The organism is Vibrio sp. 10N.239.312.D08, assembly GCF_041466145.1.
GTDB classification, from domain to species: domain Bacteria; phylum Pseudomonadota; class Gammaproteobacteria; order Enterobacterales; family Vibrionaceae; genus Vibrio; species Vibrio crassostreae_C.
Window position 1 is genome coordinate 1 of record NZ_JBFSSD010000020.1, and the last position, 57,671, is coordinate 57,671.

50 protein-coding genes, 4 pseudogenes and 1 riboswitch (1 of these 55 running past the window's edge) are annotated in these 57,671 nt (G+C 44.6%); of the genes and pseudogenes, 24 read left to right on the forward strand and 30 right to left on the reverse strand.

Going from position 1 to position 57,671, the window contains the following annotated elements; genetic code table 11:
• From AB6D58_RS12340 to AB6D58_RS12390, 11 genes and pseudogenes are all read right to left on the reverse strand, one after another.
• A pseudogene (locus tag AB6D58_RS12340) lies at positions 1-166 on the reverse strand (transposase); the annotation flags it as partial.
• Positions 166-807, reverse strand: a pseudogene (gene yegS, locus AB6D58_RS12345) (lipid kinase YegS); the annotation flags it as partial. The pseudogenes yegS and AB6D58_RS12340, both read right to left, overlap by 1 nt.
• 19 nt (positions 808-826) lie before the next feature.
• Positions 827-1,732: a LysR family transcriptional regulator gene (locus tag AB6D58_RS12350; RefSeq protein WP_017064697.1), complete on the reverse strand. Its 906-nt coding sequence runs from the start codon at positions 1,730-1,732 to the stop codon at positions 827-829.
• Between the two features lie 78 nt (positions 1,733-1,810).
• Entirely contained in the window at positions 1,811-3,193 is a 1,383-nt protein-coding gene (locus AB6D58_RS12355; RefSeq protein ID WP_372157388.1) for a BatD family protein, read from the reverse strand.
• Positions 3,190-4,896, reverse strand: a complete 1,707-nt coding sequence (locus AB6D58_RS12360) for a VWA domain-containing protein (protein WP_372118153.1) — start codon at positions 4,894-4,896, stop codon at positions 3,190-3,192. The genes AB6D58_RS12355 and AB6D58_RS12360 overlap by 4 nt, the downstream gene beginning before the upstream one ends.
• Entirely contained in the window at positions 4,889-5,968 is a 1,080-nt protein-coding gene (locus AB6D58_RS12365) for a VWA domain-containing protein (protein WP_102332862.1), read from the reverse strand. Before AB6D58_RS12365 ends, AB6D58_RS12360 begins: the two co-directional genes overlap by 8 nt.
• Complete coding sequence (locus AB6D58_RS12370) at positions 5,961-6,503, reverse strand: DUF4381 domain-containing protein (protein WP_017066901.1); 543 nt, start codon at positions 6,501-6,503, stop codon at positions 5,961-5,963. Before AB6D58_RS12370 ends, AB6D58_RS12365 begins: the two co-directional genes overlap by 8 nt.
• Complete coding sequence (locus AB6D58_RS12375) at positions 6,504-7,466, reverse strand: DUF58 domain-containing protein (RefSeq protein WP_372123008.1); 963 nt, start codon at positions 7,464-7,466, stop codon at positions 6,504-6,506. It abuts the gene before it with no gap.
• 12 nt (positions 7,467-7,478) lie between these two features.
• Entirely contained in the window at positions 7,479-8,462 is a 984-nt protein-coding gene (locus AB6D58_RS12380; RefSeq protein ID WP_017094550.1) for a MoxR family ATPase, read from the reverse strand.
• Positions 8,463-8,592: 130 nt separating this feature from the next.
• Positions 8,593-11,001, reverse strand: coding sequence for a tetratricopeptide repeat protein (locus AB6D58_RS12385; protein WP_372157391.1), 2,409 nt, complete (start codon positions 10,999-11,001; stop codon positions 8,593-8,595).
• Positions 11,002-11,193: 192 nt separating this feature from the next.
• Positions 11,194-12,741: an arylsulfatase gene (locus AB6D58_RS12390; protein WP_017060009.1), complete on the reverse strand. Its 1,548-nt coding sequence runs from the start codon at positions 12,739-12,741 to the stop codon at positions 11,194-11,196.
• Positions 12,742-13,087: 346 nt separating this feature from the next.
• Here AB6D58_RS12390 and AB6D58_RS12395 point away from each other — a divergent pair, with 346 nt between their 5' ends.
• The 5 genes and pseudogenes from AB6D58_RS12395 to AB6D58_RS12415 all read left to right on the forward strand — a co-directional run bounded on the left by AB6D58_RS12395 (position 13,088) and on the right by AB6D58_RS12415 (position 19,685).
• A complete protein-coding gene (locus AB6D58_RS12395; RefSeq protein WP_017064704.1) occupies positions 13,088-14,650 on the forward strand; it encodes an arylsulfatase in 1,563 nt (520 codons plus the stop codon).
• 350 nt (positions 14,651-15,000) lie between these two features.
• On the forward strand, positions 15,001-16,095 hold the full coding sequence (locus AB6D58_RS12400) for a cytochrome-c peroxidase (protein WP_372157393.1): 1,095 nt from the start codon (positions 15,001-15,003) through the stop codon (positions 16,093-16,095).
• Positions 16,088-18,475: an ATP-binding protein gene (locus tag AB6D58_RS12405; protein WP_372157395.1), complete on the forward strand. Its 2,388-nt coding sequence runs from the start codon at positions 16,088-16,090 to the stop codon at positions 18,473-18,475. The genes AB6D58_RS12400 and AB6D58_RS12405 overlap by 8 nt, the downstream gene beginning before the upstream one ends.
• Positions 18,476-18,488: 13 nt before the next feature.
• A pseudogene (locus AB6D58_RS12410) lies at positions 18,489-18,913 on the forward strand (hypothetical protein).
• A 106-nt stretch (positions 18,914-19,019) separates the two neighbouring features.
• Positions 19,020-19,685, forward strand: coding sequence for a DUF2057 family protein (locus AB6D58_RS12415; RefSeq protein WP_017060014.1), 666 nt, complete (start codon positions 19,020-19,022; stop codon positions 19,683-19,685).
• 180 nt (positions 19,686-19,865) lie between these two features.
• Here AB6D58_RS12415 and AB6D58_RS12420 read toward each other — a convergent pair whose 3' ends face one another.
• The 3 genes and pseudogenes from AB6D58_RS12420 to AB6D58_RS12430 form a co-directional block, all read right to left on the reverse strand.
• Positions 19,866-20,888 carry an adenosine deaminase gene (locus tag AB6D58_RS12420; RefSeq protein ID WP_102393770.1) on the reverse strand — a complete coding sequence of 341 codons (1,023 nt, stop codon included), beginning with the start codon at positions 20,886-20,888 and terminating at the stop codon, positions 19,866-19,868.
• A 90-nt stretch (positions 20,889-20,978) separates the two neighbouring features.
• Positions 20,979-21,078, reverse strand: a riboswitch (purine riboswitch).
• Between the two features lie 75 nt (positions 21,079-21,153).
• Entirely contained in the window at positions 21,154-21,648 is a 495-nt protein-coding gene (locus tag AB6D58_RS12425; protein WP_017066469.1) for a GNAT family N-acetyltransferase, read from the reverse strand.
• Positions 21,649-21,814: 166 nt separating this feature from the next.
• Positions 21,815-22,798: pseudogene (locus AB6D58_RS12430) on the reverse strand (DUF2860 family protein).
• Positions 22,799-23,002: 204 nt separating this feature from the next.
• Here AB6D58_RS12430 and AB6D58_RS12435 point away from each other — a divergent pair.
• On the forward strand, positions 23,003-23,500 hold the full coding sequence (locus AB6D58_RS12435; RefSeq protein WP_372157397.1) for a fasciclin domain-containing protein: 498 nt from the start codon (positions 23,003-23,005) through the stop codon (positions 23,498-23,500).
• Between the two features lie 127 nt (positions 23,501-23,627).
• Here AB6D58_RS12435 and AB6D58_RS12440 read toward each other — a convergent pair whose 3' ends face one another.
• The 6 genes from AB6D58_RS12440 to AB6D58_RS12465 all read right to left on the reverse strand — a co-directional run bounded on the left by AB6D58_RS12440 (position 23,628) and on the right by AB6D58_RS12465 (position 26,862).
• Entirely contained in the window at positions 23,628-23,924 is a 297-nt protein-coding gene (locus AB6D58_RS12440) for a hypothetical protein (protein WP_372157399.1), read from the reverse strand.
• A gap of 131 nt (positions 23,925-24,055) precedes the next feature.
• The gene (locus AB6D58_RS12445) at positions 24,056-24,313 is read right to left on the reverse strand and encodes a hypothetical protein (RefSeq protein WP_048611086.1); all 258 of its coding nucleotides are present in this window, start codon (positions 24,311-24,313) and stop codon (positions 24,056-24,058) included.
• 165 nt (positions 24,314-24,478) lie between these two features.
• The gene (locus AB6D58_RS12450) at positions 24,479-24,961 is read right to left on the reverse strand and encodes a GNAT family N-acetyltransferase (RefSeq protein WP_372097256.1); all 483 of its coding nucleotides are present in this window, start codon (positions 24,959-24,961) and stop codon (positions 24,479-24,481) included.
• Between the two features lie 98 nt (positions 24,962-25,059).
• Positions 25,060-25,374, reverse strand: coding sequence for a cupin domain-containing protein (locus AB6D58_RS12455; protein ID WP_372157401.1), 315 nt, complete (start codon positions 25,372-25,374; stop codon positions 25,060-25,062).
• 60 nt (positions 25,375-25,434) lie between these two features.
• Positions 25,435-25,938, reverse strand: coding sequence for a YgjV family protein (locus tag AB6D58_RS12460; RefSeq protein ID WP_372157403.1), 504 nt, complete (start codon positions 25,936-25,938; stop codon positions 25,435-25,437).
• A gap of 123 nt (positions 25,939-26,061) precedes the next feature.
• Positions 26,062-26,862: a PhzF family phenazine biosynthesis protein gene (locus tag AB6D58_RS12465; protein ID WP_065584627.1), complete on the reverse strand. Its 801-nt coding sequence runs from the start codon at positions 26,860-26,862 to the stop codon at positions 26,062-26,064.
• 575 nt (positions 26,863-27,437) lie between these two features.
• On the opposite strand from AB6D58_RS12465, the gene AB6D58_RS12470 reads away from it, so the two are divergent.
• Together AB6D58_RS12470 and AB6D58_RS12475 are read left to right on the forward strand one after the other, a co-directional pair.
• A complete protein-coding gene (locus AB6D58_RS12470) occupies positions 27,438-28,469 on the forward strand; it encodes a PotD/PotF family extracellular solute-binding protein (protein ID WP_102393763.1) in 1,032 nt (343 codons plus the stop codon).
• A gap of 3 nt (positions 28,470-28,472) precedes the next feature.
• The gene (locus AB6D58_RS12475) at positions 28,473-30,905 is read left to right on the forward strand and encodes a bifunctional diguanylate cyclase/phosphodiesterase (RefSeq protein ID WP_102393762.1); all 2,433 of its coding nucleotides are present in this window, start codon (positions 28,473-28,475) and stop codon (positions 30,903-30,905) included.
• 230 nt (positions 30,906-31,135) lie between these two features.
• Here the strand turns inward: AB6D58_RS12475 and AB6D58_RS12480 are convergent, their stop codons facing one another.
• Positions 31,136-32,161, reverse strand: coding sequence for a GGDEF domain-containing protein (locus AB6D58_RS12480; protein WP_017069848.1), 1,026 nt, complete (start codon positions 32,159-32,161; stop codon positions 31,136-31,138).
• 9 nt (positions 32,162-32,170) lie between these two features.
• Positions 32,171-32,626: a hypothetical protein gene (locus AB6D58_RS12485; RefSeq protein ID WP_372157405.1), complete on the reverse strand. Its 456-nt coding sequence runs from the start codon at positions 32,624-32,626 to the stop codon at positions 32,171-32,173.
• Between the two features lie 462 nt (positions 32,627-33,088).
• Here AB6D58_RS12485 and AB6D58_RS12490 point away from each other — a divergent pair, with 462 nt between their 5' ends.
• The 6 genes from AB6D58_RS12490 (at position 33,089) to AB6D58_RS12515 (ending at position 38,653) form a co-directional block, all read left to right on the forward strand.
• Entirely contained in the window at positions 33,089-33,463 is a 375-nt protein-coding gene (locus AB6D58_RS12490) for a cytochrome c (protein ID WP_029235248.1), read from the forward strand.
• A 37-nt stretch (positions 33,464-33,500) separates the two neighbouring features.
• Entirely contained in the window at positions 33,501-34,925 is a 1,425-nt protein-coding gene (ccoN, locus tag AB6D58_RS12495) for a cytochrome-c oxidase, cbb3-type subunit I (protein WP_372157407.1), read from the forward strand.
• Entirely contained in the window at positions 34,926-35,540 is a 615-nt protein-coding gene (locus AB6D58_RS12500; RefSeq protein WP_017064719.1) for a cbb3-type cytochrome c oxidase subunit II, read from the forward strand.
• Complete coding sequence (locus AB6D58_RS12505; RefSeq protein ID WP_372157409.1) at positions 35,537-37,693, forward strand: c-type cytochrome; 2,157 nt, start codon at positions 35,537-35,539, stop codon at positions 37,691-37,693. The genes AB6D58_RS12500 and AB6D58_RS12505 overlap by 4 nt, the downstream gene beginning before the upstream one ends.
• Positions 37,694-37,960: 267 nt before the next feature.
• Entirely contained in the window at positions 37,961-38,188 is a 228-nt protein-coding gene (locus AB6D58_RS12510; RefSeq protein ID WP_004730426.1) for a PAS factor family protein, read from the forward strand.
• A gap of 282 nt (positions 38,189-38,470) precedes the next feature.
• On the forward strand, positions 38,471-38,653 hold the full coding sequence (locus AB6D58_RS12515; RefSeq protein ID WP_004730424.1) for a hypothetical protein: 183 nt from the start codon (positions 38,471-38,473) through the stop codon (positions 38,651-38,653).
• A 171-nt stretch (positions 38,654-38,824) separates the two neighbouring features.
• Here the strand turns inward: AB6D58_RS12515 and AB6D58_RS12520 are convergent, their stop codons facing one another.
• From AB6D58_RS12520 to AB6D58_RS12550, 7 genes are all read right to left on the reverse strand, one after another.
• A complete protein-coding gene (locus AB6D58_RS12520) occupies positions 38,825-40,117 on the reverse strand; it encodes an alpha/beta fold hydrolase (RefSeq protein WP_372157411.1) in 1,293 nt (430 codons plus the stop codon).
• Between the two features lie 316 nt (positions 40,118-40,433).
• Positions 40,434-41,171, reverse strand: a complete 738-nt coding sequence (locus tag AB6D58_RS12525; protein ID WP_372157413.1) for a DUF3726 domain-containing protein — start codon at positions 41,169-41,171, stop codon at positions 40,434-40,436.
• On the reverse strand, positions 41,168-42,979 hold the full coding sequence (locus AB6D58_RS12530) for a hypothetical protein (RefSeq protein ID WP_372157415.1): 1,812 nt from the start codon (positions 42,977-42,979) through the stop codon (positions 41,168-41,170). Before AB6D58_RS12530 ends, AB6D58_RS12525 begins: the two co-directional genes overlap by 4 nt.
• A gap of 238 nt (positions 42,980-43,217) precedes the next feature.
• A complete protein-coding gene (locus tag AB6D58_RS12535; protein WP_372157417.1) occupies positions 43,218-44,825 on the reverse strand; it encodes a BCCT family transporter in 1,608 nt (535 codons plus the stop codon).
• Between the two features lie 230 nt (positions 44,826-45,055).
• Entirely contained in the window at positions 45,056-46,051 is a 996-nt protein-coding gene (locus AB6D58_RS12540) for a membrane dipeptidase (RefSeq protein WP_017060833.1), read from the reverse strand.
• Positions 46,052-46,257: 206 nt separating this feature from the next.
• Entirely contained in the window at positions 46,258-47,718 is a 1,461-nt protein-coding gene (locus tag AB6D58_RS12545; RefSeq protein ID WP_372157436.1) for an aldehyde dehydrogenase family protein, read from the reverse strand.
• Positions 47,719-47,905: 187 nt separating this feature from the next.
• Positions 47,906-48,304 carry a RidA family protein gene (locus AB6D58_RS12550; protein WP_017060835.1) on the reverse strand — a complete coding sequence of 133 codons (399 nt, stop codon included), beginning with the start codon at positions 48,302-48,304 and terminating at the stop codon, positions 47,906-47,908.
• Between the two features lie 157 nt (positions 48,305-48,461).
• Here AB6D58_RS12550 and AB6D58_RS12555 point away from each other — a divergent pair, with 157 nt between their 5' ends.
• The 10 genes from AB6D58_RS12555 to AB6D58_RS12600 all read left to right on the forward strand — a co-directional run bounded on the left by AB6D58_RS12555 (position 48,462) and on the right by AB6D58_RS12600 (position 57,004).
• The gene (locus AB6D58_RS12555) at positions 48,462-49,346 is read left to right on the forward strand and encodes a LysR substrate-binding domain-containing protein (protein ID WP_372157419.1); all 885 of its coding nucleotides are present in this window, start codon (positions 48,462-48,464) and stop codon (positions 49,344-49,346) included.
• Between the two features lie 757 nt (positions 49,347-50,103).
• The gene (locus AB6D58_RS12560; protein WP_372073222.1) at positions 50,104-50,505 is read left to right on the forward strand and encodes an ATP synthase subunit I; all 402 of its coding nucleotides are present in this window, start codon (positions 50,104-50,106) and stop codon (positions 50,503-50,505) included.
• A gap of 1 nt (position 50,506) precedes the next feature.
• On the forward strand, positions 50,507-51,277 hold the full coding sequence (gene atpB / locus AB6D58_RS12565) for a F0F1 ATP synthase subunit A (protein WP_017060838.1): 771 nt from the start codon (positions 50,507-50,509) through the stop codon (positions 51,275-51,277).
• A gap of 47 nt (positions 51,278-51,324) precedes the next feature.
• The gene (atpE, locus tag AB6D58_RS12570; protein WP_004730405.1) at positions 51,325-51,561 is read left to right on the forward strand and encodes a F0F1 ATP synthase subunit C; all 237 of its coding nucleotides are present in this window, start codon (positions 51,325-51,327) and stop codon (positions 51,559-51,561) included.
• 54 nt (positions 51,562-51,615) lie between these two features.
• Positions 51,616-52,086: a F0F1 ATP synthase subunit B gene (locus AB6D58_RS12575; RefSeq protein ID WP_017060839.1), complete on the forward strand. Its 471-nt coding sequence runs from the start codon at positions 51,616-51,618 to the stop codon at positions 52,084-52,086.
• A gap of 11 nt (positions 52,087-52,097) precedes the next feature.
• The gene (locus AB6D58_RS12580) at positions 52,098-52,649 is read left to right on the forward strand and encodes a F0F1 ATP synthase subunit delta (protein WP_017060840.1); all 552 of its coding nucleotides are present in this window, start codon (positions 52,098-52,100) and stop codon (positions 52,647-52,649) included.
• Positions 52,650-52,658: 9 nt separating this feature from the next.
• Positions 52,659-54,200: a F0F1 ATP synthase subunit alpha gene (atpA, locus tag AB6D58_RS12585; RefSeq protein ID WP_017060841.1), complete on the forward strand. Its 1,542-nt coding sequence runs from the start codon at positions 52,659-52,661 to the stop codon at positions 54,198-54,200.
• A gap of 46 nt (positions 54,201-54,246) precedes the next feature.
• A complete protein-coding gene (gene atpG / locus AB6D58_RS12590) occupies positions 54,247-55,116 on the forward strand; it encodes a F0F1 ATP synthase subunit gamma (protein WP_017064727.1) in 870 nt (289 codons plus the stop codon).
• A gap of 44 nt (positions 55,117-55,160) precedes the next feature.
• Positions 55,161-56,546: a F0F1 ATP synthase subunit beta gene (atpD, locus tag AB6D58_RS12595; RefSeq protein WP_017060843.1), complete on the forward strand. Its 1,386-nt coding sequence runs from the start codon at positions 55,161-55,163 to the stop codon at positions 56,544-56,546.
• 14 nt (positions 56,547-56,560) lie between these two features.
• Positions 56,561-57,004 (forward strand): F0F1 ATP synthase subunit epsilon, encoded by a 444-nt coding sequence (locus AB6D58_RS12600; RefSeq protein ID WP_017060844.1) that lies wholly within the window; start codon positions 56,561-56,563, stop codon positions 57,002-57,004.
• Between the two features lie 184 nt (positions 57,005-57,188).
• Here AB6D58_RS12600 and AB6D58_RS12605 read toward each other — a convergent pair whose 3' ends face one another.
• On the reverse strand, positions 57,189-57,671 hold the 3' portion of the coding sequence (locus AB6D58_RS12605) for an RNA-binding S4 domain-containing protein (protein WP_017064730.1). The gene runs 54 nt beyond the window's last position; 483 of the gene's 537 nt are visible here — the last part of the coding sequence; the start codon falls outside the window, past its right edge — the gene reads right to left on this strand; it ends in the stop codon at positions 57,189-57,191.

Sequence of the window (57,671 nt, forward strand, 5' to 3'; positions counted from 1 at the left end):
CTTCTTTGAGCACATTGAGCGGCGTTTCATCCGCCTGAACCACCACTTGTTGAAGTAGGTTCTCCTTCAAGGCCACATACAGCGGGGCGAACTTCTCACTGACTTGGATAACCCACCTTGCCATGGTGGCGCGTGATAGCTCGATACCCGACTGGGTAAACAGCGATCATCAATCAATGCATTGGGTGCTAACTCTTGTCCTCCACCCGCTAAGCGACCATTACAAAAAGCACCAACAAGGATCTCGCCGGTAAAGCTGCCTTTGTCTATGGGCAACGTGCCACTGTAGGGCTTAAAGCCAAGTGCTTTCACCACACCTGTTAGTGTATACGCACCGCCACCGAGAAAATCTTTAAGCTCGACTGGCGTTTCAGCTGTGACTTCAGCACCAAAACCCGCCGCAGCGACATTCATAAAATAGCGGTCATTCGCACGCGCGCTATCCACCGCAAACGCCTTGCCTTCCAGCGCTAGTTCAAAAGCACCCGAAATATCGTTAGGTATTCCCGTTGCGGTAGCAAAATCATTCGCAGTGCCCATTGGGATAAGCGCCAGTTGTGGTCTTTCACTGGCACGGAACTGGTTGAGCGCGTTAACGGCTTCATTCACCGTTCCATCGCCACCGACAACAATCAGACGCTTAACACCATCGCATATTGCCTCGCTTACCAAACGAAACATGTCCGACGATTCCCAAGTCACTCTAACTTGCAGGTCAATATCATTGTCCCTCGCCGCAAAGATGGCTTGCCTTAATTCCGGGATATTGGCTTTCTTTCCGTTTAAAATCACGAGAATGCTGTCCATGGCTATGTCCTTGTATAGGCTAACTTGATAACTCTTTTGCTGCCGCTTTGATCTTAGCTCGTAACCACTTATGGCTTGGTTCATTAGTACGGCTTGGATGCCAAATCATACACATATCGAGGTCTTCCAACTCGAAGGGTAATGGTAGTGTTTTTACCGCGTACTTTTCAGCAAAACAACGCACTGATGAAATAGGCATTACTCCGATGTACTCAGAGCCTTCGATAACAGGAAGCATCTCTACAACGCCCGCTGCGCGATACACGATTCTACGTTTCTCAAGGTCACTATAGTGCTCAGAGCTTAATAAGCTTTTGCGCGCATGCCACCTAGAGACCACCACATGCTCGAGTGCTAAGAACTGTTCCATATCGATGGTATCGCCAACCGTAGGATGATCACTACTACACACCACCACCAGCTCTTCTGTAGAAATCACCTCGTGCTTAAGCATGGTTCTTCCTTTAGGCGTCATATCAACAATCACGTCGTGTCTTTGCAGCCTTAAATCAGACTCATAGTCTTCGGTAAACAGAGGATGAACCTCTAACGCGATACCTGGTGCGACTTGGCTGATTAACCGCATGACTTTTGGCATCATTTCGTAGCTCGCCGCCGAGACGCAGGCAATGGAAAACACGCGGCCTGAGGTTTTAGGATCGAAGTCTCTTGATGCGGATAAGGTAGAAGTAAAGTTTTTAAGTGCAGCGGCCATTGCAGGATAGATATCAATAGCGAATGTGGTTGGCTCTACGCCTGATGTGGTGCGATGAAACAGTGGCTCATCATAGATATCTCTCAACCTTGCAAGTGCTTTACTCACTGCTGGTTGGCTTATATCCATGCGATTAGCAGCTCTAGATAAGTTCTGCTCTTCATAGATAGCAACAAATATAGGAATTAGATTTAGTTCGGTACTTTTCATACAGTTCCATATTAAAGAAGCAGGTTCCCCATAGTAGAGAACCTGCCGATTATGTTCGATGCGAATAACTAAAGTTTGCTACTTAGTTCTATCTTTTAAGTTTGGCAAGGCTTTAGGGATTTTCAAGCGAGCAGCAATTGAACGAGAATTGCTTGAGTTTGATGTGTCACTGGGCAAGTTACGTAACCCTTTCCATAAACGAGTGAATACGTTTTTATCTTCACATCCTTGTTGAAAGGCTTCGCTATCTTCTAGCCAACGCTTTTGTCCATTTGATTTACCATGTTGCGCTTTATCCAGTTGCACTTTATTCAGTTCTAACTGAGAGGTTTGGTTTCGCAATTGACGGTAGATAAAGGTTCTTAATGCAGCCCAATTACCTTGCTTAACTAAACGACGTAGTACCAGCCAACTCGGTGTTGGGCGGTTTGCGTAGTAACGCTTAACCGAAACAATCAACGCAATGCAGACTAACAACACCAAACCAACACTAATAAACACCGACATGTAGGCCTTGATGAAAGATTGGACTGTGTGTTTGGCTTCAAACACTTCGCCTTTTATCACCACGTTTTCAAGGCGTTGATTTTTGCTGTCCCACCACTGAAATGAAAACTCTGGCAGCGTAAACTCACCACCCTGCTGAATCACATATACAGTCTGTTCAACTCGGCTTGAGCGATAATCACCACGTTCTTGAGTGTCATCCAAACGGTTGGGCTGTGGGTAAGCTTGGAACTGCTTAGTGGACTTATTGGTTAGCACATCTGGCAGCAACACAGAAAAGCTGTCTTTTGCCTTAATCGTGATAGTTCGAGTAATAGCATCGCCAACTTTTAGCTCTTCACTTGAGCGTTGCCATTGCTGCTCTATATCTACTTCTGTCGCAGAAAACCAAGGCGTTTCATTATCGAGTAAACCTGAAGGCAACGAAGCTTCAAACTTAATCGGCTGCGTGTAAAGCGTACCGCCCACGTTTGAACCATCAGGAGCAGAAACTTGGATACGAACCGGTACGGTTGGAATAACAAACTCACCGGAAGTCATCGGATAAAGCGTCACTTCCCAACGCTGACGTGACCATGTAGTACCACCGACTCTTTCTGTGTAGTTCGTCGCGAGTTGGTTACGCTGCTTAGCGATAACGTTAGGGATTTCGATACTGCCGATTCGAGTGCCGCCCGTTAACCAGCGCGGTGTCGCCACCTCAATGTTCAGAATGACCTGCTCATTTACGCTGACTTTGCCCGGCGTTATTTTGTCGCCTGACTTGGGTTTCTCGCCAATCCAAGCGATAAGCTCAACGTCACCACTTTTTTGCAGATCGAAGATATCGGCAGCAGAAGCAACAGCAGGAAAAAACCAACTCAACATAAGAGTCATCGACAACAACCATGTGCGGGCTGTGAATCGCGCTCGCTTTGATTGAATCGCTTCAAGAGCTAAATCATATCGACTCATTGCGTTTGCTCCTGTTTTGACGCTTGTTCGATGGAAGGCGCAGGATCTCTTAACTGAATTTGGAATTTGGATTTCAAGAAGAACTTAGGATCGGCTTCTACTCGCTTTAACCACTTGTCGGCAAGCTCTTGGCTGCCCAAAATCTCATTCGCGTTAAGTGTTTCCTTAAGCATCAATTCCGCTACCGTTTCTTCTTCAGCGCCATCACCCGTTCGCGGCTGATCGTCTTCGAGTTCTAAAGATTCTTCAGGGCCATCTGTGGTTCCAGACTGGCTTTCACTGGTTCGGTTTACCTCTTCGACAATTCCACTAAGCACAGCAAGATTGTTCTCCACATCCGTTCTTAGTTCTGGTGACAGATCCTCTTTCTCACTTAATGATTTCAAGAGGTCTCGTGCGGCAAGGTATTCACGCTGCCTAGCTAACGCACTCGCTGCATTGTACAAACCAAGGTCAGTTTTGGTTTGCAAAAACGCACTGTGAGCGAGCTTAAAATCACGAGCATAGTAATAAGCCGCGCCCTTTCGCATTGGGTCAGTAAAATGTTTGGCAGCTTGAAGATATTCTTTCTGATTCAACAGGCGTTGACCTTGCTGATCGGGCGTTAACCATAAGTCCCACCACCATTGAGCTGTTTTGTCCCAAGTAGTAACCGACTCCACCACAACTGGTTTCTCAGCGGTTAAGTTGACTGTTTTCGCCAAAGTGTCTGGTGAATACATGCTGCTTGTGATCATCAAACCAACGACACACCACTGCACCAACCACCCTTTTCTGAACCATAGCAACATAATGAAAGCCATTGGAATAAGCAGTCCATAGCCCATGTCTTTCCAAGGCATTGAAGATTCGCCGTTGAGCTGCATGTTTCTTTCAACCGCTCTGTTCAGTTGTTGGATATCCGAATCATCAACGGTCACTTCAATCACTCGTCCACCCGTCTTACTCGCTAAGTTACGCAGTGAATCTAGGTCGACAGGGTTATCGCTCACCACATTACTGTTTCCTGCGGCGAGAATGAGCAACTGATACGGATTGTCGTTAAAGAAACTCTCGTACGCCCTAATGGTGCTTGGGTTTACACCATCTGATACCAACAGTACAGAAGAGCCTAACTCACCAGACAGTTGCTGATTAATCAGTGGCAGTGCTTCCTCTGCTGACTTACCTGAAACAGGCATGATATCGGGTGTGATAGCCGCTAGAAACGGTTCAAACACCTTGCTGTCTTGCGTGACGGGCATCGCCACGTGTGCGCTGCCTGCATAAACCACTAAGCCCGTATTACCGCCTTTGCGAGCTGCCAATAAGTCTCTAATTTTCTGCTTAGATCGTTCCAAGCGACTTGGAGGCAAATCTTTAGCAAGCATAGATTCACTATTATCAAGCACAACCAACATCGACGCTTTGTCTTCACCAAAAGGCGATGCTTCACGTTGCCATGTTGGGCCAGAACAGATAATGATGGCGATAGTCACAATTACCACCAATAGCTTCAACGGCAGTTGCTTGCGCCAGCCTGTTTCGCCAATCGTCAATGCATCACGTAAATGTGCAGGTATAATGTCTTTCCACGTTGGTTTGGTCTCTTCTCTCCAACGAACCCATAACAGGAAAAACATTGGAATAAAGGCCAACAACCACAATGGTCGGATAAAATGAAACTGGGTAAAAAACTGTTGTATCGTGAGAGAATCAGGCATCACTCTCTCCTTTCAAATTCTTAACAGAAGAAGCGAGCAGCGATCTTCGGCGTATCGTTGCTAAGCTGAATGCGGTCAAATACATCACTACAACAATCGCCATCAAATAGTGGTGCAGCCCCTGTTTAGGGCGATAAGTGGTACTTTCATATAACTGAGGTTCAAGCTCACCAATCTGAGCATAGGCTTTGGTCAGTTCGTCGCGGTTAAGTGCTTCAAAGGCTTCGCCACCTGACTCTTGAGCGACACGCTTGATGGTTTCCATATCCAGAGCAACCTCTCCAACGGTTTGCGGATCGCCCATCGCAATAACGTGAATTCGAACGCCTTTAGCCTTGGCGACTTTTGCGGCATCGATAGGCTCAACAAAACTTCCTGTATCATTACCGTCTGTTAATACGATCACGACTTTCTCTTTTTCGTTGGTGTCGACGTTTGAATCTTGAACGGCAGCACTTTGCTTTTCACTTTGTTCAAACACCTTGATCGCCAAGCCAATTGCATCGCCCAAGTGCGTACTTTGCCCTGCCATCGCGACATCGGTTTGATTAAGCAGTTCAAGCCATACATCTTGGTCCGCGGTAAATGGCGTTTGTACAAACGCTGCATCACCAAACAAGATCAAACCGAGTCGGTCTCCTTTTCTGGTTTTCGCAAAATCGGCTAACACCTCTTTGGTCGCATCTAAACGAGAGATTTTATCGCCTTGTTTAGAAGTGAAATCTTGCTCCGCCATTGAGCCAGACAAATCGACCACCACCATCACATCACGACCCAATTGTTCGCGAACCTGTGGCTCACCAAGAATGGTTGGTTTCGCTAACGCACACACGACCAATACCCAAGTAATAATGAGCGTGGTTCGTTGCCACCAGCTTGGAGTTAACTGGCTTGCACCTTCTGACGGTGCTTCCCCAATCGCTTCTACCAATTCTCGAAAAAATGGCACCTTAATCGCCATTTGCTTAGTTCGATAAGCTGGCACCGCAAAGTAGACCAACAACGGTAAAGGCAGCGCAATAAACCACAGCGGATGCGCAAATTCAAAACTGGCAGATAAAACATCAAACATTGTCTTGCCCCTCAACCGTTACCTGTACATTCGGCTTGTGAAGTTTTAGCCACATCATCGCGGTTTGAATTACCTCTAAACGCTGTTCAAAGCTCAAACGCACATTAGGGTCAATTAGGCTTTGCATCCATAATTCCGAAACTTCATCGGCAAAGAACGCATTGCTGTTTTCACTCGTGTTGGCGCTAACAGGCAGATAAGCGTTCAAACGGTTCACATAAGCTTGGCCAAACAACTTGGCATTACTGCTGTCTAGGTAACGAAGCACCACTTTGAGGACTTTAAAGGTTCGTTCGGTTGAGTTCTTGTCTCTTGCATCCAGTACCATGAGTTCTTGAAGCGCTTCTTTGCGATAACGGTTATTCCACCACCTTAACGCCAAGCGATAAGCCAGATAGATAGCGACCAATAACAGAATAACGCCAAGGATCTTCCAGCCGATCGTTTGAGGAGCCCAGCTCACACTGTCAGGAATGGCGACATCATGTAGGTCGCGAAGGATATAAGTACTTGGAGGCGTATGTTCAACAGCCATTTAGCGCCCTCCCACTAGTTTCTGCAGCTGTGATATGTGATTGCCCGACGTGTCTAATTCTATATAAGGGAGGTTTTTCATCGCCATCAATTTAGCAAGGGACAGTTTCTGAAGTGCCGCTTTTTGGGCAAGGCTTTTACTTGCGAGGTTAACCTTAGATTGGCTATCCAGATTAAGTTGAAAGCGACCATCACCCACCACCCAGTTTGCGCTTGCCAGATCTTGAGGCAATGATTGTTCTAATGGATCGGTGACCATAATGGCTAAGATGTCGTTGTGTTGTTGCAGTTGCTTTAGTCGGTCAAGATGTTGCTCTTGGCAATCTCGCCAATCACTAATAAAGATTAAGGTCGATTGCTTTAATCTCATTCGTTTTATCAGTTCAATCCACTGGCTAAATCCAACACCTTCGCTATCGCTCACACTGACACCTAAGCTTTGATTAGCCTTGGTAAGATGTTTTAACTGAGCCAATAAGTCCGATTGAGAACGCTGCGCTTTGGTATGAAAGAGCTTTTGGTGCGACGCCAAAACGAAACCAACTCGATCACCATCTTTCAGCACTCGCCATCCACACAATGCCGCCACTTCGGCAGCCACAACAGATTTCATGGTGTTTTGAGACGCAAAGAACATCGAACTGCGCTGATCGACACAGATCATCACATTACGGTCTTTCTCTTCGGTATAGCTACGAACATGAGGCTTACCCGTTCGCATCGTAACTTTCCAATCGAGATTACGGATATCATCACCCAATTGGTAATGACGTAATTCTTCGAAGTTCAAACCACGACCACGGAACAAAGAGTTATGTCTGCCCGAAAGTACGCTGCCCGCTTTTAAATGAGGTAACAGTGAAAACGACTCAGCTTGAGCCTGAATTCGCACTAACCTTGAATAATCACAATACAGTCGTGGATCAAGGCCTTGCGATTTGGGAGCTTGTGTTGGCTTCGCCATGACGCCCCCTAGTTATCCAATCTCAACATTATCGAGCAGTTCTTCAACCACTCTTTGATGGTCAACACCATCGGCCAATGCGTCGTAAGACAACGAGAATCGGTGACCTAATACGGTTGGTAACATGGCACGCACATCGTCCAACGTGACATGGTCACGCCCTTGCAGCCACGCATAAGCGCGAGCACATTTATCCAATGAAATAGATGCACGCGGACTTGAACCAATCTCAATCCATTTAGACAAGTTTGATTCTGGGTAACGCTCTGGCTTACGAGTTGCCATCACCAAGGCCACAATGTAGTTCTCAACTAAATCAGAAACGGCAATGTCTGGAAGTTGGCGCCGAGCTTCAAGTACCAACTCAGGTTCAATATGTTGTGGCGTGACTAATTCTGAACTGGTCTCGCTACCGAGTTCCTCACTGCGCACAAGTCGAATGATGTCGCGTTCAGCTTCATCTTCTGGATAGTCGACTGTCACTTTCATAATGAAACGGTCCATTTGTGCTTCAGGCAGTGGATACGTACCTTCTTGCTCAACTGGGTTTTGTGTGGCTAGCACCATGAACAAATCTGGCAGGATGTGAGTTTGACCACCCACCGTAATCGTCCCTTCCGCCATCGCTTCAAGCAGAGCAGCCTGTACTTTTGCAGGCGCGCGGTTCACTTCATCGGCTAATACAATGCTGTTGAAAATAGGACCCGGTTGGAAATGCAACTGAGGCTTTCCATCAAGCTCTTGATACACCTCCGTGCCCGTCACATCAGATGGCAGCAGGTCTGGCGTAAATTGAATTCGACCAAAACTGGTGTTCAGTAGATTCGCCAGCGATTTTACTGAGCGAGTTTTCGCTGTACCGGGAAGTCCCTCTAAAAGCACATGGCCATTAGTCAATAACCCTATCACCAGAGCCCGAACGACGTGGCTCTGACCGATAACACTTTTCTCTGTTTGTTCAATCAGTTGGTTTATTGCTTGTTGCGCATGGTTCATAGGTCTTCCCTTAATTCAATCTGGCTGCGTACATCCTACTCACAAGCTCCATAACTATTAGTTATAAACGCGATAATTGGTTACAAGCGGAATAAGCAGCAAGCTCGATAGCCAAGCTCACCTCATCGCTTTATTTAAACCTAGCTTTCAATTGGTTAATGGCTTCCGGCGGTGCCACTTTGCTCAATGATGAAATACATTGCTCAAACGCCTTTGGTACGCCCGGTATATGACTGTTTCGCGCCAACACTTCACACTGGGCATACAGGTGCTGTGGGTTGCGGCTAAATTGGTAAGCCTTATGCAGTGATTGACTTGCCGCAAGCACATCCGATTTTTCCAAAGCCAATCCGTACACATACCAATATTGAGGGTCGGTTTGCGCAGTTTCAGCGGCTTGTTTAAGGTAGTCCGTTGCTTGTTCGTAATCTTTCACACGAAACAGAGACAATCCTGTGCTGTATGGCAAAACACTCGATTTAGGCTGAGCTTCAATACCTTGCTTCAAGGTCGACAACGCTTTTGCCTCGTTACCTTGCGCTCGATACAAATCCGCTAAATTGGCGTAGCTGTTTTCGAAATAAGGCTCAATCTCGATAGCGCCTAGATAAAACTCAATCGCTTTGTCGTACTGGCCTAAATCTCGGTAAACGTTGCCTAGGTTAGTACGTCCAAATCCTCTGTCGGCATTAAATTGCTGTATTTCAATGTACTCTTCTAATGCAGGCTTGATTTGGTCTTTCTGCAGAGGGTTCATTTCTCCCCAATAACGCACTAATGCGCCTGCGGTTTCTGAACGAATCGACAATACAGGGTCTTTCAGTAGCGGCTCTAGAATTTGCCAACGGTCAGTGAATGGGAAACCAGACGAGCCTTGTACCACACCCAAACGGATCATTTCATCATCATGTTTCACCGTTCTTGCCAGCGAAATAAGCGTATTCTTACCCGTATTACCGCCCAAACGTTCTAAGCTCGATGCACGAATGATATTGCTTAAGCTAGAGTCCTGAGCCGAGTATGCCAACGCATCCTCTGCACCTCTGTGCCCTATCGAGTCAGCATAAAAGGCAACGGCAAAGTGCTGCTGATTACGATACTTAGAATCTGGGAACCACTCACCGATTTGCTTATCTGCCCACTGGTCGGTTTGATCTGCATGACAGCTAGTGCACACGTTCGGCGTTTTAATGTGTTGGCTAATATCAGGACGTGGGATATGCCAACTGTGGTCACGCCTTGGGTCGACCTCCATGTAAGTCGTCTCTGGCATGTGACAAGTCGTGCATTGTGAAGCTTCAGTATTCGCTTCGTGGAATGTGTGCTTTTCAGGCGTGTATTCTGATGCAATATGACATTGGCTACACACGGCTTCTTCCGCAATTTTTAGTTCAGCGGTATGAGGATCGTGGCAGTTAGTACATGTGACGCCTTTTTCAGCCATCACGGATTGAAGGAAAGATCCGTAAACGTAATCTTCATCGTAGATTTGACCATCGTTGTGGTAAAGCTCTGGGGTAATCAAGCTCAAGCGATACTTATCAAAGAAAGACCCGTTAACGTGATCACCCGTTTCATTTAACTGAGTACGACGGCTGTGGCATTGAGCACAGGTTTGAACTTGATTGGTATGGATGATGTCTTTTGGTTGCAGGGTTGAATTACCCTCTTGATAGATCCACTCTTTGACCGACTTCGACAAGTCGCGGTCAAAACCATAATGCGCCGAGACTGGAGCATCCTTTCCACCGTTAGCTTTTGCTAGCTGAGCCTTTTCAACGTGCTCACTCGCAGGGCCATGACACGCTTCACAACCGACATTAATCTCAGACCAAGTAGTGTTGTAGGTATTACTCGCGCTGTCGTAGTTTTTCTCTAGGTTCGTTGAATGGCAATCAGCACACATGAAGTTCCAGTTTTGACCGCTATTGGTCCAGTAGAATTCATCGGTGTTGGTGGTATCAGGATAGAGGTGAAACCAGCGTTGACCGCCTTCGCCCTCAGTGCGAGAATCCCAAGCGAAAGGAATCAACTGTACACGGCCGTCTTCAAATTCAACCATGTATTGTTGTAGTGGTTCAAAGGCAAAGGTATAGCTGATTTTGTAATCTTTAAAGTGGCCGTCTTGCCCTTCAATATTGACCCAGAACTCTTCGCCCTTGCGGAAAAATCGGTTGGGTTTACCGTCATGAGTGAATGTTTGATCGTTGAAATCGCCTAATACAGATTCGTCTGTAGCGTGCTTCATCGCCATATCATGATGAGAGCCCTCCCACGCTGCGACTTCTTCACTATGACAATCAACACATGCTTCCGAACCGACATAGCTGGCTTTAGAACCGATAGGTAAAGCGTCAGAGCTAACGGGTGACGCTACAGAGTTGGCCTTTGAAATATCAGAGTTGATATTAGGATCTTGCTCGTTGGCATAGGCGTTCAGACTGAACAGCGACAACATCAGTGAAGACAAGATTGCGGATAATACTGCGACTCGCTGGTGTTTCAATCCGTTTACCAGTGAGCACAACCATGCAGACATAACATTCCTTGTTTTTATACATCCTTATGCTTAATAAGGTAGACGTAAAAACAACGAATTTACAATTATTTAGTGGCAATGAGCTCGATTGTTGTGATTCGTATTCACGACCGGGATTTACTCATCGATATGCGCATAAAAAAAGAGCTCCTAAGAGCTCTTCAATCTGTTCAGTTTCACTCAAACAATCACTTACTTGTTATGAGATTCCTGCAGTTTTTCCATTACCTGATCCAAGCTAAAGCTCGCAGCTTTTTGACGTGGCGGATATTCAGCAAAGGTTTCTAGGAACTTGCCCACATACGCTTGTGCTGGAACGAACATATAAGCATGGTCTAACAACCAGTCGTAATATGTGTTCGATGTAATGTCTGCGTTTTCGTATGGGTCCATACGCAGGTTAAACAGCTTAGGAAGACGTAACGTCACGAACGGTTCAGCCCAAATTTGCATGGTACCCGTTGCACGCTGCTCCATGAACACCGCTTTCCATTGGTTGTAACGAAGCGCCGCTAAATCACCATCATCGGTAAAGTAGAAGATCTCCGAACGACGGCCTTTCTCTTCTTCACCCGTTAGGTAAGGAAGGAAGTTGTAACCATCTAAGTGAACCTTAAACGTTTTATCACCGGCAGTATGACCTTTGAGTAGTTTCTCTTTGATTTGGTCATCACCAGCGGCGGCAACGAAGGTTGGCATCCAGTCCATATGGTGCATGATTTCGTTAGATACGGTTCCTGGTTCAATCTTACCAGGCCAACGAACCATTGCTGGTACACGGTATGCGCCTTCCCAGTTGGTGTTTTTCTCACCACGGAACGGGGTTGTACCCGCATCAGGCCAAGAGTTCATGTGAGGGCCGTTATCCGTTGAGTAGAAAACAATCGTGTTGTCTTTGATACCCAACTCATCCACTTGCTTCAATAGTTGCCCAACGTGTCGATCGTGCTCAACCATACCATCAGCGTAGTTACCGACACCGGTTACGCCTTTACTGTCGGCTTTCACGTGCGTTCTAAAGTGCATACGTGTCGCGTTCCACCACACGAAGAATGGTTTGTCCGCTTTCACTGCGCGATCCATAAAATCAAGTGCCGCGTCTAGTGTTTCTTCATCAACCGTTTCCATACGCTTACGCGTCAGTGGACCGGTATCTTCAATCTTGCCATCAGCGAATGACTTAATGACACCACGAGGGCCAAATTTCTTACGAAACTCAGGATCGGTTGGGTAATCTTCATTCTCTGGTTCTTCTTCAGCATTTAGGTGGTAAAGGTTGCCAAAAAATTCGTCAAACCCGTGTGCTGTTGGAAGGAATTCATCTTTATCGCCAAGGTGGTTTTTACCAAATTGACCTGTCATGTAACCCATAGGTTTCAGCATTTCTGCGATTGTCGCGTCTTCTGCTTGTAAGCCAATGTCTGCGCCCGGCAAACCTACTTTACTCAAACCCGTTCGTAATACACTTTGTCCCGTGATAAAGGTAGAGCGACCCGCAGTACAAGATTGCTCTGCGTAATAGTCCGTAAACATCATCCCTTCTTTCGCGATGCTATCAATATTCGGGGTCTTGTAACCCATGAGACCGAAGGTGTATGCACTCACATTGGATTGACCAATATCGTCCCCCCAAATAACCAATATATTTGGCTTTTCAGCCGCAAAAGTGGCGCTGGACGCGGCCATCATCGCTGTACCCAAAATCGCTAATCGACGTTTAGCGCCATATTTCGCTGTCATAGAAACCTCTTCGTAAGTTATTTGCATCCTGCCCTACAACGTATAGTCCATTTTTTACACATGCGCGAGATTCCCTAAGCTATTAATCTTTTTGTCATTTTTATTGAAATACGGATACAGAAATCATCGATAAGGTTTACGCCAACAAACATGATAAGGATCACACATACAAACTAAGGCTTTATTCTACGTACCCACTGGAGCTGATATTAATCAATAGGTTACCTAAGCATCATAACGATTGGTTATAAGCACTATAAAAGGACGTAACGGAATTTTGAGAATAACATTTGCTCATCGATGCGTTGTTCTAACGCATTAATCTTAAAAGTGAATCGGAGTCCTTATGGGTACTAAAATTAATAAACTAGCATTAGGTGTTGGCTTATTAGCAGCTTCTTCAGCGGCAACAGCAGCAGAAAAACCAAACATTCTTGCTATCTGGGGTGATGACATTGGTGTATTCAACATCAGTGCATACAACAACGGTATGATGGGTTACGAAACACCTAACATCGACCGTATTGCTAACGAAGGCGCACTATTTACTGACCACTACGGTCAACAATCGTGTACTGCTGGTCGTGCTGCATTCCTAACAGGTCAAGAACCTTTCCGTACTGGTCTATTGACTATCGGCATGCCAGGTTCGGACCACGGTATCCCTGATTGGGCTCCAACGATCGCAGACCTTCTTAAAGAACAAGGCTACATGACAGCTCAGTTCGGTAAGAACCACATGGGTGACCAAGACAAACACCTTCCAACGAACCACGGTTTTGACCAGTTCTTCGGTAACCTGTACCACCTAAACGCCGAAGAAGAGCCAGAAACATATTACTACCCTAAAGACCCAGAGTTCCGTAAGAACTACGGCCCTCGTGGTGTAATCAAGTCTACTGCTGACGGTAAGATTGAAGATACTGGCCCAATGACGCGTAAGCGTATGGAGCATGCGGATGAAGAGTTCCTAGAAGAATCTCTAGCATTCATGGAAAAAGCGGTAAAAGCTGACAAACCATTCTTCATCTGGCACAACACCACTCGTATGCACGTGTGGACTCGCCTACAAGAGAAATACCAAGGTAAGTCAGGTATCAGTATTTATGCTGATGGTATGTTAGAGCATGATGACCATGTTGGTGTGCTTCTAGACAAGCTGGATGAACTAAAAATCGCTGACAACACTATCGTAATTTACTCTACCGATAACGGTGCTGAAACGGTTTCTTGGCCTGATGGCGGCGCAACTTACTTCCACGGTGAGAAAGGTACAACTTACGAAGGTGGTATGCGTGTGCCTCAGCTAGTTCGCTGGCCTGGGACTATCAAACCTGGAACTAAAATCAACGATATCATGGGCCACCAAGACTGGATTCCTACTCTACTAGCAGCCGCTGGTGATGATAAAGTGGTTGAGAAGCTAGCATCTGACAAAGGTGCAACTTACAACGGTAAAAACTGGCGCGTACACCTAGATGGTTACAACTTCCTGCCTTACTTCCAAGGTAAAGAAGAGAAAGGCCCTCGTGACAGCATGCTTTACTTCTCTGCTAACGCTGAGCTAAACGCAGTACGTTGGAATGACTTCAAGATTTCGTTTGCTGTGATGGATGGTAACATTGTGGATGCAGTTCGTTTCCAACCAAACTGGCCTCAAGTTGTTCACCTACGTGCTGACCCATTCGAGAAAGCACCGCACGAGTCTGGTATGTACCTACGCTGGATGGCAGACAACATGTGGTTATTCGTTCCAGTAGGAAATCAGGTTCAAGAGTTTATGACGACGCTACCAGATTACCCTATGCAGAATAGCCAAGTACTGAACCCAGGTAACTTCAACCAGAATGCATACATGCTTCAAGGTAAACTTAAGCAACTAGAAGCGGCAGCAGCGCAAGCTAAATAAGCCTATCTAGGCGATGCAAACTGTATAGATGTGTATTTAACTAAGATTTATAGTAAGTACATAATCGAGTACGAAAGCCGTGATAACTCACTTGAGTTACCACGGCTTTCTTCGTTTAACGCCATTCGGCTTGATTTCATTTGAAAGAGCTTCATTCAATTCTGACTAGACCTCCCTATCAATCCCCGCTAGATAACCGCCTAAGCGATTTAATTTCCTACCACTTGTCTTGCAACATCACATATGCGCAACTAGCTTTATAAATAACACCTATCATTGGAAAGTAAAATGAAGGTGATATCAGAAGGATTCTGAGTTGCCATAATTGTCAAACTAGATGGACTAATGTTATGAAAACGCCATATTTTGCAGGAATAAGCATCATTGTCATTGTCGTTTCAGTCGCTTTGCTAGTTTATGACGCGGCCTCTTCAAAAATGCACACCTCGTTCGAACACAAAAAAAATCACGCCCATGAAAGCAATCATGATGACTATCACTCTTCAGGGCACTCCGCCCATTCCGAAGAAAAGCACGCACATAAAACCGTCGCTTCAAGCCAACCCATATCTCCGATTCCAAACTCTCCCGAGATAAATCATGAGCTGGCCAAAATTGGTTGGGTGCTATTTAAAGACCCGAACCTTTCTTCTAACCGCAGTGTGAGCTGTGAAAGTTGTCATAGCCTGCAAACCAACGGCGCAGAGGTAATTCCAGTTTCGATTGGCGTAAACGGCGCAGGGATGAGAAATTCACTCACCGTTTTTAACGCAGTCTTTAACTATCGGTTCTTCTGGGATGGTCGAGTAAACAACCTCGGCGATCAAATTGATGGCCCAGTGCACAACGTCGATGAAATGGATTCAAACTGGCAACATATTACGGATTATGTGTCTCAATCGAAAACTTACATCGACTTATTCCAAGAACAATCAACGCCCATTGACGAAGCTTCAATTAAGGCTGCTCTTATTGAATTTATGCAGGGTTTGACCACACCCAATGCCCCTTTCGACCTGTATTTACAAGGTGACAGCGCAGCACTTTCTGAAACCGCCAAACGAGGTTGGGAAACTTTTCAAGAAGAAGGCTGTATTCGTTGCCACCAAGGTACCAACATTGGTGGAGGCATGGTGATGCGATTTGGTTACTTTGGGTTATCGAAAACAGGAGCCGAGCGAAGTGAAGACCAAGGTCGTTTTATGTTTACCGCTAAACCACAAGATAAGGATTTATTTCGTGTTGCGAGCTTAAGAAACGTGGCGATCACTGCACCCTATTTTCATGACGGGCAAACAGCCACACTCGAAGAAGCGATCAAAATAATGGGTGAAAGCCAACTCGGTAAAACGTTTGAAAAACAGACCATAAACGATATTAAAGTCTTCCTCGAATCCCTAACCGGTAACCGTCCTCAAATGTTAATGGAGTTTGAAAATGAATAAGATCAGACTCATATTTCTACTGTTTGTATCGCTTTTCATCGGCTTAATTAGCTTTATTATGCTGACCTACTCCGAGCATGAAAAGGTCACCGAATATGGAGTGCCTATTCGGCAGTTAGGCCATGAAGTATTAGAAATGCGTGATCATATCACCAATGCAGCGCTTGCGGGTATTTCCAACCCTTATCAAATGTCTGCAGATTTGGTTGCTTTAGAAAGAGAGTTGCAACTACTCAGAGAAAGTTATCAAAGCGAGAATATTCACTCTACGTTCTTTAAACACTTACCGACAGCGCAATTATTGGCTCGCTTTTACGATGCTTCAATGTCGAACTTAGATACGCTAGACAACCTAGTAGGACTTAGTGTGGCTCGTCAGTTTATTTTGCAATCTTTGACTCTACAACTCACAGAGAGCAACTCAACTGATGCTGAGATAAACAACGCAAATATCGACATTCAAAGCGCGCTTCTTGCGAGTGTGTTGGTTGGGGGAATCGAAATTAACCATTCAGGTGTTAACTCCGAGCTGGCGAACCTTTATAAAACGTTTACCGAACTCAACCAACAACAAAGTCAGCTGTTATCTCAAGTACTTTCAGCACACAGCATGGAGTATATTGAACATATTGAGCATGAGTTTACCGATCTGCAAGACCAACTTAAAAGTATCATCGTTAAGCTTATTATCGTTTTGGCGTTGCTGACTTTAGCGTTCTCATTCACCATGTTTATTTTTCGAGTCTTCGAACTCAAAAGAAACAACCTCTCCTATCAAGAAGCCGCAGACAAAGCAGAAAAAGCCAGCGAAGCAAAATCTCTCTTTCTCGCTACCATGAGCCACGAGTTACGCACCCCAATGAATGGCGTATTAGGCATCGCTCAGATAATCAAGGAGGATTCACACAGCGAGAATACTCGTAAACACGCCCAAATCATCATTGACTCTGGTCAGCATCTCGTCACCATATTGAATGACATTCTTGATTTTTCTAAGGTGGAGCAAGGCAAGATGGAGTTGGAATACAGCCCGTTCTCTGTCACCGACGTCGTGACACACCTTGATAAAACATTGACACCTCTTGCAGAAGACAAAGGCCTCGCTTTTATCATTAAAGATAACATTCCTACCAATATTCAGTTGATTGGTGACTCTGCACGTACACGTCAGATCTTATTTAACTTAGCAGGCAATGCAGTCAAATTTACTGAGTCAGGAAAGGTCGAAGTAGAATTCTTGATAGCCCCTACTACTCCACCAATCGTGAATATTTTAGTGACGGATACGGGTATTGGTATAGCAGAAGACAAGATCGACCATATATTTACCGCCTTTGAACAAGCTGAGCTTTCAACAACCCGTAAGTTTGGTGGCACAGGGTTAGGGCTTTCCATTGTTCAGCAGTTAGTCGAACTGATGGGCGGAACAATTAAGGTTTCCAGCCAGCTTGGTTTGGGCACTCAATTTAAGATCTCTTTGCCGTTAGAAATGCATGAGCTTGAAGAACAAGTCATCGACCAAACGCCAACCAAAACCAATGAGACTCTCGATGACTTCTCAGTATTGTTAGTCGAAGATAACAAGATCAACGCAATGGTGATTAGGAAGTTCTGTGAGTCGATAAACTTAACGGTTGAGAATGCCTACGACGGTTTACAGGCCTTAGATAAGTTGGCGTCAAACCAATATGACCTGATCATAATGGACAACCATATGCCCAACATGAGCGGTATTGAAGCGATTCAAAAAATCCGTGGCGAACTCAAGCTGACTACGGTTGTTTTTGCATGTACCGCCGATGTATTCAAAGAGGCCCACGATGAATTCATCGAATCAGGCGCAGACTTTGTACTCACCAAACCGTTACAGAAAAACAGCTTACAAAACGCCATCAACGAGTTTCACCAACAGTTTGAGGTCAACCGCCATCACTCCGTTAACACACACAATCTTCCAAACAAGGAAAAAAGTAACATCACGATGTTAACGCGTCACCCTAAGAACAAATTGCCACTCACAGAGGAAGAACTGTCGCGTAGCCAATTTTTAACTAACGATGAGCTTAAAACAGACGAGAAACTCAAATGCTTAACTTGTCTCGTTGATGAGCTAGAAAACGAAATCGATGAGTTGATAGAGCTATTTTCGGATGCCAAGCAAGATGATCTATCCAGAACATTAAAGGCGGTTAAAGCGATTGCATCAAGGTATGAAATGAGTGAAGTATTCGAGCTCGCAACCGAAGCTGAGAAGGTAACGGAGAAGCACATCATGCCCGAGGCTGAATTACTTCAGCAACTCATCAATCGCTTGATAGTCAACAGCCATCAAGCAACACGATTAATACACAAACTCCATCAGCAACGAAAAACGGGGTAAAAGAAGGTGTCATATGATATGGAATGTAAATTTACCTAGCACTGGCCACATTTATTCTTAGCACTCGGTGCCACAATCATTTTTGTGGTCGACTGTCATGTTCCTTTGGGCATTGCCATGGCCGTGCCCTACATAACGATAGTCTTGCTCGCAGCCACAACGAAAGATCCACTATCAGCCGTGATGTGGGCTATTGGCTGCACCTTACTTACCTTATTGGGTTACTACTTATCTGGTAGCGGCAGCGAAACCTGGTTTGTCGCCTTCAACCGAGTCATTACCATCTATACCATTTGGGTGGCGGCAATTATTCCTATTTATATCTCTTTACCTTCTCCTCAAGCCTCACTGGACGTCGATGATGACGTGACAGAGGAAAGTTCAAGATCACGCCCTCACTCGCACAGAAACCATACAATCGACACGTTCAAAAACTAGGCTTTGGTTAAGTTTCGGTGAATTTTTCCAAATCGAGACAAGGCAACTTGAAATACTTCTTTATGCATGCGAGTGTAGAACTACTCACCTAAATAACTGTATGACTATGAAAACATTACAATCCATTGCGCTGCTTTCGACAATTATCGCAGCACCACAAGTGTTAGCTGACGTAACAATTGAAGTTCCTTCTAGCGCAGATGCTTTAGTCGAAGTCTTAGCTGTAAATGAAGCTAAACCCGATCTTGACGGTGGTTTCTTCTCTTCGAGCAAAACGATCACCGTTCCAGATGGCGTAAACCAAATCGTTTTCAAATATCAACTGGCTTTCAGCCAAGGTAACGACCGAGAGTTTGTCGATAGCGATACCATTATTGCTACTTTTGATGCGACAGACACAGCATTGACGTTTGACATGCCTAAGTTCCGTAACACCAACGAAGCGAAAAAAGGCCTTCAAAACTTAGATTGGAAACTGGTTGATAAAAACCAAAATGCAATCAGTGTTAAGCAAGACAAACTTATCAAAGATGGCATGCAGATTGGTCGTAAGTACCCACAAGAAGCGAAGGAGTACAACCAGAAAGGCGGCATCGCTGCACTTACAGTAGGTGCTAGCGCGGGCGTAGCAGCTGCTGTCGCACAACCGGTAACGCTTCCAGCAAAGATTGACGGAAATGCAGCAAATACAGCTGAAGAGATGCTCTATTTCTGGTACGAAAAAGCGGATGCTGAAACCAAGCAGAAATTCAAAGACTACGTGAACAAGTAGCTCAATGAGCTTAATTTAAGAATGAAAGAAGCTGGCAAACTGCCAGCTTCTTTTTTTGTCTTCATCTAGATGATTTAGGCTTATAGAGATTAAGCAGACTCAGTCGATAACACTTTACCATCCACTTTAGTTGGCCATCCTAGCGCTTTATACTCAGCTGCTAGTAAATGGGCACAGCGGCTAGAAATTCTGGTCAAAATCAGCTTTAGCTAAGTAACCTTGAACAAGCTCTCGATATTGCTGCTTCAATGGCGCTTCAATAAAGCTCGCGTCTATCGCATTCAAACTAAACAGCGCTAACTCCTGATGCGTCATCTCATGAGCTTTGCTCACCGCATTAAAGTTATCCGACATGTAACCACCAAAATAAGCAGGGTCATCCGAGTTAATCGTTACAGCCACACCCTTTCTGAGCAGTTCGACAATGTTGTGGTCTTCCATCACATCGAATACACGCAATTTAATATTCGACAGTGGGCACACCGTCAGTGGCATTTTGGTTTCAATCAGCTCTTCGATTAGAGCTTCGTCTGTCATGCACTGGACACCATGATCCACTCGACTCACGCTGAGCATTTCAATCGCATCGACAATGTTTTGAGCCGGCCCTTCTTCTCCTGCATGCGCCACCGTCAAGAAGCCCGCTTGTTTTGCTTGTTGGAATACACGCTTGAACTTCTCTGGTGGGTGTCCTAATTCAGAAGAGTCCAGTCCAACCCCGACGATCTTATCTTGATGCTTCAATACCTCTGCGAACGTTTGAATGGCGCTCTCTTCAGATAAATGGCGCAGAAAACATGCGATGATTTGAGAGGTAATGCCCAACTCTTTATGACCCTGTTCAAGCGCACGATGAATGCCGTTAATAGCGGTATCGAATGCAATGCTACGATCGGTATGTGTCTGAGGATCAAAGAAAATCTCAGTATGGATAACATTGTCGGCTTTACAGCGTTCTAGATAAGCCCATGTTAAGTCGTAGAAATCCTGTTCTGTGCGCAGTGCATCAGCACCTTGATAATAGATATCCAGAAATGACTGTAAATCATCAAATTCGTATGCGCGTCTTAGTTGCTCTGGGGATGAATAAGGCAGCTCAATGCCATTGCGTTGAGCAAGCTGGAAAAGTAACTCAGGTTCGAGCGAACCTTCAATGTGTAAATGCAACTCTACTTTTGGGAGCCCTTGAATAAATGCGTTCATATTTCACCTACTATGGATTTTAGGTGTGCACTTACTCTGAATAATAGACAGGAGGTTTTCTTGAACGCCATTACAAAGAGTAAGAACACAATTGTGATCTAAACCCTTCGTAATCAGCACTTTGCGGGAGCTGGTAGAGACCCCCAAACCATATCATTGGGGTTATACGAAGCAAACGGTTGCTACTATACAGAGTTTAATAGGAATTTCACTAATCAATTGCTCATTAACCGATTTCTAAAGCAGGAACCTGTTTGGTTCGATCTCAACGGTAATCTGGTCGTATTCTCGACATAAGCAACATATCGATGTACTTACCCGCTTTGAACGTACTGAGTCTTTTTGTGCCTTCTAACTGAAAGCCTACACGTTCATACAAAGCAATAGCGGCGTGGTTATCGGCATGAACCTCTAACTCAAGACGCACGAGATTAAGCCAGTTATCCGCCTGATTGATCGCTTCTTGCATTAACGCCTTACCGACCCCTTTACCATGCATATCCGGGTGAATAGCAATACCAAGACCAGCGCAGTGCCTGTCTCTTACCTTGGTGGTCATGAATAAAGTAATGTGACCCACTACTTTGCCGGAGACTTCCGCAACCAGAGTGAAATGGTCTGAATGACCAAACAGTCGCTCCACTTGTTCAGAACTAAGATAAGGCTTTTGTGAGGTGTTTTCTGAAACTGAAGGGCGGCGATAAATATCGAAAACATCTTGGCTATCCGTTGCTTCTAAATGTCTAATTTGTATTTCCAAAGCGCTTCCTTATCCTATTATTTCTATCCATAAGCTAATTTTCATATTACGGATAGCAACGGGAACCTACAACCTTTAAAGGTGTAAGTGCCAGAAATAATTAAACAAATAGTAAGACTGAACTTAAACTTCTGCTTTGATGAGTATTTTTAAAATAGTGTGAATATCAGAATTTATAATCCACACCCACACTCGCTAATACTTGCTCGGAGTTATAGAAATCGATATTAGAATCTATGCTTCTTAAACCCAGTAAAGTAATGAACGCCCAATCTTTATAGCCCATCAAACCACCAAACTCATAAGCTAAGAATGCACCGAATTCATTCTCTTCACGTACTTGCCCGTAAATTGGATTCGACTCATCATATTCACGATCACTTGCATCTAGGGTGACAACAAAACCATGACGACCGATTCTCTTCGCGTAGTTTAATTCAATACCATAACTATCGAAGCTGAGTGCTCCTCCTTCTGCGTCTGAGTGGAAATACACCATTGAAGGAACAAATAGACCTGCGTGGTTTGGTAAGATAAAGCGGTATCCTGCTTTGGCGTACACATAGGTTCTTTCCCTATCCAGCAGCACAGTATCTTCCGGAGATAAGCCTTGGCTACCAGATAGCTCTTCATCAACATCTGATTGCCCAAATGCGAGATCCGTTCGAAAACCAGTTCCACCGATATTAGTGAGCTGCAGTCGTCCTACATTACCTTTCACATCCGTTTCATTTCGATTAACGCCAACAGCATACGGATCCGTCCAAGCCTTACCCGAGATAAGCGTAGGAATAACAGAAAAATCCAATATGGTGCCACCAGAAAGTTGATATCGATAACCGATCTCAAACGCAATGGTACCTGTTGCAATATCCTCTCATGTCGTACCCGCATACACTTGGTGAGTCAGCGATTCGCCAAAAGTATATTGAACAGTACCCAAAAAGCCGAGTAGCCCTTGGTTTTCACTCTCCCCTTCCTGGGTGTTGGTGGCTTGATTCGAATCTTGTTCAGTACTCAAATTACTACTGTCAGAGTAGAAACCGGCCAATACACTGAAGTTACCGCTGAAGCCTTCACTTGGAGCAAGGCCACTGTATGCAGGCATTGAAGCCAATGCAGAAAAGACTACTGGTAAAACAAACCTCATATTCACATCCATTACTTGAATAATCACCAAATAACTATAAGCATCAAAATGGAATTACAACAAGCATTTAACAATATAAGTTTATTCGCTTGACGCTGTCGATATCGCTAACCATTCACTCAAAGACACAACAAATTGATCTATCACGATTGGGCTTTCGTAATACCTCTCGAAAATAACGGACAAAACTCAAAGGAAGACAATATGTTTAATAAATTAATCAAAACCATGTCAGTGCTAGTTGCGACGCTTCTTTTTACGGCTTTTGCTCACGCTGATCACCACGGAATGAAGAAAGATATCGTTGACGTGGCGGCTGAAAACGGCTCTTTCAACACCTTGGTAGCAGCGGTAAAAGCGGCAGGCTTAGTTGAAACATTGAAAGGTGACGGTCCCTTCACAGTGTTTGCGCCAACGGATGAAGCGTTCGCTGCGCTACCAGAAGGAACGGTTGATATGCTGTTGAAGCCAGAAAACAAAGACAAGCTGATTGCAGTACTGACCTATCATGTGATGCCAGGGAAAATAATGGCGTCTGAAGTGATGAAACTTGATAGTGCCGTAACAGTGCAAGGCGAAGCGGTAATGGTAGGAATTGATCACGGCAACGTGATGGTCAACAAAGCGCAGGTCGTGATGGCAGATGTTGAAGCAAGCAATGGTGTTATCCATGTGATTGATGCTGTATTACTGCCTAAATAATAAAGATGAACACAAATCAAAGGTTCTTAGAGGGTGTGACAGGCTCACACCCTTTTGACGTTTAAATACCAAGTTAAGATCGGTATCAAACTAGCCGAACCTGCCTTTATATAAGCAAGAACCCGGATTACATAAACAAGCGCCCGAATATCAGAAAGGCCGCCATCGATACCACCTTCGTGAAGACCACTACCCAGATGCAGTCACCAATACTAGAGTGCGTCGCTTTCCCGAGTAGGAACACAAACAGAATCAACCCTAACACCCAACCTACTGTTGGAATCAATGACACCAGAGCAACGATAACAGCAATAGTAAGAAGGGATTTAAAATCTGCGACCACGAAAGACATTTTAGAGGCGATGAACATACAACATGCGGTGATTAATGCGTCCATCACAAACGCTAAAGCTTCAATACCCACTTTACTTCCTTCACTGAAATTAGTTGAAGTGGATATTATCTCTAAAGTGATGATTTTTCTTGAAGAAGAGAACCAAAAACAGGTGAAAACTGTATCAAAAATGAGATTACCGTTCGCCTGAAGGCATAGGTTTATTTGCTCGAGTCTTCTAAGCCTTTGACCAGTGCTTCAGACCGAGTCTGATTTGCTTTTTGATAGGCATCAAAGCCATCTTCGCGTTTACCTCCGAACAAACAAAGAAACGAGTTAATGACGAATGAAAAAAATGAGATGACGACAACAAAGAGAGGAAATAACCCCGACACCCCAGCATCTAAGGCAAGAACGCCAACAGCGAAGGACAACATCGACACCAATGTATATAGTTTAGATCTACTCACATGACTCATGAACAACACTCCTTGTATTCATTCAATGTTTAGATTAGACAAATTATCTTGCACACAATTTGAACTCATCGACAATATCAATAGATCAGGAAAAGTTATCCTTAAAAAGGTTCATTAATATTTCAAACTCGGTTTCTGTATCCCTACGAACACTAGCCCGCCTATTCAACTGACTTTTCTATCTTCAACTACCTTTTCCATCACGTAATTGGTCAGCTTTACACCACGCATTTCGACTTCCTGTTCATTCACCACCTTAAAACCAAGATGCTCATAGAAAGGCCTTGCGGTAATACTTACTTCAGAGAAATATCTCGATATACCACGAACTCGACCCACAGTGAAAACATGTTCCATCAACGCTTTCCCTACCCCCTTCCCTTGATATTCGTGGTGACAGAAAAAGTGATCAATCAAGCCACTTGGTTGCAGGTCAGTATAGCCAACTACGCAACCATCGAGTTCAGCCACAAAGGGTTGTAACCCATTCATACGCTTTTGCCATAACGCAAAGTCAAAGCTACTGGGTGCCCAAGCTTCGACTTGCTGTTGAGAATAATCTCGAACATTCACGTTACGTACGGTATGAAAGAAGATCTCCCACAGTGCTTTGTCATCACTCGCTTGATAGTTTCGAATTCTAACCACAACATACTCCTTTTTGTCTTAAGTCCTTTCTGAGGTGCAAATAAACAGCTGAATCAGCAAGCTTTATAACCTAACAGCCTCAGCTTTAGAACAAGATATCAACGATAAAACACAGCCAACCAGATCGTCACCGTATCTTTATCTGTACCAATAACCTTGTGCTTTTCTCTCGCAGCAATGTTGATGTAATCCCCTTTAGACAAGGTAACAACGCGTCCATCTTCAAACTCGATGACGCCTTGACCTTCAATCACCATCACCCATTCATTCTCGTCTTGATCATACCAACCCCCTTCCGGGGAGCTGTGCCCATGCGACAATATTCTTTCAATTCGAACACTATCGTTGGCAATCAGGTCATTGAATATCTCATTAGGTATTGATGAAGGAACATCATTGTAAATGTTTGGCATCAAGCTCTCCTAGCTAGCATTGAATTGATTAACAACTTGGGCCTTAACTGCACTGTAAACCTAAGCAGCGGCACTCTTTTTGAAGTAAAAACGGTAATAGCCCACCAAGTTACTGCAGATAAACAGCGCCTCCATAACAACCGCTGTTGGCGAGCCAACTAAGTAATTGTGAATCAACCAAAAGCTGGTTCCGATGATCATCAATTCTCTTAATCGACGGTCATCCTTATTGAAGGCTGCAAAGGTTTGAAATACGGAGGCAAAGCAACTCAATATGCTGGTTAGCCCCGAGTAAGTCACTGCGGTTGCGACCACCGACATCGAACAAAACAAATATTTAAACTTAGACGAGGTAGAAAATGCGCTCGTCAAATAGCGAATCGTGGCAATCGTCATTAAGCTCGCCGCTGTCCATTGTTCAAGAAGGATAAAGTGACTCGAAATAAGAACGCCAGCAAAGAACAGACAAGTGACGATTTTCTTCCTTTCCTTGAATTGGAATGACAGAAGATCAAAACAAATGGCTATCGCGACTAATACTTGGGAAAGATAAAAGGCAGACACGGTGATTCCTTCAATAATAACATTCCGCCCTAGCCGCTTCTTTCACGGTGAATAATCGAATAAAACATACTAGGCGGTTACAACAAAACAGAGCAAACAGCGCTCTAAAGCTTCTATAAAAATCTAAAGCTTCAACACACCACTAATCACAGTGGTCGCAGAGCCGATTAACTTTATTCGCCCATTAGCCAATAATTCAGTCGACATATAGCCACCACGACGAGACGCCTGATAAGCACTGAAACTGCTTTTGTTGAGCTTTTCTGCCCAGTGTTGCGTCAATGCGCAATGTGCCGAGCCAGTCACAGGATCTTCATTAACCCCAACCCAAGGTGCAAAGTAGCGAGAAACAAAATCAAGTTCCGTATTTGCTGCCAATGCTGTCACCACTACACCTCGCCCTTGAATACCTTTTAACGCATCAAAGTTTGGTGAAAGCTCCAATAACACTTGTTCGTTGGAAACTTCGATTAACTGCTTAGAGTCAAATTCTCTGAATGAAACTACTTGATGCGGATCTAAACCTAGGTGTTCAAGCAGCGTGAGGTTGGGTTCAGAACGCAATGATAGCTGTGTACTAGGAAAATCAAGCTCGATAGACGATTCACAAACGGCGGCAGATAATTCCCCAGATAAGGTGTTAAACACGACCTTATCACCTGTCTCAAGCAGTCCTTGTTCTTTCATCACATGAACCGTTGCCAGTGTGCCATGTCCACACAGCTTCACTTCGACTTCGGGAGTGAACCATTTAAGCGTCATAGTGTTAAGCGCGAGAAAAGCCGTTTCAGATACCGCCATCTCTTCAGCGATTGAAAACATTAACGACTCATCCAACGGCTCTTTGGAGATACAGACCCCGGCAGGGTTCCCTTTAAACGCTTGAGTTGTAAACGAATCTACTTGATATATCTCTAAATCCACAATGGCTCCTAAATGCACAACATTTCCCAAACCGGCAATCATGGCTCGTTGGGACATAACCTAGATATTGCTGCCCACAATAAGCACAATCACCTTGTGCTACAAGTCTTTAGCAACAACTTTATCGATACTTATTGAGAAACGAAACAAATGATAAACAAAACGTTATAGAAGTGTTTTTAGGGATAAAAGAACATTGAACATAAGAGTAAATCGCGATGGCAAAACAAAGGAATAACGACGATTAATGCGAGCGAGAACCCGAAAAAGGTAATCACCGCATCATTATTTAATGCTTAATATTTGCATAATAACTTGTAAGAATGGATATTATGATGAATATTAATTTAAATAATCCATTCACGGACAATAAACTGGAATACGTACTTGTGTTGAATACGATACGACGGAGTCATCCTTGCCTCACACGATAAAGGTTCGGTATCAAGTAGGAGTAGCAAGTTGCTATTTGCATGAAATGCATGAAGTTGAAGTTAAATTAAGTGCCTAAATTTGAATCATGTTGCAAATTTTGGGCTACGATTTAGTTATCACGTACGAAAGGGAATCCGTCAGTGAAAGCGTTTTGCGTATCAATACTTGCGTCAACATCCTTTTTGGCTAGCCCTGTATTTGGCCAGCAGCATGATATTTATCTCTACAATTGGGATGAATTTTTATCTGACAGCGTCGTTACCCAGTTGAGTGATACCTACGGCATCTCACTAAAGCAGCAATATTTTTCTGACGAGTCCATTCGTGATGAAGTGCTATTGAGTGAACGACGAGGTGCGTTTGAATTGGTTGTCATTGAAAGTATTAAACTGAAAGCGCTGGCTAAACAGAACTTATTCCACAACCTGAGCGACTTGCAGCAATCCCTTTCAAGCAACTTTGACTCAAGATGGGTGGATGGGTGTGGCGAATATGGAATCCCCTACGCTTGGGGGACATCCGGCATCTTATACCGAAGCGGAAAAGTTGAGACTCCCAAGTCTTGGGGCGCTCTTCTAGACCCTGAAACCAAAACCAGCGGCCGAATCAGCATGTATTATGAGCCTACGGATTTGGTGAGTGCTGCGCTTCTGATGAATCAATTTGAGCCGTTTACCAACAACGAACAAGAACTTCGAGTCGCTTACAAAACGCTACAAGCACAGAAGCCTCACCTTGAAAGTAATGAATACGTTGTCGATTATATTCGTCATCCCGAACACTTAGCCAACATCGACCTCGCCTACGGATACTCAGGTGACAGCTATGTGCTTAATGATGCCGAACCTGAGGCATCTTGGGCCTACACAGTGCCTCTAGAAGGAACAACCTTATGGTTAGAGTGTATGGCTGCAATTAACAACGGAGAGCGATCTCCACAGGCAACCACGATTCTCTCCTTCTTATCGCAACCCGAAATCGCCGCTCAAAACGCAATGGATTCATGGTTTGCAACGCCAAGTTCAAAAGCAAAAGCACTCACTTCTCAGGAGTATCAAAACGATCCCGAGCTTTTCCCGAATAAAGAAGTATTAGATCGCAGCTACCTTTATCAGCCGTTAGAACCGAGTAGCATTCAAATTCGCAATCGTATTGTCGACAGTTTGAGATAACTCATGCCAGTATTGAAGAAGCTCTATTTTGTACTTTTACCAACGCTGACATTTGTGCTCCTGATAGCAGGAATCGTGATGTACAACTTCGCATCAAATCATGCTAAGCACATGTATTTGGACAAGGTGCAATCTGATGTGAACACCGCTTTAGTCGCGGCGGAATACGAGCAGCTCGGCTTGTCCTTACTAGTTAAAGATATCGGTTCTTCGTTGCAGTTCCTCCGCTACATTCAAAATCCTGGCGACTACACGACTCTATCGCTATTGGAAAAACGAGTACTCCGAGTATTAAGCCAGAATCACGTCAATCAATTTGGGCAACGCAATGTTTATATCGTGGACCCTAAGTTCAAATTAACGCTTTCGACTCTCAGAGCCGATCCTTTCGAGGGGCTAAAGATCCCTGACAAGATTTACGAAAGAGTCTTCGATATATACACCTCGTTAATAAGCAAAAATGAACTCTCCTACGAAGGCTTCTCTTATATCTCGATCAGTGGAGAGCTCAGATACTCGTATGTTGCAGCAATTGACCCTTACCTCCTTCCTCAAGACAAACGTGCAAGTAACAGTTTAAATCGCTACATCTTGATTGCTGATGGGCCTCTGATGCAACTCTCTAGCCTGCTAATCAAATACAATGACGATGACAATATTCAGTTCTTAATCGAGCCATCCTCAGACGCTGCCAACATTGAAAATACCCAATTCGTTATCAAATCAATTGAGCAAACCCAAGATAATATCAATGTGCAGATGACCAGCCGACATCTCATCGCGCAAGTAAATATTCGAGAACAAAAGTTCAACCATGAGAAAGCCATCATCGCTAAACAAACCTTGTTAGGTGGCTTTGGTACTCTCTTTACGATCATGTTGATCGTACATTTAGTGGTACGTTACCAACTCGTGCGACCGCTTAAAGACTTACTTCAAGAGATATCGATCGGCGGGCTCAAACTTAGATACTTCAAACGCTCATCAGGGCAAAGTGAAATTGATGGTTTAAAGAACGCGTACATAGACTCATTAACAGAGTTGAAGTTCGAAGCCGAATTCGACCAACTCACCAAGCTAGCTAACCGACGCTCTTTCATCAGACACCTTGATGTACGACTAAAAAGCTCGATGAGCCCACACTGCTATGTGGTTTGTTGGGACATCATCGATTTTCGTAAAATTAACGATCTCTACGGGGCAAAAGTTGGTGATAATGTACTGATAAGCTTAGCTAAAGCACTGAAAGAGACACTACAAAACCAACAAGCCTCTTTGGGCTTTAGTTGCAGTGATTACTCTTTAGCCAGACTGGGAGGGAATCAGTTTATCGCGATCTTGGAGATGGGTAAGAACCAAGTGATAAACGAAGAAATTGAGAACATCAACAATACGCTGACCGGCACCACCTTCCTTGACTACTATGGGTTTCGATTATCACTCGCAACAGGTGTTTTACCGCTCGACACGCCAAAGTTCGATGAGATTTGGCACCGGTGCATCGATGAAATGTTAGCTAATGCGAAGTCTCATAGTGATGGCGAAAGTCATATTGTTTATGGCGAAGAGTTGTTACATACCTTGGAACGCCATGACGTTGTAGAGAAAAGACTCTTAGAGTGCTGCGAAAGTGACAACTTTGAACTTCGCTTTATGCCTATTTTTAACGCCAAGACACTTCAGATAGATGGCGCGGAGTGCCTGATTCGTTGCCCAGCCTTATTCGATATCGATGCGGGACCAGAAGAATTTATCCCAGTTGCAGAAAAGAGTAACCTTATTGCCAGGCTCGACATGTGGGTCATTGGCACCGCGATCAAAAGCTATAAAGAGCTTTCAGAACTTCATAAATACAAGGGCACTCTGTCAATTAATATCTCGGCGATGGAGCTCTACAACCGTAATTTTGCCGACAATATCCGTAAAGTACTCGAACGTTATCAAGTGCCACCTGGCAACATTATTATAGAGATTACCGAGACCAGTTACGTGAAAAGTACCAAGCTTACGGTGCAGACTATCGAGAGCCTCAGAAGCTTAGGTTTAAAGGTCTCCCTTGACGATTTTGGTACGGGCTACACAGCGTTTAACCAACTTCTCCACTACCCTGTGGATGAGCTCAAAATTGATAAGAGCTTTATCGATAACATGGTAGACGACAAGGCCGACCGCAAGATGGTCGAATCTATGGTTAACTTAGGCCACTCTTGTGACACGCTAGTCGTCGGAGAAGGTGTTGAGTCGATAGAACAGTATCATTACCTCAGAAAAGCCAACTGTAACCTAATACAAGGCTACTTCTTCAGTCAGCCACTCACTTATCTGGAATTCATCGAGTTTGTTCGAAACCATAACCCGCAAGCAATTTTAAACCCGCAGTCTGTTAGCAGTTCGAGATCTAACGAGCGAATCGTTGCACTCACTCAAAAGCAGTAACCTTAAACCTAAACCTAAACCTCAAAGCCTCTCTTCCTATTCAAGCGCGGAAAGCCACTATAGCTATAACTAGTAGTAGAACTATCTTCATCAGAGCAGGAGCTCTCTATTGGCTGCACATTGAATGAGGAGGCAAATAAAGAATGGCAAAAGCCATGATAGTGAAGCGGGAGAATGGTGAGCGTACAGTCAACAAAACCTAATGATCTAACTTATCGCTGATGCGGGGATTAACTCTGCATCGTCGTTAGTAGCTCCATCATATCTTTAGAGCTGATGTTCTTCTTATGCCTGACTACAGCGTCAATCATCAATTCTAAATTCCCCGCAGAGATATAATCCTTAAGCACGTCATTGAATTTTTCCTGTATCTCATCACTTGTGTACAATTGCTCAGGAATGAAGAATAGAAACTGACTGCCACTACTACGAAACGAGATAGTACTTTCCGGTACCTTTGCCGTCAGGGACTTAGCAGCTGAACTCACCACCAAGTCTCCATATTCAAGTCCATACTTTTGGTTTATCTCACTAAGGTTTCTGATTCTTACAAAGTAAAGGTCGAAATTACCGTTTGTTGGATAGCTGTTCTTAACAAACTGCATGAGCGAGACTCGATTGCGAAAGCCAGTAATGAAGTCGGTAGAATGAAGTTTTCGTTTGATTGCAAAGTCGACGTAAAAAATCGCTCCTGTCACAAGCAGTAGCAACACCAGAAATACGCTGCTTATCTGATGCATCATCACCAACTTGTCGACCATTGTGGTGTTTTCTTCAATAACCGGGCTTTGGAGTCGAAACTTTTCGTTAATAAATTCGACCAGCGTGTTGTAACAAATATCAATTTTCTTCTGCAGTGATTCCTTAGGCAAAGCGCCTTGATTCACCAACTTAATTGAGGATTCTAACGACTTAAACTTTTCAAACTCTGCGGTAAAGTACGGTTTAAAGTTTGCTGAGCGAATAAAATTGGACGATTCAGTGCTGTTGATCAGAATATCAAAACGACTCCAAGTAATGTCATATGCCAACCAAAGTTCATCATAATCAATCGTCTTTGCATGGCTAACCATCAAGAAGTTTGCATACTCTTTGACGAGTTGAAAAACAAACCAAGTGGCCTCATTTTGGCGATTAGAAAAGCTCTTGTTGATGTCATTAATTCGAGTAACGCTGTAGATATTGACGGATAGAACAACCACGGCCAAAGACAAAACAACGACTTTGATTGCGGCCATAGACAACAGCTTCTTCATAATTAGCCTCTACAGGTGAATATCACGAATCTGCCAAATCATCTTGGCATGGAAATCAGGGGTATTAGTTTCAGGGTTCGCAGAGAGTGGGTAAATCAACCAAAACGGGCCTTTTTCTCTCACAGACATAAACTCACCATTCTTTTTAATCGCAATGATGGGGTCATAGGTATCAAAATCTTCTTTGGGCACCGCAATTTTATAGTCATTCAATGCCACAAAAGTAACTTGTGATGATATCGGTAAATCCATATTTCCAAGCACCGTTTGTAACGTCACGCCACTATAAACGGTCAGACCCTCGACCCAAGGCAAGGTGGTAGTAATTTCTTTTTGAGGAAGTGACAGGAGTTGCTCTCTACTAAAACCATGCTTTTGCCCAGAGTGGTCGAAAACCGTTAACTCTGAGGCTGCAAAAATCGAAAACGAGCAAAGCCAAAGCATCAACAAGAATACAGTTCTCATTCTAAACTCCATTTAAAAAGGTCACTAATTTGAGTCTAGTATAAATTGACCATTTAACTTGTACCGATACCACTCAGATTGATTGGTATCACTTTATTCCGAATGCTCCTACACCTCGCTGTTTTTCAATAACTTCGCCATTTCTCTGTCTCTTCCATCACCGCTCTCGTTCAGCGCTCCCTACCCGCTTGACGTATTTCTTCTCGACTGGTTAGTAAGAAAAACTCGTATTTTACTCTGCGTAAGTAAACCAATCAGCCTTATGAATACGTATCAAACAACAAAATTAACAATAAATATGAGTAAGTAAGTAGCGAGAATGCTGGTTGCTGCATAACCTTTAATCGAACGTAAGCAGCTTTAAGAGACTTAATAACGAGTTCCAGTCGTTTCTACTTCACCAGTTGATCTCGTGTATTGATCTTAGAAAGCTTACTCATTTCATAATCAAGGGAATCGAGAATGAGTTTGAATATAAAAAAATTTAACCCCATGGCGACACTTTCTACCCTAGTAATGACGCTTGTCATGTTTCCTGTTTCTGCTGAAGTTAATCAAGAACAATTCGAATTAGGTAAACAAAAAGCCAAAGTGTGTATGACCTGTCATGGCGCTGATGGCATCTCAACACAAGATCCCTACCCGAACCTTCGCGGTCAAAAAGTGGGTTATCTCATCTCTTCATTGAAAGATTACCAGACTCGAGAAAGAACCAGTGGCTTAGCGATTCTCATGCAACAACAAGCCGACACGCTCTCAGACCAAGACATCCGTGACATTTCCTATTTCTATTCTGTGCTCGGCAACGAAGCAGGCTCGCTCAGCGATTCAAATTAAGTCAGCGATTCAAAACCTCTAGGCAAGGAGCCTTGTTATGGAACAAGTGACAACGCAATACAGCATTAAGGTCGTGAAGTACTTCATCATTGCATCCTTAGTGTGGGCGATTGTAGGTATGATCATCGGCGTGATTCTCGCCGCGCAATTATATTGGCCAGTCTTAAACTTTGATTCTCAGTATTTCCAATTTGGTCGACTGCGTCCGCTACATACCTCTGGAGTAATTTACGGCTTCGTCGTGAATATCTTGATGGGGACGTCTTTGTACATTGCCCAGCGAACAGGCCATTGTGACTTGTTCAACAAAAGCCTTTCATGGATGGTATTTTGGGGCTGGCAATTCATCCTGTTACTTGCGGTCATTTCCTTACCCGCAGGCCACACTACTTCAAAAGAGTATGCGGAGCTTGAATGGCCAATCGACTTGATGATTGTGTTGGTTTGGGTGCTGTACGCGGTGTTGTTCTTTGGCACCCTTGCTAAACGAAAGGTCAGCCATATCTTTGTGGCTAACTGGTTCTTTGCTGCATTCATTATCGTCGTTGCAATGATTTTCATCGTGAACAACCTCGCGATGCCTGTGTTGGCGATGAAGTCCTACTCTGTGTTTGCAGGCGCTCAAGATGCGATTGTTCAATGGTGGTGGGGACATAATGCCGTCGGTTTCTTGCTGACCGCTGGTGTGATTGGTATGAACTACTATTTCATACCCAAAGCGGCGGATCGACCTATCTACTCGTACCGTTTGTCTGTGATCCATTTCTGGGGCTTGGTCGGCTTTTACACGTGGGCCGGAACGCACCATTTGGTTTATTCTTCTGTTCCCATCTGGATTCAGAACATCGGCATCGTTATGTCTTTGATCCTGTGGCTCCCTTCTTGGGCAGGCGCGTTCAATAGCGCAATGACCCTCCTACAAAATAAAGAAAAGCTGAAGTCCGACTACATTCTTTTATTCTTTTTCTCAGCGATTCTTTACTACTGCTTGGCAACATTCGAAGGTCCGCTACTCGCTATTCGCTGGTTCAACATGGTGGCACACAACACCGAATGGATCATCGGGCACGTACATTCCGCGGCTCTCGGATGGGTTGGGATGTCAGGGATAGCGGTTTTTTACTACTTCATTCCACGCTTATGGGACCAAACCGATCTATGGTCACGACGACTGATTAAATGGCACTTTTGGCTTGCTCATGCTGGCGTCGCCGTCTATGCAATAGCACTTTGGATCGCAGGCATCGGCGAGGGATATATGTGGCTCGCTCAAAATGAAAATGGCGAACTGATTTACAGTTTTGTAGAAGCTATGGACTTTAAAGCACCTTGGCTATTCATGCGTTTCTTTGGTGGCGCGCTGTTTGTACTTGGATTGTTCTTAATGGCTTTCAACTTGTACAAAACGGTTCGTATGCCCGTAACAAATGATGCTAAACACACTGTTAATGAAGGAGCTTAAATGATGAGTAAAGACTTTACACATTCAATCGTCATTTTAATTTTGACCACTGTTGTCGTGGCCTCCTTCTCTTTATTGGTCTGGGTAGTGCCAAGCATTGTCCGTGGCGATGATATTGCCAAAGGCAGCTTAGCGATGCCTCTCACACCGATTGAGTTAGCAGGCCGAGACATATACATCAGTGAAGGCTGCCATGTTTGTCACACACAAATGGTTCGCCCTCTAGAGCCAGAAGTGAAGCGTAATGGTCGCCCGAACCAAGAAGCAGACGATATCTATGAGTTTCCTAACTTGTGGGGCTCTAAACGTACTGGTCCTGACCTCACTAACTTAGGTAGAAAGTATTCTGACCAATGGCATGCTATTCACTTAATTGACCCTCGAAAAGTCGTACCGACCTCGATCATGCCCTCTTACCCGTGGCTATTTGAGCAGACTCTGACTGGCGATGATATTAGCGCCAAAATGGAAGTGTTACGTACCTTAGGTGTGCCTTATACCGATCAAGAAATTGGTGATGCCCGTTTGCAAGTAAGAGGCAAAACCAAAGGTGAAGCTCTGATTCGCTATTTACAAAGCCTGGGTAAAGATACGTCACAGGAGGTATCACAATGAGCACATTCTGGAATCTATGGGCGGTACTCTTAACCTTAATATTCTTTGTTCTGATGGTGTCTGTTGTCGTTAAATACTGGCGTAGCAATCACAAGGCCGATCACGACCACACCATTGGCACCTTTGATGGTATTGAAGAGAAAGATGCGCCTCCACCTAAGCTGTTATTTATCAGTTATGCAGTGGCATTTCTTTTGTCTGCGGGTTATTTGGTGCTCTACCCCGGGCTTGGAGAATGGGAAGGCTTAGTCGATTGGGAACAAAGCGACGATAAGCTCAGTTCACCATCCACCACTCTCAATGAGCAATTTGCACAAACCAGCGAAACCACGTTAGAGGGATTAGCTGCTGTCCCAGAGATCGTGAACAGCGGTAGGATTCTATTCCAAACTCACTGTGCCGCTTGTCACCGAGATAATGCACAAGGTCAGAAACACTTCCCTAATCTTATCGACCAAGAATGGTTATACGGCGGCAGTGATGAAGCTGTGATCCATTCGATTGCCAAAGGGCGAAATGGAGCGATGCCGGGTTGGAGTGAAATCATGCGCCCAGACGAGGTGGCAAAAGTCTCCTACTATCTAGCCTCCCTCAACCAACGTCATACCGATGTGCCGGAGATTAAAGTCGAGCTCGGTAAAACCTTGTTCGTCCAATACTGTTCGTCTTGTCATGCCGATGGTGCTGTCGCTAACCCAGCGATTGGCGTACCTGATCTTTCCGATGATATCTGGCTTCACGGAGGGAGTATTGAAGAGATTCAGCACACCATCAATTACGGTTTGAACAACCTAATGCCTGCGTTTGATGAGCAGCTCAGTGAGAACGAGATACTCGCGCTTGGGGCTTATATCCGACACGCTGGTGACGTAGAGCAACAACGGCTCGCGAGTTTGAAAGCATCATCTGTTGAGCGCGGAGAATATCTCGCTTATGCCGGTGACTGTGTGGCTTGTCATAGTGCAGAAGGTGGCGAACCCTTTGCTGGCGGCCTACCCTTTGTCACCCCCTTCGGCACCGTGTATTCAACCAACATAACGCCACACACTACCGAAGGTATTGGGACTTATGACTTCGACGATTTCCGAGCTGCGTTAGTTGCAGGTAAAGGTAAGAATGGTTACCTGTACCCTGCAATGCCCTACACCTCTTATCAATACCTCACCGACCAAGACATGGTCGATTTGTGGGAATACATGCAGTCAATCACTGCCGTGCCACGACGCAATGATGACAACAGCATGATGTTTCCATCCAATATTCGCTTAGGTTTGCTTGGCTGGAACATCGTATTTATGGATACAGACCCTATTGATTATGAAGTACCAGAAGAGCTCAAAGGAGAAATTGAGGATGTCGATAAGTGGCAACAAGGCAAATATTGGGTCGCAGGACTTGGTCACTGTTCGGAGTGCCATACACCTCGAAATATTGCCCAAGCACTGATACCAGAACGTATTTTCCAAGGTAACTTGATCGACGGTTGGAACGCGCCTGATATGACAGCCAATGAGCTCTATATCGATGGTTGGGATGAAGCAACACTCACAGACTTTTTACACACAGGACATTCAGACAAAGGCACCGCTTTTGCGGGTATGGCTGATGTAGTGAAAAACAGCCTAAGCTTGATGACGCGTGAAGATATTGAGTCGATGTCCTATTACCTACTCAGTGGAGACATCAACAACACCATTGCCAGTGATGCCGTTCAGTTACAGCCTAAAGGGTTTGATGAAGCTGCGTATGCCAGTGAAATCTACACCACGTATCGTCAGACCTGTGGGGCCTGTCATGGTGACGATGGTAAAGGTCGCGATCCAATCGCCCCTACTCTGTTGAACAACGGTATTATCATGCACAGCGACCCATTCAATACCATTGCGGTAACGGTGCGCGGCTTGCAACCCACCTATCTCGACAAAGACAGAAATTTCATGCCAATGGCAAGTTTTGAGGATGTACTGTCGGATCAACGCTTAGCTGAGTTAATCACGTTTGTGCGTTTAAACCTTGGCGACAGAAATGAACCGGTCACGGCTGAGCATGTTCGAGAGGTAAGAGAAACACTTGAAGCAGCAGGCTATGCAGGTGGATTACACACCACACCTGAAATGTACGAAAATCGAGATAAGAACATTAACATACGATAGGCGCTGTAGCTGTGCGTAGCCGATTGGCCCAACAAGCAGCGAACAGCACGTAACTTTTATGTTTGCCTAACAAGCCAAAAGGAGACCACTGTGTCTCCTTTTCTTTTGCCCAAACCCAAGTTTTCGATACTTTGCCGTACAACACAATTGTAACTAACTGATTACACAATTAAGCAGAGCTGCACATAATGCGATCAATCTCGCAGAACAAAGATGACACCAAGTGCATAATATGCAAAATTTTCTAAAGATGTACTAAGGACAGTTATGGATACAACTACACTCATCTACGATACGTTGGAAGGCCTGTCGAGCGCAAAGCCTCAGCAACACGCTCAAATCCGCCAAAATCTATATAACCAATTAGATTTATCATTTGAGAAGCAGTTGGCTTTGTATTCATCAGTTCTTGGTCCAGCAAGTGCTGGTAGATTGACCGATTTGGATAGTGCAGTGATGTCTGCACGCAAGATTGTTGGCTTAGAAAACAGCTAAGCAATCTTCAACCTATCTCAACTTTAACGCTGCCATTGTGCAGCGTTTTTTTATGGACGCTATTTACGATAAGTAAGGTTGGTTACGATAAATGCTGTTAGTTGCGATAAATACGGTTAGTTGCGATAAACGCGGTTAAGAAGATAAGTGCAGTTGGGTCTGTTTTTCAAGTTACACGCATTCTCATTTGGTTAATCTTATGTTCCATTTTTAACAGGTGTGTAACCACAATAATGGCGCTAATGTTAGTAGCACGTTAACCACACATCGGATGGAAGAATCATGAGAGTACTTATTGAATATACACAAACAGGCAAATACCGTGATCATGCGTGGGAAGCATTAACGATTCGTTCAAAAGGCGAAATTCAAGCTGTAACTCCCTCTTATGCGGCTCAGCTTATCGAACAGAACCGCGCCAGCTTATCGACCACTGAAAATCAAGATATCGTCATCCAACCTTAATGGCTTCAAGGGCTACCCCTCCTAGTTCCTTAAATCGAATAGTTCGATGACATAAAAAAACGCTGCATGGGTGCAGCGTTTTCTTGTTTCTGGCGTATCGTATTTCTAACGTAGATAGTTTCTAAAGTAGAAAGCTTCTAACGCATCTTGTTTCTAGTGCAAATAGCTTGATTACTTTGGCAGATTTTCTAACGCTTCAACCATCGTCATCAATTTATCGACAATCCTTTCGCCGTCTACTCGCAAGCCATTGTGTTCATATTCATTGGTGATCCACGCTTTCGAGTTAGGAATGTTCGCCAATGTTTCACGGCTGTAATCCAACTCAACGTACATGTCATCGGCGTAAACGGCACACGCCATTGGCACTGTATTCTTGCTCAACTGCTCTGCGTTGTACAAAGTGCCCCAGTCCGACTTTTCAGCCAACATGTTCGCGGCTTCACGCAGTGGCTTTAGCGTTTCAAGTTGGTCGAACATCCATGGGTACACCATTTCACCAGTAAACCAGAACTCACTGCCCGATTGGTAGTTGAAGTGTGGGTACTGCTCACGAACACGATGTGCAGACCAGTTAGACGCTGTACCTTGACAGTAAATCGATTCATGCAAGATTGCGTAAATTGGGTTAGTTAAGTAACCCTGCTCTTGCTGCATTTGATTTAGGTAGCTGTAGCTCAGCTGTCTGTTACCGTTCACTTCAACAAACGCACTCTCCAGTGTGAAATACATTGGAAGGTTTGCTTCGCCGCCACCAAGATTAATACCTATTAGCTGGAACTGTTCAACTGTGAACACCTGACCGTTTGGCAGTCTCACATCGTTGTTGAGCAGGTAATCAGAGATCTCGCGACACATAGCTTGTGCTTGTGGGAACTGAGCAAAGAAAGCTCTGTTTTTGTCTTCTACACGCTTGTAAGTCGCACGATAAACATCGTCAGCTTCTCGTTCAATAGAAGGAATGCCGCCCGTCACATAACAACGCTGCAAGCTCTGTGGGAACAGTGACAAATAGCTCAGTGTACAGAAGCCACCAAAGCTCTGTCCAATCGTCGACCACTGCTTAACACCAAATTGCTCACGAATCGCTTCGGCATCACGAACAATGTTGTCGGCCCTGAAGTGCGTCAAATATTCAGCTTGTTGCTCTGGAGACAGATGCGCCAAGGTTTCATGGCTGATTACCGTGCTATTGCCAGTGCCACGCTGATCAAGAAGCAGAACGCGGTAGTTTTGTAAGGCACGTTTCATCCAACCTGATTCTCCACTTACACGAGGAGAAGGAAAGCCTGGACCACCCTGAAAGTAGATAAGCCACGGGAGTTCTTGGCTGTCTTTTGCTAGATCGACAACTTCACGAGCGAATACTTGAATCTGCTGCCCATCTTTCGCTTGATAATCGAGTGGTAGTTCAAAATAGTGCTGACGATACAGGGTGGTTCCATCTATAAACTTAGCTTGCACGCTTCATTCCTTTTTATCTGATTCTAATGTCATCGGTACGAATAAAAGTAGCGCCCTATGGCACACATAGGTAGCAAGATACGCATAGTAGCTCGTAAATGAAACCGTTTGTTTAGCATGAATGTGAAGGTGCTTCATTTGATTGCTCAAGGAGTGTTCGTATCGTTATAACCTGTGTCAAAACGGCGCGTTTTTGAGGCTTTATCAAGGGATGAGTAAATAGAGAAACAGGAAAATAAAAAGAGCTTAACGAGGTGAGGATACGTTAAGCTCTTTTGGTGTTATCTGATGTTTCTGTTGCGGTAAGTTCAATCAACTATGAGGCGACTAACTCTCCTGCACCTTGAATTGAACGTTGGCTGTTTTCAACAAGGATAGCCGTCGCCGTTTCTTTCAACGCGCCCCACTCTCCATCGTCAACTTCAATGCCCTCGTTCCACGCCTTCTCTTGAGTTTTAAAAAGCGCTTCCGATTCAATGTGTGTTTGGTAGCCATCTGACAAACGTTCGATATCGAAATCCTGGACGGAAAGCTCGATGGTCATATTGTGGATATGATCGTCCGATGCCAGAGGCAAATCTGATAAAAACAGTTCTGGTGCAACGCAACCACGGTTAAGCACATACAAGGTGCTCTTAGGATTTGAGCCATTATCCCAACGTGCGGTACATGCGATGCCTTTCGCTGCCAGTTTTACAAGCTCACTGTACGCTAACCAACGGTTATGGCAGTTGTTTAGCTCGATTTTCAGCGTCTTTTTACCGACCATTTTTTCAATGGCGTAATCCATCACCACAGGAAGATGACACGCTAAGCTCGCCTTGTGCAGGTCCACTTCAACTGTGTTGTCGCTTGTCACTTGGATGTCTACAGGGCAATCGTCTTCTAGCCCCATAAAGTTGCTCGCATTGTTAAAATGACGAACACCATCCAAACCAACCATTTGTAAATCTGCCACCATGTTCGCTATCACATCGGCTTCACCACATGTACGACGCATACCCAGAAAGGCTTTATTAACGGCCGCTACCAGTTCATTGTGAGAAACGATCATAACGATTTACCTCCATGTTGAGCGTTGATATGTGTAGGAACTTTATTTGAGTCAGCGATCTCCGCTTCACTTGGTAAGATTGGGAACACCCATTCGTCCTGATGAATTTCATCAAGCAACGGTGCACCTTGGAAAAACGTCACTCGTACCCAACGGTCTGAGCGAGGATCAAACTTAGTCGCTCCAAACATCGCTAGCTTACAACGCAGCAAATGCATTGGTGGCGAGTCTTGGTGCAGCACGTTCATTTGAATGTCGCCCATCGCCTTGTTACCTAACGTCCACACACGGCGCGCAATGGCACGATGCTGCGGTTGTTTAACAAGGAATTCAGCCAATGAAAGCTCTGGCGCGAATTGCAATAAAGCATGGTACAGACGGTAAGCTTGACGGCCGATATCCAACGGCAGTTCGCGCTCTTCGCCGAGTTCCTCGCCTCGAACACCGAGCCTTGGCTCTTCTTTGTCCTGAGAGCGATACCAGAACCAGTAGTTATTTTCTGCTTTCGTAAAGTCAGTCGTGATCGCCCAACGATACTTTTCTTCTAACACAACCAATAGGTCTTGGATCTTTTTGCCACTAGGAAGCGAGAGTGTTTCGCTACAATTCATTTGCTCTTGATGGGCGTCCACTAATTCTGGGTACAATTCCATCAAGCATGAGATAAGGATTTCTTGGGCTTCCATACTCATGTGCTTAGATTGTTCAACTAACTGCGCCCATGTATCGCAATGGTTTACAGAAGCTTCTAGTGACTGTTCTGCGTGTTTCAACTCATCAACAGCGGTTTTGTTCAACTCTTGCTGATTTTCATTGATGGTAACAACTTGTTCTAAATGACAAATCGCTTTTTTAACTAATGTACGTAGGGGCTCAATCAATGCCGTATCCGTGTGATTAGCTAACACGTCAGCTAATGCATGCTCACGGGTTGTCATCCATTGATCGACAATACTTGGGTGGTTAATCAGATATGGCGCCATGCCTAAACCAGTCGCATTACCAACACCAAGGTAACGCTGTAATCCTCTATGCAAGGTAATCGCTTGTTCACCGCCTTGTTGCTCCGCTAGGTAATGAACCCAATCTAGGCTGAACTCACGCAGCATATAAACAGCACACATTTGAGCACTGAACGATTGATTAAAATCTGGATTCTTTTCCAAGATTTTAAAGTCAGCAATACCAAACTTACCATTACCATAAACCGCTGTGGTTCGTAGGATGTAGCCAACTTCCGCTAGCTCTTTTGGCGTTGGTTGAACACCTTTAGCCAAGTGACTAACAATATGTTCAAACACTCGTACACTTTTGTTGGCACGCGCTAAAACAAGCACATTGTTAGGGTTACGGCCTGCTTCTTGTAGCGGTACATTCGCACGAAGTCTCTCAAGTAGGGTGACATCAACATCACCAAGAACCAGAGCAAACGTTACGTCCCACTTTTCAGCAATTACACGGTCATTTCGTTCGTCGTCTGCAATCTCATCGCAGAAAACAACCAAATGATAAACATGATTTGGCGTCTCTAGCTTATAGATAACATGACCAAAACCTCGAGCGTCTAATTGCCATTCATGTTTGGTCACTTTCCATTCTTGCTGCGCCATTTTACGAATCAGAGTTCTAACGAAGCTGATACGTGTTTGGTGCATTGCACCTAGCCTTTCCGGTGCCATGACGACAGTCGCGTCACGTAGTGCTGATTCAGTGTAGGTAGAACGATGTGCATCCATTTTGCTCACCACCTTATAGTTATAGGATTTTGCTAGCCATTCAGAACCGATCGTTGCTGTCTTTTGAAGCATATATAGCGACAGTATGTTGGTTAGCTTTCACGTTTTTAATCGTTATTGATATTATCGAGGCAAGCGAGCTCACCCCTTATTATTTGTCCTGACTAGATCGATTGACCTAAATACGTGCCGCCCGATGTATCTTCACCAGTACGGTTTTTATCTTCCTTTCGGAATCTTGCATCAGCCTTCTTTCAAAGGCTGATTCGTTCTTGTTTTACAGAGCCCTTTTGTTTAATAACCCTGCTCTCTAAAAACCTTGCTCTTTTGCCATCTTGATTGCGATTTGAGGCGCATTCCAAAGTGATGGCAACAAGATTAAGGACACCGGTACCGCGGTGATAACAATGAAGGATTGCAGCGCTGAAATACCGCCAGAGCCTAGGGAAATCAGAATTAACGCTGTTACCCCCATCATCACACCCCAGAAGGTACGAATAATTGCATTCGGTTCTGTCTCACCACTGATCACCACACTGATGGTGTAAGTCATTGAGTCACCGGTCGTTACGATGAAGATCGTGGTTAAGATCAAGAACAGAATTGAGATAAGCATTGGCATTGGTAGCTGCTGAGTTACCGCCAGTAACGCACCTGGTAAGTTAAAGCCTTCAAACGCTTTACTTACACTGCCTGGGTCTGCAATTTCGAACGCAAGACCAGAGCCGCCAACAATCGTGAACCAGAAGCAAGTAACAAACGGTGCAATCAAGCTAATGGTTGATACCAATTGGCGAATACTACGACCGCGTGAAATACGTGCGATGAAGATTGCCATCATTGGGCCGTAACCTAAGAACCAACCCCAGAAGAATACTGTCCACCAGCTCAACCAACCTTCGTCACCACGGTATGTTGCCATTGGGATGAAGTTGTCTATCATGCTGCCTACACCTTGGATGTAGCCATTGAAAATGAAGTTTGTTGGGCCGAAGATCAGAATGTAGACCATCAATGACATTGCTAAAATTACGTTGTAACGGCTTAGCATTTGCATTCCGCGGTTAAGACCACTTAATGCCGACAATGTGTATAGAACGATAGCGAACAGGATGATGATAAGCTGCGTCGTGAAGCCATCAGGAATATCAAACAGTGCGTTCAGTGCGTAGCTCACTTGCAAGCCTAAGAAGCCGATAGGACCAATGGTGCCCGCCGCTACTGCGACAATACAACATGCATCAATCAATGCGCCGGTGTGACCTTTCAATGCTCGCTCGCCTAAAACTGGGTAAAGCAAAATACGAGGTTTAAGCGGTAAGCCTTTGTCGTAGTGAAGGTGCATCACCACAATAGACGTTAAGCTACCGACAATAGCCCATGCTAGAAAACCCCAGTGCATGAAGGATTGCGATAAAGCATTCACCGCGCCTTGCTGTGCGTTTTCTTGTGCGCCGTACAATGGTGGTGGGCTAACGTAGTGAGCGATAGGCTCTGCTGCTGCCCAAAATACACCGCCACCTGCCAGTAGCGTACAGAAGATGATCGCCATCCAACGGAAGCCGTCCATTTCAGGTTTAGCGATGCCGCCTAGGATAACCTTGCCTGTTCGCCCTGCCGCCAGGCCAAGACCAATAAGAAAAGTCAGAAGAAGAAGCATTTGCCAGTAAGGACCGAATACTTTTACAGACCATGCAAAGCCCGTATTTACTAGGCTTGATAACAGCTCGCCATCAAATAGAGCAAGTGCCACGAACAGAGCGATAAAACCGCCGCTGTACCAAAGTGCTGGGTTGGATAGGCCTAATTTGTCTGACGTAGACTCAGACTCGTTTGTGTTGCTTTTTGCATTAATTGTTGTGTGTGCTTGACCCGCATTTAAGCTTGAAGATTTCACGCTATTGGTTAAATCAGACATACTCTGACTCCAGAGGTTTCTTTGCAGCTGTCATTTGAATGATGACTACAAGGGTGTATTTAACACCTGCCCTATTGTTTTTTGTGTTGGGCAGGCTAATCCATGTTTGGGTTACCGCGTTGCGAAATAGACCGTTGTTCCTTTTGAATAGTGAAATTGGTTTAAGCAGCACTTGCTTATTGAACGTTTGTTAGAAGGCTGCTAATTCGATGATGGCTCGCGAGAAACCGTTAACCCTTGGTTTGAGGCTCTAAGCCATCTTTCAAGAAGTTAAACCAGTTTTCTCCCAAGACTTGCCCAGCTTCAGACTCGCTGAAACCATGACGCATCAATCCGTTATATATGTTTTCCATACCCGCACTACCACAGAACCAAGGCAACGCATCTGGCCAACCTGAGTTGTTCGCAGAGCCTTCGCCGTAGTCCATTGCTTTAGACCAACGACCATTTCTCATCCATTCAAGAACGGCTTGAGGTTGGTTTAAGCATAGGTCACTGCCAATACCGAGGTGCTCTACGCCGACCATGTCAGCCGTAGTCGCAACCATCTGGCAGAAATCTTCCAAGGTACATTGGCTGCCGTTTGGTAGGTGGAATGGGTACAAGCTGAATCCGATTAAGCCGCCGCGTGCGGTTAGAGCTTTAATTACATCGTTTGATTTATTTCGTAGTGCATCATGAGCAAACGTCGGGTTCGCATGGCTGATACAAATAGGACGAGAAGACAAGTCGATAGCTTCAAGTGTTGAGCGCTCTGCACTGTGAGACATATCTATGATCATGCCCACTCGGTTCATCTCTTCGATGGCTTGTTTACCAAAGCGAGTAATACCTGTGTCGTTCTTCTCGTAGCAACCCGTCGCCAATAAGCTCTGGTTGTTGTACGTCAGTTGCATGATCAAAAGACCTTGCTTACGCATCACTTCGATAAGACCGATCTCATCGTCGATTGGAGAACAGTTTTGAGCACCAAGGAAAATGCCGACTTTGCCAGTCGCTTTTGCAGTCTCGACATCAGCCATTGAGTGAATCGGCATGATAAGGTCTGCGTTCTGCTCGAATCTTAAATTCCATTCTGCAAAGCGAGATAAGGTTTCACGAGCCGTCTCGTGGTAAACCGCGGTAGCGTGAACTGCTGTAATGCCGCTCGCCTTTAGTGTTTGGAAATATTCTCTGTTCCAATTGCAGTATTGCAATCCATCTATAACAATCCGTTGCTGGTACATAACCACTCCTATTGAAAGCTCAGTGTTCTAGCTCGGTTTTGAAAACACGCTCAAATAACATGTTTTCAAAAATGGGTTAAATCACTTGTCTAAGTTCGTTTGCTGCTTTGGTTTGAATGTTGGCCTGACTCTGTGAATCAGGCCAATTCGATAGCTGGATAGCTAGGAAGTTAATTCAGCTATCCAATTCTTATTTAGAAAGTGGATTAGTAAGGACGTTGGTAAGCCGTCTTAACCACTGTGTAGAACTCTTTCGCGTATTGACCTTGCTCACGAGGACCGAAGCTAGACTCTTTACGACCACCAAACGGTACGTGGTAATCCGTGCCTGCTGTTGGTAGGTTGACCATCACACAACCGGTCTGCGCTTGTTGCTTGAACATTGCGCTAGTACGTAGGCTCTGAGTAATGATGCCGCCTGTTAGACCGAAGCGAGTGTCGTTGGTTGTCGCAATCGCTTCTTCTAGGTCAGCGACACGAATCACACTTGCCATTGGTGCGAACACTTCTTCTTGGTTCACTTCCCAATCGTTCTTAGTGTTCAAGAACAGCGTTGGAGACATGTAGAAACCTTCGTGCTTCATACTCAAGCGTTCGCCACCAAATGCCAGCTCACCGCCGCTTTGACGTGCTCTCTCAACCCAACCTAGGTTTGCTTCAAGTTGGTTGCCATCAACGACAGGGCCCATGAACACACCCTCTTCCAGTGCGTGACCCACTTTCAGCTCGCTCATACGTTTAATCAGTGCTTCAACGTATTGGTCGTGAATGCTATCCATAACCACAAGGCGAGAAGACGCGGTACATTTTTGGCCTGCGCCAGAGAAAGAACCTGCAATCGTTGCATCAACCGCAGTTTGGATATCAGCATCGTCAGCAATAACAAGTGCGTTCTTACTGCCCATTTCTAGTTGGCATCGAACGAAGTTTGGCGCTGTAGCCGCTGCCACTTTACGACCCGTATCAACAGAACCGGTAAAGCTCACACCGTTCACTTCTTTAGAGTTGATCAGTGCATCACCTACTGTTGAACCGCTACCCAGTACAAGGTTAAACGTACCTGCAGGGATACCTTGGCGGTGGATGATCTCTGTAAGCGCGACCGCACTTGCTGGTGTTAGGTTTGCTGGTTTCCAAATAACGCTGTTACCGAAAGCCAATGCTGGAGCAATTTTCCAAGCTGCTGTTGCTGTCGGGAAGTTCCAAGGAGAGATAATGCCGATAACGCCCACCGCTTCGCGAGTCACTTCAACAGAAACACCCGGGCGTACAGAATCTGCGTTGTCACCAATTTGGCGAAGCACTTCAGCCGCAAAGTATTGGAAGAACTGACCTGCACGGTAAATCTCACCGCGACCTTCAGCAAAAGGCTTACCTTCTTCACGAGATAGCAAAGTGCCCAGCTCATCACAACGGGCAATCAGCTCATCACCAATCGCTTGAAGCACCGCTTGCTTGCGTTCAATCGGCGTTTTTTCCCACTCTGGTTGAGCGTGTTTCGCCGCTGAAATCGCTTGTTGAACTTGTTCAGCACTTGCTTGTGCAAAGTTGCCAATATTTTCAGAAATATCTGATGGGTTAATGTTCGCTACGGTGCTTACACCCGCTTGCCATTCGCCGCCAATGTAAAGTGCGTTTTCTGCTTGAACATTCTGTAAGTGAGTCATCATTCTGTCCTTGTAACGTTAGGTTGCGGTTGAGTCTGGCAACCATCGGATTAATTAATAAATTGTTAATTCATATAGAGAATAAGTATTAATTTTGTATCTAGACGTAAAACTATTCGCTTGTATTAGTAAAGATCTGCGTAGACAAACAGCTTTGATTGGCAAATTGCCTCAGTTCACAGTCCATTTATTCAGGTTGAGACGCCGATGCATAAACCACGAACTCAACCAACATCTCTTCTCTAGCTAGCCCTGCAACAACGACTGCTGCACGATTTGGATAAGGTGCGTTGAAGTATTCTCCGTATACGCTGTTTACCGTTTTCAGGTATTCACGGTCAGTCACGTAAATCAGAACCTGCAGCACAGAATCCATCGATTCGCCTGCACACTCCAAGGTATGAACAAGGTTGTTAAAAGTCTGACGCGTTTGCGCTTCAATACCGCCTTCTACTACTGCGCCCGTTTCATCGATTGGAATCTGCGCAGTGTATAGAGTGCCGTTATTAACGATTGCCCACTCTAGTGGTGCTTTTGAAGCAAAAAGAGAGGTTTTTACTGGGTGTTTTTTAGTTTGTGCGTTCACGATTCCATCCAACTTTGTAACAACTATGTTTCAAGATGGTTAAATACTGCACCTTGACGCCTGATAAATCTAACGGTAAATTTTGTGCATTTGATAAATAAAATCTATCACCTTTCAAAAAGTAAGGTATAGCAAGGGCTAGAGAAGGATCGGAGTCATGAGTATTAAGCTACAACAGTTAAAACATTTTGTTTTAGTGGTCGAAGAAGGTGGATTTCGTGCCGCCTCTCACCGAGCAAATCGATCTCAAGCGGCACTGTCTACTTCAATAAAAGAGCTTGAGAAAATACTTGGTCAGCCACTGTTTGAAACAGGCAACAAATCTACGCTTACACCTTTTGGTGAAATATGTCTACCGAAAATCATTCAATTCTTGAATGTTTACAAAGCATTAGACAACGACTTACGTGCAGCGGCGGCTGGGCAACAAGGAAGAGTTCGAATAGCGAGCGTGCCTTCGGTGGCAGCCAAATTGATCCCTAGCGTGTTAGGGGCGTTTTGTGAGCAATACCCGAATGTAGAAGTGAGTTTGATTGATGATAATGCGGCAGGTGTAGAAGCACGATTACTCTCTGGAGAAGTAGATGTCGCCCTCGGAAACAGCTCCCATTTAGAAGAAGAGAGTATCGACTTCACCCCACTTCTTTCCGATCCTATCGGTGTGGTCTGCTTAAAGGACAACCCTATCGCCGCTCAACCTGAAGGGATCGAATGGCAAACTCTGTTAAAACAGCCCTTCATTCGTAACGGTACTTGCACCCTACTCGATCCAACACCTGCACGTATGCTCAGCGAACAAGCCCTATATTCCGTAGAAAACATTACTTCTCTGTTTTCTGTATTGGAATTAGGCATTGGGGTAACCACGCTGCCTAAGCTTGCTTTTCCAACCAATGAAACGCGTTTAGTGTGGATTCCTTTGATCGACCCGCCGTTACAGAGACAAATTGGAATATTCCGACTGTCTGACCGTACTATCTCACCCCAAGCGCAAGCTTTTCATGACTTGTGTATTCAATATCTGAGCTATGAAGCTTCATAAACAAGGTTTAGCAAATGGCAGTGCTGCACTGCCATTTGTTGCTTTAAAATACGCTTTATCTGGCCGCATCAACCACTATCAACAAGCTCTTAAGTGGAGTTTGAACTTCATAAAAACGGCTTTAACACTCTCAATTCTTCTTCTCACCTTCCAATATAACCGGCCATAAATACCTCGATGAGTAACAAAAATGCGGATAACCATTGATGTGACACAGTTTTTCCACGCTTCATGAGTAATAGATAAAAAATATATATTCCCGCGTTAATAAACGCACGCTGCTCGCTATAAATAACCAAATAGTGATGAATTAACACATCTAGAGTCCGACTCTAACTCTGATGAAAAGTTAATTTAAGTGCCTGAAAAATATAAATTGATTGCCGTCAACACACTTGGCTTGACCCTGATTTATTCGAGCAGTTATCAATACTTGAAGTTATCAGTAAATCATCTGAAATATTCATGATTATAGTGACAGAATTATTACTTTCATAAATGGAAAACACCCATTTCAAAAATGGAATTATTGATGTCGATATTTGTCGTTTTGATCACATAATTTTAGGCGTAGTTTATATTTTGTCGAAACGAGAGCGAATTAGTTTATATCGTTCTATTTCGTCAGGAGATATAAAACCAGCAAGATTATCTCTTTGTTAACAAGCAAAGTTTTATTAACAAGTAAATGCGAGTAGCAAGACATATTCAAACTGTGTTTTATATGAGCTTACACTGTTAAATATAAGGTTTTATTATGAGGCTTAATGGGATAAGTGGTGACATTCTTGTTGCTGCTAAAAGAGTTGTTCTCTGCCAAGTAGTATTAGCCGTCGGTGTAGTTTTATATGAAGTGTTTTTTGGTAATAAAGTAGATATGGAATCGTCGGCTTTGGGTATCGTTATTGCGATGCTACCTCCGCTGTTTGGTTTTATATATGCAAGCCTAAAGGTGCACAAGAATCCTAATTATAGTTTACGTGACTTAATGCAAATGAGTCGTGTCGTGAAAATAACTTATACGTTCTTAATGTTTATCTTGGCGTTCCAGTTTTTCAAATTGGATAACCCAGTAATATTGTACGCATATATTCTCACTATGGTTGGGTACTTCTTAACACCATTTATTACTGCCTCTACAAGATCGGAGTACGTGTAGTATGGATCAAGTAACTACCGCTCACGAATACATAGAGCATCACTTAACCTTCTTAACTACAGGTGATGGTTTCTGGGCGTTCAACATCGACTCGATGTTGGTATCTTGGATTACGGGTTTACTGTTTATTGGAGCGTTTCGATACGTAGTGACCAAAGGCACCAGCGGTGTTCCAGGTCGATTTCAATGTTTTATCGAACTGATATTTGATTTTGTAAACAACCTAGTAAAAGAGATTTTTCAAGCGGAGGATAAATTAATAGGGCCACTGGCATTAACCACTTTTGTTTGGGTGTTGTTAATGAACGCGGTCGATTTATTACCAATAGATTTCATACCAGCATTAAGTCGTGCAATGGGTCTAGAACACTTTAGAGATCTACCAACGGCGGACGTAAATATACCAATGTCGATGGCACTCGGTGTATTTATCTTACTGTTGACTTATACATTTAAAAATAAAGGATTGAAAGGCTTTATCAAAGAGCTTACTACGCAGCCATTTGATAACCCTCTTTTATACCCTGTTAACTTAGTTCTTGAATTAATAACATTAATTTCAAAACCTATATCACTAGGCTTACGATTATTTGGAAACATGTATGCAGGTGAGATGATATTTATTCTGATCGCATTAATGCCATGGTGGATGCAATGGGCACTGAGTGTTCCTTGGGCACTATTCCACATATTAATCGTATTCTTGCAAGCATTTATATTTATGGTACTGACCGTTGTTTATTTAGGTATGGCAACAGAAGAACACCACTAATTAATAACTAAAAAATTTAACTAACAAATTATTTATCGGAGATACAAATGGATATCGTAAGCGCAGTTTTATATGTAGCAGGTGCATTACTGATCGGTTTAGGTGCAGCAGGTGCAGCATCTGGTATTGGTAACTTAGCAGGTAAATACCTTGAAGGTGTTGCGCGTCAACCAGACCTTACTCCAATGCTTCGTACTCAATTCTTCATCATGATGGGTCTTGTGGATGCAGTACCGATGATCGGTGTTGGTATCGGTCTATACATCATCTTCGCCGTGGCTTAATCAAACCGCTTTGAAAGATCGATTTGTAAATAATCAAGATTTAGTGAGGAAGGTATGAACTTAAATGCAAGCATGTTTGGACAAGCAATCTCATTCGTGATTTTTGTTTGGCTCTGCATGAAATATGTATGGCCCCCTCTCACCGCGATGTTAGACGAGCGCCAAAAAGAAATCGCTGATGGTTTACGCCACTCAGAGAACGCTGCGAAAGAGCTAGAACTAGCAAAATCAAATGGCGCGCAACTCATCGAAGATGCAAGAAAAGATGTGACTGAACTGGTTGAACAGGGCCGAAAACGCCGCAATGAAATCATCAGCTTAGCGCAACAAGAAGCCGAGCAAGAAAAGGCACGCATCTTAGAACAAGGTAGAGCTGAGCTAGAAGGCGAACGCCAAAAGATACGCCGTGAACTTCAGGCAGATATGGCAGACGCAGTAATTCAAAGTGCACAGAAACTGATTAGCAAAAACCTAGATTCCGCAACGAACCGAGCGCTAGTTGACCAAATGATTAGCGAACTCTAAGGAGAGGCAATATGTCAGATTACACCAATATTGCTCATCCCTACGCCAAAGCATCGTTTGAATTTGCTTTAGGTGAAAACCAGTTACAAGAGTGGCACTCAATGCTGTCCATTCTTGTGGCTGTCGCGGAAGAAGAAACGATCGCTAGTCAGATTTCTTCAGCAGAAGGTGCTTCTACACACCAAACAGAAGAGCTGGCAAACCTCATCATTCATATTTGCCAAGGACTCGTTGATGACCACGTCATTAATCTTATTCGAGTCTTGGCCGAGAACGGCCGCCTTTCTGTTGTAAGAGACCTGTTTGAATTGTACTGCGAGCTAAAGGACGAACATGAACGTGTAGTGCCTGTCACTGTCACCAGTTCAGAAATGCTGACACAGGATCAAGTTACGTCACTAACAGCTGCACTTGAGAAGAAATTAGAGCGTCAGGTTGAAATGAAGCAGGTTATTGATGACACGTTAGTGGGTGGAATGGTCATCAAAGCGGGTGAAACCGTTATCGATGGTTCTTTAAACACATCAATTGACCGATTGGCTCATCAACTTCACGCGAGATAGGTAACAATTATGCAATTAAATTCAAATGAAATCAGCGATCTAATCAAAGAACGCATCTCGAAATTTAATGTGAGCACCGAGGCTCGCAATGAAGGCACTATCGTATCGGTTCGTGATGGCATCATCACAATCAATGGCCTTGCTGATGTTATGCAAGGCGAGATGATTGAGCTACCAGGTGGCAAATACGCACTCGCACTTAACCTCGATACGCACTCAGTAGGTGCGGTGGTTATGGGCCCCTACACTGACCTATCTGAAGGTATGAAAGTGAAAGGTACAGGTCGTATCTTGGAAGTCCCCGTCGGTAACGGTCTTCTTGGCCGTGTTGTGAACACATTAGGCGAGCCAATCGATGGCAAAGGCCCAGTAAGTTGTGACCGACTCGACCCTGTAGAAGTGATTGCACCCGGTGTAATCGAACGTAAGTCTGTTGATCAACCTATTCAAACTGGTTATAAAGCGGTTGATACCATGGTGCCAATCGGTCGTGGTCAACGTGAGCTTATCATTGGTGACCGTCAGACGGGTAAAACAGCGTTAGCTATCGATGCGATCATCAATCAGAAAGATTCTGGCATCAAATGTGTGTATGTGGCGATTGGCCAAAAAGCCTCCACTATCGCTAACGTGGTTCGTAAACTCGAAGACCACGATGCGCTTAAAAACACCATCGTCGTTGTGGCGTCAGCATCAGAGTCTGCAGCGCTTCAATACCTAGCCCCTTATGCGGGTTGCACCATGGGTGAATACTTCCGTGACCGCGGTGAAGATGCGCTGATCATCTATGATGACCTATCAAAACAAGCCGTTGCTTACCGTCAAATCTCATTGCTATTGAAACGCCCACCGGGTCGTGAAGCCTTCCCTGGCGACGTATTCTACCTTCACTCACGCCTACTAGAACGTGCAGCACGAGTGAATGCAGAGTATGTAGAGAAGTTCACTAACGGTGAAGTGAAAGGTCAAACTGGCTCATTAACGGCGCTTCCGATCATTGAAACTCAAGCGGGTGACGTATCAGCGTTTGTACCAACCAACGTAATCTCAATCACCGATGGTCAGGTTTTCCTTCAAACCCAATTGTTTAACTCAGGCTTACGTCCTGCAGTAGACCCAGGTATCTCGGTATCTCGTGTGGGTGGTGCGGCGCAATGCAAGATCATCAAGAAACTGTCTGGTGGTATCCGTACTTCATTAGCTCAATATCGCGAGCTGGCGGCCTTTGCTCAGTTCTCTTCTGACTTAGATGAGATGACGCGCAAACAGCTAGACCATGGTGAGCGTGTTACCGAATTAATGAAGCAAAAACAATACTCTCCAATGTCAGTCGCTGAGCAAGCAACGGTTATCTACGCAGCAGAGAAAGGCTACTTGGTCGGTGTTGAGCTAAACAACATTGCCCGTTTTGAAGAAGAGCTGATTGCTTATGCCAAAGGTCAGAACCCTGCGTTGTTCGAAAAAATCAACGCGACAGGCGATTACAATGACGAAATCGACGGTGCTCTTAAAGAGATCCTAGAAGGTTTTGTTGGGATGAAAGCTTGGTAAGTGCTCCGGTTTGTTAGCTGGAAATCAAAACAAATAGGAGCAGATTATGGCAAGTACTAAAGAAATTCGCACCAAGATAGCCAGTGTTAGTAACACTCAGAAAATCACTAGCGCAATGGAAATGGTTGCAGCAAGTAAGATGCGCAAGGTTCAAGACAACATGACGCTAACTCGCCCCTACGCCGAGAACATGCGAAAAGTTATCTCTCATGTTGCATCGGGTTCCCTGGAGTACCAGCACCCTTACCTGCAACAGCGTGAACCTAAGCGTGTCGCTTACATCATTATCTCGTCCGATCGCGGCTTGTGTGGTGGCTTGAACTCAAACTTGTTCAAGAAAGTGTTAGAAGAAATGGAGCAATGGCGCACCAAGGGAGTCGAGGTAGAAACAACCTTAGTGGGATCTAAGGCTATCTCGTTCTTCCAACGCGGCGGCAACGTTATTGCACAAACGTCAGGTCTTGGCGATACACCTAAGTTAGAAGACATCTTAGGTACGGTGAATGCGATGCTCGGGCATTACGACGAAGGTAAAATCGATAGCTTGTATCTCGTTTACAACCAGTTCGTCAACACCATGGTTCAAGCGCCAACGACCTTGCAGTTGCTCCCCCACCCTTCGGATTCTGAGGAAGGTGGTGAGCCTAAAAAAGCGCGTCGTTGGGACTACATCTATGAGCAAGCACCCAAAGACATACTCTCAGAACTGTTACATCGATACATCGAATCGCAAGTGTATCAAGGCATTGTTGAGAGCATTGCCTGTGAGCAAGCAGCCCGAATGGTCGCTATGAAAGCGGCGACTGATAACGCAGGCCAACTCATTGATGACTTGCAGTTGGTCTACAACAAGGCGCGTCAGGCTGCCATTACCCAAGAGCTGAGTGAAATAGTCTCAGGTGCCCAAGCTGTCTAGGGCTAGAAAAGACTGGGTCAAGAACAGAATTTGAGGATTTAAGAATGAGTGTTGGAAAAATAGTTAAAGTAATCGGCGCGGTGGTTGACGTCGAGTTCAGCGGCGGCAACAGCCCACGCGTTTATGATGCATTGAAAGTGACTAGCGACGAAGCAAGCTCGTTAGTATTGGAAGTACAACAACAACTGGGTAGCAATATCGTTCGTTGTATTGCAATGGGTACGTCAGATGGCTTACGTCGTGGCCTAACGGTTGAAAACACAGGCTCTCCAATCACGGTTCCTGTCGGCGAAGAAACGCTAGGCCGTATCATGAACGTGCTTGGTCAACCTATCGATGAGTGTGGTGAAATCGGTCAGAAAGAAAACTACGAGATTCACCGTGAAGCCCCTTCTTATGAAGAACAAGCAAACAGCACTGAGCTTCTAGAAACAGGCGTTAAGGTTATCGACCTTATCTGTCCATTCGCTAAGGGTGGTAAAATTGGTCTGTTCGGTGGTGCTGGTGTAGGTAAAACCGTCAACATGATGGAGCTTATCAACAACATCGCCAAAGCCCACTCAGGTCTTTCTGTATTTACCGGTGTAGGTGAGCGTACTCGTGAAGGTAACGACTTCTACTACGAGATGAAAGAAGCAGGTGTACTAGACAAAGTAGCCATGGTTTACGGTCAAATGAACGAGCCACCGGGAAACCGTCTACGTGTAGCACTTACAGGCCTAACTATGGCTGAGCGCTTCCGTGATGAAGGTCGTGACGTACTGTTGTTCATTGATAACATTTACCGTTACACGCTTGCGGGAACAGAAGTATCAGCTCTGCTAGGTCGTATGCCTTCAGCAGTAGGTTACCAACCAACACTGGCTGAAGAGATGGGCGTACTTCAAGAGCGTATCACGTCAACAAAACAAGGCTCTATCACCTCTATCCAAGCAGTATACGTACCTGCGGATGACTTGACTGACCCATCGCCAGCAACAACCTTTGCTCACTTAGATGCGACCGTTGTACTGTCTCGTAACATCGCGGCACTGGGTCTATACCCTGCGATTGACCCGTTAGATTCAACGTCACGTCAGTTAGATCCGCTGATCGTAGGCCAAGAGCACTACGACATTGCACAAAAAGTACAAACAACGCTGCAACGCTACAAAGAGCTAAAAGACATCATCGCGATTCTTGGTATGGATGAGCTGTCTACTGAAGACAAACAGACCGTATCTCGCGCTCGTAAGATTGAACGTTTCTTAACGCAGCCTTACCACGTAGCCGAAGTGTTTACTGGTCAGAAAGGTGTCTTTGTACCGCTAAGCGAAACACTAAGAGGCTTTAAAGGTCTGTTAAGCGGTGAATATGACGATATCCCAGAACAAGCATTCTTGTACTGTGGCTCTATCGACGAAGTGCTTAACAAAGCAAAATCACTCTAAGAGGTAGGTGCACCATGGCTATCGGAATTACAGATAATACATTTCAACTTAATATTGTAAGTGCGGAAGGTACGCTGTTTTCAGGTCCAGCGTATGCCCTAGCCGTTTCTGGCGCTGACGGTGAACTGGGGATCCGCCCCGGTCACTCCCCGCTTCTCAGTAAGATCAAACCGGGCGTAACCGTGTTTGTTACAGACCCTAAATCAGAAGGCCAAGTGCTGTATGTCTCTGGTGGGATGCTGGAAGTTCAGCCGGATGTGGTTACGTTATTAGCCGACACGGCCTTGCATGGTAAAGACATTGACCGCGCTCGCGCAGAAGAAGCGAAATATGCCGCTCTAGAGAACATCAACAAGGGCAACATAGACATTAACTTTGCACAAGCTCAGCTAGAACTAGCGAAAGCCGTTGCTCAGTTACGTGCATCAGAGCTAACTTCTTCTCACACAAGACACTGAGAATAAGCGTTATTGGCCGTTAGCTGTGCTAGCAAACAAATACAAAAAAGGCTCACTAACTAGTGAGCCTTTTGATATCTGCGTAACGTAAAACCTAGGTCTAACGTTGCTTGATGTTCAAACGAATAGTTTTAAAAGATTCGTTTTAGAAAAGCAGTTTAGAGCAGTCGTTTAGAACTGTAGTTTAAAAGAACTCAATCGAATTACGGCCGCTTTTGTCATCACGTGTTGGCTTTGGCGTATCCGCTTTCTTTTTCGGTTTCTTCTCTTTTTTCTCTTTCTTTGGTTCAGCCTTTGCGCTTAGCATTTCTGCTTTGCTTTTCTTAGATTCCTTCTTCTTAGAATCCTTTTTAGACTGACCTTTCTTCGCCTTGTTCTCTTTTTTAGGCGTTTCTTTCTTTTTCGGCTTTTCTGATTCTTCTTGTACTGGCTGATCACACACCACTACATAGTATTCTTGGTTGAATTCAAAGAAGTCGCCATCGTACATTTTACGACGCTTACGGGTTTCTAGCTCACCATTTACCGCTACGTAGCCTTCAGAGATGATGTGCTTAGCTTCACCGCCACCACTCACTAGGTTAGCAATTTTAAACACTTTGTAGAGCTCGATTGGCTGTGATGAAACATCAATACCAATTGCTTCAATTTCAATCTCTTCGCCTTC

Bases quoted from the DNA above. Each gene is read 5' to 3' on its own strand.
- AB6D58_RS12350 (WP_017064697.1), bottom strand. From the start codon at position 1,732: ATGAAAAGTACCGAACTAAATCTAATTCCTATATTTGTTGCTATCTAT.
- AB6D58_RS12355 (WP_372157388.1), bottom strand. From the start codon at position 3,193: ATGAGTCGATATGATTTAGCTCTTGAAGCGATTCAATCAAAGCGAGCG.
- AB6D58_RS12360 (WP_372118153.1), bottom strand. From the start codon at position 4,896: ATGCCTGATTCTCTCACGATACAACAGTTTTTTACCCAGTTTCATTTT.
- AB6D58_RS12365 (WP_102332862.1), bottom strand. From the start codon at position 5,968: ATGTTTGATGTTTTATCTGCCAGTTTTGAATTTGCGCATCCGCTGTGG.
- AB6D58_RS12370 (WP_017066901.1), bottom strand. From the start codon at position 6,503: ATGGCTGTTGAACATACGCCTCCAAGTACTTATATCCTTCGCGACCTA.
- AB6D58_RS12375 (WP_372123008.1), bottom strand. From the start codon at position 7,466: ATGGCGAAGCCAACACAAGCTCCCAAATCGCAAGGCCTTGATCCACGA.
- AB6D58_RS12380 (WP_017094550.1), bottom strand. From the start codon at position 8,462: ATGAACCATGCGCAACAAGCAATAAACCAACTGATTGAACAAACAGAG.
- AB6D58_RS12385 (WP_372157391.1), bottom strand. From the start codon at position 11,001: ATGTCTGCATGGTTGTGCTCACTGGTAAACGGATTGAAACACCAGCGA.
- AB6D58_RS12390 (WP_017060009.1), bottom strand. From the start codon at position 12,741: ATGACAGCGAAATATGGCGCTAAACGTCGATTAGCGATTTTGGGTACA.
- AB6D58_RS12395 (WP_017064704.1), top strand. From the start codon at position 13,088: ATGGGTACTAAAATTAATAAACTAGCATTAGGTGTTGGCTTATTAGCA.
- AB6D58_RS12400 (WP_372157393.1), top strand. From the start codon at position 15,001: ATGAAAACGCCATATTTTGCAGGAATAAGCATCATTGTCATTGTCGTT.
- AB6D58_RS12405 (WP_372157395.1), top strand. From the start codon at position 16,088: ATGAATAAGATCAGACTCATATTTCTACTGTTTGTATCGCTTTTCATC.
- AB6D58_RS12415 (WP_017060014.1), top strand. From the start codon at position 19,020: ATGAAAACATTACAATCCATTGCGCTGCTTTCGACAATTATCGCAGCA.
- AB6D58_RS12420 (WP_102393770.1), bottom strand. From the start codon at position 20,888: ATGAACGCATTTATTCAAGGGCTCCCAAAAGTAGAGTTGCATTTACAC.
- AB6D58_RS12435 (WP_372157397.1), top strand. From the start codon at position 23,003: ATGTTTAATAAATTAATCAAAACCATGTCAGTGCTAGTTGCGACGCTT.
- AB6D58_RS12445 (WP_048611086.1), bottom strand. From the start codon at position 24,313: ATGAGTCATGTGAGTAGATCTAAACTATATACATTGGTGTCGATGTTG.
- AB6D58_RS12455 (WP_372157401.1), bottom strand. From the start codon at position 25,374: ATGCCAAACATTTACAATGATGTTCCTTCATCAATACCTAATGAGATA.
- AB6D58_RS12475 (WP_102393762.1), top strand. From the start codon at position 28,473: ATGCCAGTATTGAAGAAGCTCTATTTTGTACTTTTACCAACGCTGACA.
- AB6D58_RS12480 (WP_017069848.1), bottom strand. From the start codon at position 32,161: ATGAAGAAGCTGTTGTCTATGGCCGCAATCAAAGTCGTTGTTTTGTCT.
- AB6D58_RS12485 (WP_372157405.1), bottom strand. From the start codon at position 32,626: ATGAGAACTGTATTCTTGTTGATGCTTTGGCTTTGCTCGTTTTCGATT.
- AB6D58_RS12490 (WP_029235248.1), top strand. From the start codon at position 33,089: ATGAGTTTGAATATAAAAAAATTTAACCCCATGGCGACACTTTCTACC.
- ccoN (WP_372157407.1), top strand. From the start codon at position 33,501: ATGGAACAAGTGACAACGCAATACAGCATTAAGGTCGTGAAGTACTTC.
- AB6D58_RS12500 (WP_017064719.1), top strand. From the start codon at position 34,926: ATGATGAGTAAAGACTTTACACATTCAATCGTCATTTTAATTTTGACC.
- AB6D58_RS12505 (WP_372157409.1), top strand. From the start codon at position 35,537: ATGAGCACATTCTGGAATCTATGGGCGGTACTCTTAACCTTAATATTC.
- AB6D58_RS12510 (WP_004730426.1), top strand. From the start codon at position 37,961: ATGGATACAACTACACTCATCTACGATACGTTGGAAGGCCTGTCGAGC.
- AB6D58_RS12515 (WP_004730424.1), top strand. From the start codon at position 38,471: ATGAGAGTACTTATTGAATATACACAAACAGGCAAATACCGTGATCAT.
- AB6D58_RS12525 (WP_372157413.1), bottom strand. From the start codon at position 41,171: ATGATCGTTTCTCACAATGAACTGGTAGCGGCCGTTAATAAAGCCTTT.
- AB6D58_RS12530 (WP_372157415.1), bottom strand. From the start codon at position 42,979: ATGCTTCAAAAGACAGCAACGATCGGTTCTGAATGGCTAGCAAAATCC.
- AB6D58_RS12535 (WP_372157417.1), bottom strand. From the start codon at position 44,825: ATGTCTGATTTAACCAATAGCGTGAAATCTTCAAGCTTAAATGCGGGT.
- AB6D58_RS12540 (WP_017060833.1), bottom strand. From the start codon at position 46,051: ATGTACCAGCAACGGATTGTTATAGATGGATTGCAATACTGCAATTGG.
- AB6D58_RS12545 (WP_372157436.1), bottom strand. From the start codon at position 47,718: ATGACTCACTTACAGAATGTTCAAGCAGAAAACGCACTTTACATTGGC.
- AB6D58_RS12555 (WP_372157419.1), top strand. From the start codon at position 48,462: ATGAGTATTAAGCTACAACAGTTAAAACATTTTGTTTTAGTGGTCGAA.
- AB6D58_RS12560 (WP_372073222.1), top strand. From the start codon at position 50,104: ATGAGGCTTAATGGGATAAGTGGTGACATTCTTGTTGCTGCTAAAAGA.
- atpB (WP_017060838.1), top strand. From the start codon at position 50,507: ATGGATCAAGTAACTACCGCTCACGAATACATAGAGCATCACTTAACC.
- atpE (WP_004730405.1), top strand. From the start codon at position 51,325: ATGGATATCGTAAGCGCAGTTTTATATGTAGCAGGTGCATTACTGATC.
- AB6D58_RS12575 (WP_017060839.1), top strand. From the start codon at position 51,616: ATGAACTTAAATGCAAGCATGTTTGGACAAGCAATCTCATTCGTGATT.
- AB6D58_RS12580 (WP_017060840.1), top strand. From the start codon at position 52,098: ATGTCAGATTACACCAATATTGCTCATCCCTACGCCAAAGCATCGTTT.
- atpA (WP_017060841.1), top strand. From the start codon at position 52,659: ATGCAATTAAATTCAAATGAAATCAGCGATCTAATCAAAGAACGCATC.
- atpG (WP_017064727.1), top strand. From the start codon at position 54,247: ATGGCAAGTACTAAAGAAATTCGCACCAAGATAGCCAGTGTTAGTAAC.
- atpD (WP_017060843.1), top strand. From the start codon at position 55,161: ATGAGTGTTGGAAAAATAGTTAAAGTAATCGGCGCGGTGGTTGACGTC.
- AB6D58_RS12600 (WP_017060844.1), top strand. From the start codon at position 56,561: ATGGCTATCGGAATTACAGATAATACATTTCAACTTAATATTGTAAGT.